A 57,671-nucleotide genomic window follows, 5' to 3' on the forward strand; every position below is an offset into this window, starting at 1 on the left:
CGCTAACCCGGCCCTGAAGGACCGGGCTTGCGCGCTACGTTCTCCGGTCACCTTGTCGTACTTCCTTTCTCGCCGATCACAGGCCGGCGGCATCCGCGACCTCGGTGGCCTTGTCGATCAGTGCGTCGATGCGCGCGACGGTGGGCGTACCTGCGGCGGCCTTGTTGCGCGGCTCGTCGAGTGCGCGCCGCATGACGCCTTCCGCGATGACCGCGACCTTCCACAGACCCAACGCATGCCAGTACCGCAGCGCGGCGGGGTCGCGGCCGGTCTCGTCGAGGTACACGCGCGACAGCTCGGCCCGGTCGGGGAAGCCGGGCAGCGCGGCCGCCGGGAAGTCGCCTGCGGTGTCCTCGCCCGGCTCGGGCCAGTACGCGAGCAGCGAGCCCATGTCCGCGAGCGGGTCGCCCAACGTCGACAGCTCCCAGTCGAGCACCGCCGTCACTTCGCCGGTGCCGGGCGCGGTCACGACATTGCGCAGGTGGAAGTCGCCGTGCACGAGCGTCGTCTCGGTCTGGTCGGGAACCGCCGCACGCAGTCTTGCGGTGAGCGCGTCGAGCGCGGGCGATTCGCGCGTCTTGGACTGTTCCCACTGACCGGACCATCGTTTGAGTTGCCGTGCCGCATAGGGCTTGTGAGACGCAAGATCGGACAGCCCCACCTGCTCGAGGTCCACCGCGTGGACCCGCGCCAGGGTGCGCGCGAGCGACAGCCCGGTCACACGCCGCTGGGCGGGTGCGAGCGATCCGGCAACCGGCATCCGGTCGACGACGAGCCCGTCGACGAACTCCATCAGCACGAGCGCCGCGTCGCCGCACTCCCCCGGCGCCGAGACCCCGAGGATGCGCGGCACCGGGACGTCGGTGCCGGCGAGCGCGTGCAGGATGCGCGCCTCACGAACGACGTCGTGCGCCGACGCGAGCAGGTGGCCGAGCGGCGGCCGCCGCAGCACCCAGCGGTTCGCCGCCGCGTCACGCACGACGTAGGTGAGATTCGACTGTCCCAGACCGATCCGGTCGAACTCGAACGGCGCCACCGCGGCAGGGTCGACGCTCGCGATCCAGGCGACCGCCGCCTGCCGGTCGACGCCGGGCACCGCGGTCACGCTCGTCTCAGGCACCGGCCGCCACCGGGGCAGGCGCGGTGGGTGCACCGTCGCGGTACTTGCGCAGCTCCGCCTTCGCGATCGCGCGCTTGTGCACCTCGTCGGGGCCGTCGGCGAGCCGCAGCGTCCGCATGTGCGCGTACGCCTCGGCGAGCGGAAAGTCGTCGGTGACGCCGCCACCGCCGTGCACCTGGATCGCGCGGTCGATGATCTTCAACGCCATCTGCGGCGCGGCGACCTTGATCGCGGCGATCTCGGTGCGCGCCTCCTTGTTGCCGACGGTGTCCATCATGTGCGCGGCCTTCAGCGTGAGCAGTCGCACCATCTCGATCTCGATGCGCGCCTCGGCGATCCAGTCCTGGATGTTGGCGCGTTCGCTGACCGGCGCGCCGAAGGTGACGCGCCGCTGCGCCCGGGTGCACAGCAGTTCGAGGGCACGTTCGGCCATGCCGATCGCACGCATGCAGTGGTGGATGCGCCCGGGCCCGAGCCGGGCCTGGCTGATCGCGAAACCTTCACCCTCACCGGACAGGACGTCCTCGACGGGCACACGAACATTCTCGAACAGGATCTCGGCGTGCCCCTCCCGGTCCATGTATCCGAAGACCGGCAGGCTGCGCACGATCGTTACCCCCGGCGCGTCGATCGGGACGACCATCATGGACTGCTGGCGGTGCGTCGGCGCGCTCGGGTCGGTCTTACCCATCACGATGAGCACGCGGCACAGGGCGTGCATTGCATTGGACGCGAACCACTTCCGCCCGTTGAGCACGTAGCCGTCACCGTCGCGCACCATGCTCAGTTCGATGTTGGTGGCATCGGAACTCGCGACGGCCGGTTCCGTCATGGCGAAGGCGGACGCCATCTCACCGTCGAGCAGCGGTTTCAGGTACCGCTGCCTGTGTTCGTCGGTGCCGAACAGCGTCAGCACCTCGATGTTTCCGGTGTCGGGCGCGTTGCAGTTGCAGGCCTCGGACGCGATGCGGCTGCGGCCCATCACCTCGGCGAGCGGCGCGTACTCGAGGTTGGTCAGGCCCGGGCCCCAGTCCGGATGCGGATGGAAGAGGTTCCACAGGCCGCGGCGCTTCGCCTCCACCTTGAGCTCTTCCATGATCGGTGGCTGGAAGTGCGGATCGCCCGACTCCCGCATCTGTTCGGCGTAGACGCGTTCGGCCGGGTACACGTGGGTGTCCATGAAGTCGTGCAGTTCCTCGAGATACTTCCGGGTCCGGTCACTCGGCTCGAACACGGCGCCTCCTGTGCGATCGGGTGGATGGGTCAGTTCGTGTCCGCGAGCAGGCCGGCCTGGTACCGCCGCATGCCGCGCAGCCATCGGTCGTAGTCGGAACCCTTGTGGCGGTACATCTCCAACACGTCGGCGTGCGGAAGGATCAGGAACCTCCGGGCACGGACTCCGTCGAGCACGATCGACGCCACCGCGTCGGGGCTCAGCACCTCGCCGGCACCGGTGACGGCGCGTGCCGCGGCTCCCTCGAGCGGCTGCGACGACGACGCTCCCGCCCGCAACATGTCGGTGTCGACACCCATCGGGCACACGCAGCTGACGCCGATGCCCTGGTCGCCGTAGGTGACCGAGAGCCATTCGGCGAAGCCGACCGCGGCGTGCTTGGTGGTCGAGTACGTTGCCGACCCGATCTGGGTGAGCAGTCCCGCCGCCGACGCGGTGGACACGAAGTACCCGGAACCGCGTTCGAGCCAGCGCGGGACGAGTTGCTGCGCGGCGCGCACGTGTGCGCGCACGTTGACCTCGAGCGACAGGTCCCAGTCGGACTCGCTCGCGAGGCCGCTGCCGCGGCTGACCCCGGCATTGGCGAAGTACAGGTCGACCGGCCCGAACTCGCGCTCCGCCCACGCGAGTGCGTCGGCGATCACGGCGGGATCGGACACGTCGCCCGCGAGGGGCGCGGCCGTGCCTGCCGGCAGGTCGGCGACGACGCGTTCGACGGCGGCGCGGTCGAGGTCGACCGCGACGACGCGCGCCCCCTCCGCAGCCAGCGCCCGGGCGAGTGCGCCGCCGATACCGCCACCCGCGCCGGTCACGACCGCGACGCGTCCGTCGAACCGGACGGGTTCCGCAGTGCTCACTCGCGTTCCTCTCGCCGTCGTGGCACGCTCCGAAAGAGCGTGACTCAGGTCTCACCGCATGTATAGTTGAAGTCGGCGTCATATTCAATCCATACCCCTCGGCGGGCGTCATTCCACCCCTCTCACCTGCAGCGTCGGCACCGACGCGGACGACGCCGCCGTCGAATCAGGAGGCTTCCGATGACCACGAGCCACATCCACGCCGAGCCGGCACGCCCCCGCAACCATGCCGAACTCACCGAACTGCGGGGACGGGAACTGGGGCCCACCGCGTGGCACGCACTGCCGCAGGACCGCGTGAATGCGTTCGCGGACGTGACCGAAGACCACCAGTGGATCCACGTCGACCCCGAGCGCGCTGCGACGACCGATCTCGGCGGCACGATCGCCCACGGCCTGCTGACGCTGTCGCTCGGCCCGGCACTCAGCTCCGAGCTGTTGCGGTTCGACGGGTTCGCCCACGGGCTCAACTACGGATACGACAAGGTCCGCTTCCCGGCACCGGTCCCGGTGGGCTCGCGCGTGCGGATGCGTGTCGAAATCCTGTCCGCCGACGAGGTTCCCGGTGGGATCCAAGTGACCACGAAGCAGACGATGGAGCGTGAGGGCGACGAGATCGCCTGCGGCGGCAAGCCGGTCATGGTCGCGGTGTCACTCTCGCGTGTCGTCGCACACGCCGACGACTGAGCTTCCGACCAGGCCCCCACGAGCCCGAACGCCGCACCAGCACGAAAGGCCGCCATGCCGAACATCATCGATCCCGTCCGCCGCCACGCACACACGGCGCCGTCCGACATCGCTCTGCGAGGATTCGACGTCACCACTGGACATTCCGACACGTGGACCTACCGCGAGCTGTCCGACGCGAGCGCACGATTCGCCGGAATGCTCGATGCGGCAGGAGTCGAGCCGGGAGATCGGGTACTGCTGCTCGCACCGTCGGTGCCGGAGTTCGCGGTGGCGTACTTCGGAATCGCGGCCGCAGGCGCGGTCGTCGTCCCGGTCAACACGATGTCGACGGTGCACGAGCTCGCATACGTCCTCGACGACGCCGGGTGCGCGCTCGCGGTTGCGTGGCACACGTGCGCCGACGCCGTGACGCAGGCGGCGACCGCCGCGGCGACACCCGTGCACCTGCTGCTGCCGCGCGCGAGCGACACCGCAGCGGCGTTCCCGGCTCCGGTGCACGACCGCGCGCCCGACGACACCGCCGCGATCCTGTACACGTCGGGCACGACGGGGCGCCCCAAGGGCGCACAGCTCACGACGTCGAATCTGCTGTCGGCCGGGGAGATCGGTGTGGCAGGCAGCGGCAGCCACGGCGCCGACCGCACCGGCACCGCGTTGCCGCTGTTCCACGTGTTCGGCCAGGCATCGATCATGATGGCCACGTTCACCGGGGGTGGTTCGCTCTCGCTGCTCCCTCGATTCGACGCGTCCGCGATGCTCGCGATGTTGCGCCACGACGAGCTCACGATCATGGCCGGTGTCCCCACGATGTGGAACGCCCTGTTGCACGCCGCGGGCGATGCGTCGCCGCGCGACTTCGCCCAGTTGCGCATCGCGATCTCGGGCGGCGCCTCGTTGCCGGGTGAGGTTGCCCGCGAATTCCAACGCCGGTTCGGCTGCACCCTGCTCGAGGGCTACGGCCTGACCGAGACCACGGCGTTCGGCACGTTCAACGACGTCGAACACACCCCGCGCGCAGGCTGGACGGGCCGAGCTGCCGCACGCACCGAGGTCCAGGTGCTCTCGCCGGACGGCGAGCCGTGCCCCACCGGCACCGTCGGCGAGGTGGTCGTGCGCGGCGCAACGGTCATGAAGGGCTACTGGAACCAGCCCGACTCGACGGCGGCCGCGTTCACCACCGATGGCTGGTTCCGCACCGGAGACCTCGGCGAGCTCGACGACCAGGGCAACCTGCGGATCGTCGACCGCGTCAAGGATCTGGTGATCCGAGGCGGCTACAACGTCTACCCGTCGGAGGTCGAGGAGGTGCTCTACGCGCATCCGGAGATCGTCGAGGCCGCCGTCGTGGGAATACCCGACGACTACTACGGCGAAGAGATCGCGGCGCTCGTGGTGCCGCGCGCCGACGCGGCACTCACCGCGGACGAGGTGAGTGCATACTGCCGGGAACGGCTCTCGGCATACAAGATTCCGCGAATCGTTCAGTTCGCGGACGCACTGCCGAAGGGCGCGACGGGCAAGATCCTCAAGCGCGCGATCGACCGAGACGCACTGCGCGCGCCGTTGTGACGACGATCAGTCCGCAGTGGACAGCCGAAGCGCGTTGACCCACAAGCGGTTCGCGGTGGCGACCAGCTCGTCGAAGGACGCGAGCTGTTCGTCGCCGTGCGTGGTGGGCTCCGACACGAAATACGAGAAGCCGAGCCGGGAGATCATGCCGGACAGCGCACGCGACGCCAACAGCGGATCGAGCGAGCGATCCGCGAGACCCCGCTTCTGCAGATCGGCGATGCTGCGCGCGTTGCGGCGCACGAAGGCGTCGGCGCGTTCCTGGCGCAGCTTCCGGAATTCCGGATCGATGTGCGCGACCTGTTCGAGCAGCGCCATCAGGCGCGCATTGCGCCGGTACGCCTCGAGGTAGGCGCGATTGCTCGCCGAGATGATCGCGACCGGGTCGTCGTCGGCGTCGACATGCGGCATGCCCGGGTGCATCATGTCTTCCTGCGCCTGCTCGAGCACCGCGGCGAAGATCTCGTCCTTGCCGGCGAAGTACGTGTAGAACGTGCCCGACGAGCATTTCGCCTCGCGCGTGATGTCGATGAGCCGCGAATCCAGGTAGCCCGCCCGCTCGAACACCGTGCGCGCGGCCGCGATCAACGATGCTCGTGTCCGCAAGCCGCGCTCGGTGACGGGCAGCTCGCGCAGGAGCGCCGAGTTGGCCATCGAGGGCGGCGCGTCGTCGTCCCGGGAGGCCGACGGCGCCGCGTCGTCGCGTGAGGCGGCTGAAGAGGACATGGCACCAATCTACAATCCCGGGGCGCACGCCCCGCTCGGGCGCGGTGCGCGGGACCGGACACACCGGCCCCGCGCACTCGTGGTCAGTACAGGTGGGCACCCGGCAGCGCATCGGGGTCCTGCCGCACGGATGCGGGGTTCGTCTCGCGCAGCCGCCATGCCGCGAGGAAGGTCAGCAGACCCATGAACGCGATGAACACCGACACGAACGCGGTGCTGCCGGTGTCGGCGATGATCGCGGTCATCACGACCGGCGTGCCGCCGCTCACCGTGATCGCGGCGCGTTGGTACGCGAGAGACGCGCTGGAGTACCGCACATTGGGTGCGAACAGTTCCGCGAGGTACGCGGCGATCGGCCCGTAGGTCATCGACTGGAAGATGCTGCCCACCATGACGGCGACGAAGAACCACCCCAGGTTCGCCGTGTCGACCAGCCAGAAGTACGGGAACGCCCACACGATGATCGCGGCGGCACCGATCATGATGAGCGGCCTGCGCCCCCAGCGGTCGGACATCTTGCCGGACCACAGAATCACGCCCACCGACAGGACGGACACGACGAGCGAGATCGCGAGGACGTCGTTGCGCTCCATGCCGAGTTCGGTGGTGCTGTAGCTGAGCACGCCCGCGATCGAGATGTAGAACAGGCAGTTGGTGGCGGCGAGCAGGCCGCATCCGAGGACGATCGTGCGCCAGTTGTGCTTGATCGCCTGCGCGAGCGGTGCCTGCACCACCTTCGCCGACCGCTTCGACGACTCCTGCTGCAGTGCACGGAATTCCGGCGTGTCCTCGACCTTGGTCTGGATGTAGTACACGATCGGGAACAGCAGCGCGCTCGCGAAGAACGGGACCCGCCAGCCCCACGACAGGAAAGCCTCGTTCGAGATGGTGGCCGTCGCGATCAGGAAGACGAGATTTCCGAGCACGACACCGAAGGGCACCCCCATCTGCCCGAATGTTCCTGCTAGGCCTCGCTTCTTGGGCCCGGCGGATTCGGTGAGCAGCAGCACGATACCGCCCCACTGACCGCCGCACGCCGCGCCCTGCACGAAACGAAGCAGCACCAGCAGGATCGGCGCGGCGACGCCGATCTGTGCGGTGGTGGGCAGACACCCGATGAGGAAGGTCGCCGCGCCCATGAGCATCAGGCAGGTGACCACCGTCGGCTTGCGTCCGTATCTGTCGCCGTAATGGCCCGCGACGAGCCCACCGATCGGCCGGGCGATGAAGCCCGCCCAGAACGTGCTGAACGACAGCAGCGTGCCGGTGAGCGCGGACGCGTCGGGGAAGAACACATGCGGAAACACCAGGGCCGCCGCGGTGCCGTAGAGGAAGAAGTCGTACCACTCGATCGAGCTGCCGACCAGGCCCGCGCCGAGGAGCTTGCGGTGCGCGCGTGGGGAGACCGTGCCGGCGGCCGGGGCGGCCGAGCGACTCGTCGCGGGTGTCGCCATGAACCCTCCTGGGTGTCGTGATCCTGCGATGGGACCAGCAACTAGAACTTGACGCCAAGTTCAAGTTCGCCGTGCGACAAGTGTGCGGCGGAGCGACGTGTGATGTCAATCACTGGAAAGTGACCGTGTCCCCGAGAAACGCCGAGCGGGCGGTGTCCCCGAGATCCACTCGATCGATCCCCGGGACACCGCCCGCTCGTGCGCCCTACCCCTACCCCTGCGGTTGTTGCTCGGCGCGGCGACGCAACCTGCGTGCAGCGGCGACGAGATTGCGGAGCGACGGCTCGAGCTGCCAGTAGTGACGAGTCTTGAGACCGCCGTCCGGATTCGCCCACAGCCGGTCGAGCGGCACCGACTCGGCCGCCTTGGTCAGCAGCTCGTCGAGCTCGTCGATGTCCGGGATCCGCGCCGAACGACTCTCGTACACGCCGGGCCCGACGCCGCGCGTGAGCGCGCGTTCCTTGATCGCGTCGAGCACCCACTCGATCGACCGCGTCGCGACGATCGCGGTGACGTCCGCGTCGAGTCGCTCGATGGCGTCGACGACGGAGGTCTTGCCCGAATACGTCAGGTGGGTGTGGATCTGCGTCTCGGGCTTCGCACCGCCCGTCGCGAGCCGGAATGCGTCGACCGCCCACTCGAGGTACTCCTCGCGGCCGTCGTCGCGCAGCGGCAGCAACTCACGGATCGCCGGCTCGTCGACCTGGATGATCGCGATACCCGCCGCCTCGAGATCGGCGATCTCGTCGCGCACGACGAGCGCGAGCTGATCAGCAGTCTCGTGCAGGGGCTGGTCCTGACGCACGTACGACCGGGCGAGCATCGTCACCGGACCCGTGAGGATCGCCTTGACGGGCTTGTCGGTGAGCGACTGCGCGTAGCTGATCCACTCGACCGACATCGGCTTCGGCCGCGCCACGTCGCCGTACAGGATCGGCGGACGCGTCGCACGCGAGCCGTACGCCTGCACCCAGCCGTTGTGGGTGAACGCGTAGCCCTCGAGCAACTCGGCGAAGTACTGCACCATGTCGTTGCGCTCGTGTTCGCCGTGCACCAGCACGTCGAGCCCGATGTCCTCCTGGAGGCGGATCGTCGACTCGATCTCCTCCTGGATGCGCTTGTAGTAGTCCGGCCACTCGAGCCGGCCCTGACCGAGGTCGTAACGCGCCTGGCGCACCTCGTCGGTCTGCGGGAACGATCCGAGTGTCGTGGCGGGCACGAGCGGAAGCCCGAGCCGCTCCTGCTGCACCACGCGGCGCTGTTCGTAGGGCGCACGCACCCGGTCCTCGGGCTTGATCGCATTGACCCGCGCACGCACCGCATGCTTGAGCTTGAAGTGCACCGATGTGGGCTTCTTGCGCCACTTTTCGGACGGGCCGTCGGTGAGCGCCTTGGCGAGCGCGACGACCTCACCCACCTTCTGCTTCGCGAAGGCGAGCCGGTCGGCGACGTCACCGGGGATGTCGTACTCGACGAGCAGGTCGTAGGGCACGTGCAGCAGCGACGTCGACGTCGACACCACGAGGTCCGGTACGACGTCCTTCAGCTTGTTCAGGTAGGTCAGTGTGTTGTAACGGTCGACCCGCCACACATTGCGGCCGTCGACGACACCCGCGTAGACGCGCTTGCGCTTGATACCGGGGATCTTCGCGAGCTCGTCCGGATTGACCTTGCCCGCAACGAGATCGAGACCGAGCGCTTCGACGGGGGTGGACGCGAGAATCGGCAGTGCGTCGCCGAGCCAGCCGTACTGGCCGGTGACCAGCAGGCGCGGACGCAGCGGCGCGTGACCGAGCGTCTCGTAGGTGCTGCGCAGCGCCTCCAGCTCGGCGGGCGAGCGGTCCTCGGTGAAGCACGGCTCGTCGAGCTGCACGCACGTCGCGCCCGCTCGGGCGAGCTGCGCGAACAGCTTCTCGTACTCGGGCAGCAACCGATCGAGCAGTTCGAGCGTGTCGAAATCGTCCCGTGTGCTCGTCGGTCCGACCTTCGACAGCAGCAACAGCGACACCGGACCGAGCACGACGGGCCGCAGCTCGATGCCCTTCGCCATTGCCCGTGCGAACTCGTCGAGCACTGCATCCGAACGCAGTTCGAAGGTCGTGTGCTCGTCGAGCTCGGGCTGCCGGTAGTGGTAGTTGGTGCCGAAGTACCGCACGAGCTCGAGCGGCGGGAAGTCGGGCCTGCCGCGCGCCATCGTGAAGTAGAAGTCGAGCGGATCGAGATCGCTCTCGAGTTCCGCGAACCGTGCAGGCACCGCGCCGAACAGCAGCGCGTTGTCGAGAACGTGATCGTAGAAGGAGAACGTGTTGCCCGGGACCTGCGTGAGGCCGGTGGCGGCGAGCTCGCTCCAGGTGTCCTCCTGAAGGTCGCGGGCGACGGCCTTCAGTTCGGCCTGCGACGCCGTGCCGTGCCAGTACGCCTCGAGGGCGCGCTTGAGTTCGCGGTGCGGGCCGATACGGGGGTACCCCAGGATGCTGGATCCGAAGGTGCTGGTCATGACGTTCGACCTTTCGGGTGTGCGGGAACCGTCGAATTCAGCTGGCCTTCTTGGCTACCCGGCCGTTCTCGGCATACTCGTAGAAGCCCGCTCCGGACTTCTTGCCGACCAGGCCCGCCTCGACCATGCGCAGCAGCAGCGGCGGCGCCGAGTACAGCGGCTCCTTGAACTCCTCGTACATCGAGTCGGCGATCGACTTGACCGTGTCCAGGCCGACGAGATCGGTGAGCGCGAGCGGGCCCATCGGGTGCGCGAGGCCGAGCACCGTCGCCTTGTCGATGTCCTCCTTCGTCGCGAAGCCGGACTCGACCATACGGATCGCGGACAGCAGGTACGGCACGAGGAGCGCATTGACGACGAAGCCGGAACGATCGGCGGACCGCACGACCTGCTTGCCGAGCACGTCGCTCGCGAAGGCCTCGGCGCGCTCGCTGACCGCCTTGCTGGTCTTGAGTGTCGTGACGAGCTCGACGAGCGGAAGCACCGGAACCGGGTTGAAGAAGTGCATGCCGATCACGCGCTCGGGCTTCGCGGTCGCGATGCCGAGCTTCATGATCGGGATCGACGACGTGTTCGAGGCGAGCACCGCGTCGGGATCGGTGACGACGGAGTCGAGTTCGGCGAAGATCTCACTCTTGATCTTCTCGTCCTCGACGACGGCCTCGACGACCAGCTGACGGTCGGCGAAATCGCCCAGGTCGGTGGTGAAACGCAGTCGCCACGCCGCCTGCTCGCGCTCGCGCTCGGTGATCTTGCCGCTGCTGACGCCGCGGTCGAGCGAGCGGAGGATGCGCGAACGGCCCGCGGCCGTCAGTTCGCGTGTCTGCTCGTACACCAGGACATCGACGTGCGCGCGTGCGCACACCTCGGCGATGCCGGCGCCCATCTGCCCCGCGCCGATCACGCCGACGCGCTGAATCTTCTCGCTGGTCACGTCAGCTCCTTCTCACTGGTCGAACGTGTGTGGAAATCGTGGACGTCCGGCTCGGTGAACCGAACGGTGAAAAATCGAGATTACGAAAGGTTTTCGGTACGACACGGGGGAGAGACCCGTACGCGGATCTCTCCCCCGTTCCCTCCGGGTACTACCCGTGGGGTGAGTCGTCAGTCGACGGTCGACTCAGTTCTCAGTGGAACTGGCCTTCCTCGGTGGAGCCCTTGAGGGCAGCCGTGGAGGTGTTCGGGTCCACCGTGGTGGCGATGGAGTCGAAGTAGCCGGCGCCGACCTCGCGCTGGTGCTTGATGGCGGTGAAGCCGCGCTCCTCGGCCGCCTTGAACTCGCGCTCCTGCAGGTCGACGAAGGCGGTCATGCCCTCGCGAGCGTAGCCGTGCGCCAGGTCGAACATGCCGTAGTTGAGCGAGTGGAAGCCCGCGAGCGTGATGAACTGGAACTTGAAGCCCATCGCGCCGAGCTCCTTCTGGAACTTCGCGATCGTGGCGTCGTCCAGGTGCGCCTTCCAGTTGAACGACGGCGAGCAGTTGTACGCGAGCAGCTGGTCCGGGAACTCGCTGCGCACCGACTCGGCGAAGTGCTTCGCGACCTCGAGATCCGGAACACCGGTCTCCATCCAGATGAGGTCGGCGTAGGGGGCGTAGGCCTTCGCACGGGCGATGCAGGGCTCGACACCGTTCTTGATGCCGTAGAAGCCCTCGGCCGTGCGGGTGCCGTCGAGCCATTCCTTGTCACGGTCGTCGACGTCGGACGTGATGAGCGTCGCGGCCTCGGCGTCGGTGCGCGCGATGACGACGGTGGGGACGTCCGCGACGTCAGCCGCGAGGCGAGCCGAGGTCAGGGTGCGGATGTGCTGCTGCGTGGGGATGAGCACCTTGCCACCGAGGTGGCCGCACTTCTTCTCCGACGCGAGCTGGTCCTCCCAGTGCGAGCCCGCGACGCCGGCCGCGATCATGGCCTTCTGCAGCTCGTAGACGTTGAGCGCGCCACCGAAGCCGGCCTCACCGTCGGCGACGATCGGAGCGAGCCAGTTCTCGACCGACGTGTCGCCCTCGACCTTGGCGATCTCGTCGGCACGCAGCAGCGCGTTGTTGATACGACGCACGACCTGCGGGACCGAGTTCGCCGGGTACAGCGACTGGTCGGGGTAGGTGTGGCCGGAGAGGTTCGCGTCACCCGCGACCTGCCAGCCGGACAGGTAGATGGCCTTCAGGCCCGCGCGGACCTGCTGGACGGCCTGGTTGCCCGTGAGCGCGCCGAGCGAGTTGATGTAGTCCTCGTTGTTGACGAGGTCCCACAGGATCTCGGAGCCACGGCGAGCGAGAGTGGCCTCTTCGACGACCGTGCCCTGCAGCGCCGCAACCTGCTCGGCCGTGTAATTGCGCTCGACGTTCTTCCAGCGAGGATTGGTGTCCCAGTCCTTCTGGATCTCCGCTGCGGTCCTCGGGGTGCCGGTGGTCGACATCAAGACTCCACTTCTTTGTTTTCGATCGGATCCGGTACGTGCGTACTGCTTCGCATCGTTGCCAGGTCCTCAATGCGTACTCGTCGAGAATGGCACATGGCAAAAGTGCCGTCTACCTGTTGCAACTGCCAACCTTCGCTAGCTTTTCAGTAGAGGTTGCTAACTCTGCGAAGAAAGCTGCGGGCAAAGAGCGCGACGACATGCGTAGCCGAAACCGGTTTGTTACCCGCCGGTAGGAAGAACCCGCAGGCCAGCCCCGGTGACACTGCCGAAACCCGTCCCAGCCGCGGCGCCGCGGCAGCTGCCGTCACAACGCGGTCACACACCGCCGCCTGCCGGACGGTCTGTGAGCGCAATCACGCGCAGGCGCGACTCCCCACACCGTCGTGCGCACCCCGTTTCCGGGGCGGCAAAGCGCTGCCGCATGTGCACAGGTCCGGTACGGTCCGGTTCGAAGCGGCTTCTACGTCGCAGCCGCACGTTCGGTTCGGACTTTCTGCCCCGGGAGTGACCGTGCCCCTGTACGAGTTCGTGTGCCCCGGCTGCGGGCTGTTCGAAGCGCACTTCCCCATGACGTCGGTGCCCGCGAGCTCCGAGTGCGCGTCGTGCGCCGACTCGGCACCGCGCCGCATCAGCATCCCTCGGCTCGGCCACGCGGGATCGGCGGCGATGGCCGCTCTGGACGCGTCCGCGCGTTCGGCCCACGAACCCGAGGTCGTACGCAGCCCGCCGCCACGCTCACGCCGCGCGCCGGTGTCGAGCGACCCCCGACACCGACGTCTCCCCCGCCCTTAGCGCCCACCCCGCGTCTACGGAAGGTCTTCGCGATGCCCGAACTGCTCTTTCCACTGGATTCGTCGAAGAAGTTCACCGAGCAATCCCTCGTCGGGCACAACCGGTGGCATCCCGACATACCGCCTGCCGTCACCGTCAAACCGGGCGATGCGTTCCGTGTGCACTGCCGGGAGTGGTTCGACGGCGCGATCCACAACGACGACTCCGCCGACGACATCCTCGACGCGCCGCTCTCGACGGTGCACACCTTGTCGGGTCCGTTCGCGATCGAGGGCGCGAGGCCCGGGGATCTGCTGATCGTCGACATCCTCGACATCGGCTCCATCCCCCAGGAGGATTCGGGTCCCCTCGCCGGACAGGGCTGGGGATACACCGGCATCTTCTCGCGTGGCAACGGCGGCGGCTTCCTCACCGAGCGTTTCCCGGACGCGTACAAGGCGGTGTGGGATTTCAGCGGACACACGGCGACGTCGCGCCACATACCCGGTGTGTCCTTCACCGGGATCACCCACCCGGGCCTGATGGGCACGGCGCCGTCGGCAGAACTCCTCGCGAAGTGGAATGCGCGCGAGGGCGCACTCATTGCGACCGACCCGAATCGCGTGCCACCCCTTGCACTTCCGCCCGAACCCGCCGACGCCGTTCTCGGCTCGCTCGACGGCGCCGACTTCGACCGCGTCGCGCTGGAGGCTGCACGCACCGCGCCGCCACGCGAGAACGGCGGGAACCAGGACATCAAGAACCTGACGAAAGGGTCGCGCGTCTTCTACCCGGTGTTCGTCGACGGTGCGAACCTGTCCGTGGGCGACCTCCATTTCTCGCAGGGCGACGGCGAGATCACGTTCTGCGGCGCGATCGAGATGGGCGGCTTCATCGATCTGCGGGTCGACGTGATCAAGGGCGGGATGGAGACGTACGGCGTCTCCGAGAACGCGATCTTCATGCCGGGCAACACCGATCCGCAGTACTCGGAATGGCTCGCGTTCTCCGGCACGTCCGTCACGCTCGACGGCGAACAGCGCTATCTCGACTCGCATCTGTCCTACCAGCGGGCATGCCTGCACGCGATCGACTACCTCACGAAGTTCGGCTACAGCCCCGAGCAGGCGTATCTGTTGTTGGGCGCGGCGCCCATCGAAGGGCGCCTGTCCGGAGTGGTCGACATTCCCAACTCGTGCTCGACGGTCTATCTGCCGACCGCGATCTTCGACTTTCCACTCGCGCCGTCCGCCGACGGGCCGCACCGCATCGATCCGGGTATCGGCGCGCCGCATTCACCCGACCGCGGCTGACCCACACCCTTCGCCCCAGTCGCGTCTCGGGCACTACGATGAGCACTTCCTGGACGACGACGCTCCGCGGCCACGCCGTGGGCAAGGGGGACACGTGACGCAGACGCACACCGAGCACGACCCCGCGCAGTCGACCACGATGCGCCCCGTGCGCGGGTCACTCGTCACGGGTGCAGGTGTACTCGTGCTCGCCCTGCTCGTCGGCGCGGGATGGGTCGGCGGCCGCGCGTTCTCGGGTCCGCACCTCGACAACTCGGCCTTCCTCGCCGCCGGGTCGCCCTCCGAGAAGCTTTCCGAGGCCGTGGATCTCACGCTGTCGAGCGGCACGATGTTCGTCACGACCCGCAGCGACGACGGCACCGAGTTCGTCGCGCAGACCGACTACCCGAACGGCATCGTCTACAGCGAGCTGCCCGACGCACAGGCCGGCTCGCTCGCGATGTTCCAGCGCGGCGACGAGGTGTTGATCCGGATGGAGAAGGCTGCGCTGCCCGGCGTCGAGCCCGGCGTGTGGTACCGCACGGCCGCCGACGACACCGGCCCGCTCGGCTTCGTCTCAGCCGGATTCGACCCGAGCTATGCGAAGGGCATCATCTCGACGGCCCAGTCGGTCGACGAAGTGGGCAGCGAAGCGATCGACGGCGTCGACACCACGCATTTCGTGCTCACGGTCGACAAGGAGGAGACGCTCGACCGCGCGATGGAGCTGATGGGCGACATGGGCACCGACGAGGACGCCGACTACTTCCGGCACATCATGTCGAGCGCGATCCCCGACACCACCGAGTACTGGGTCGACGGCACCGGCCTCCTGCGCCAGGAGAGCGACGGCACCCAGACCAAGCAGTACCACGATTTCGGCGCCCGGCTGCAACTCCCCCGCATCGACGAGGACGCCGTCCGCGACGCGCCGGGGTTCTGACCGGACGTCCCTGGAGCGAACGCGGCCGGGGAGCGGCCACGCCGTGACCTCGCCCGGTCGGATCGCTCGGCACGTCTGTTTCGGGTAGCGACAACTGACACGATCGAACGATGATCAGAACTGTCGCCGCTTTCGCCCTTACCGCCTTCGCGGCCGCTGCCCTTGCGCTGCTCGGCTATCACTGGTGGGTCGCGAGCCAACCCCCACGACGCATCAATTTCGCCTTCGTCGTCGATGAGGCGCACCCGTTCGGCGCTGCACCCCCTGTCGGTACCTTCGTGGTCGTCGCACTGCTGGTCGCTCTCGCCGTCGCCGCGATCGCCGCCGTCGCGGCACGGCGGTGGCAGCTCACCCGTGTCGCCGTCACACGCCGGGCGTGAAAGTAGACGGCCTCCTGCCCTCAGCCCGCACGTCCGACCTGCAAACCCTGCAAATCAACACTTGCTAACCAGCGAGAACGCTCCTAACCTGGGCACATGGCCAAGACTTTCGTCGGCGCGCGGCTTCGTCAGCTGCGCAGTGAGCGTGGCATGAGTCAGGCCGCGCTGGCGAAGAGCCTGGAGATCTCGGCGAGCTATCTCAACCAGATCGAGCACGACGTCCGCCCACTCACCGTGCCGGTGCTGTTGCGCATCAGCGAGGTGTTCGGGGTCGACACGTCGTTCTTCTCGTCGCAGGACGACACCCGCCTGATCGCCGAGATGCGCGAGGTCGCATTGGACGCCGAGATCGGGATGGACGCCGACGCGCAGGAGATCGCCGAACTGGTGGCCGCGCATCCCGCCATCGCGAAGGCGATGGTCAATATGCACCGCCGTTACCGCAACACGACGGCCCAGCTCGCGGCCGCCACCGAGGACCGCTTCAGCGACGGCAGCGGCTCGGGTGCCATCACGATGCCGCACGAAGAGGTTCGCGACTACTTCTATCAACGGCAGAACTACATCCACGACCTCGACACCGCTGCCGAGGAACTCACCGCCCGCATGCGCTTCCACCGCGGCGACGTCGGCGGCGAGATCGCACGCCGGCTCGAGACGGTGCACGACGTGCAGATCGTCAAGCGCATCGACCTCGGCGAGAACGTGCTGCACCGGTACGACCGCGAGAACCGGGTGCTCGAGATCGCCCCGCAGCTCTCGCGCGGCCAGCAGGTGTTCAAGTTCGCCACCGAACTCGCCTATCTCGAGCACGGCGACCTGATCGACAAGCTCGTCGCGGAGGGCAATTTCACGAGCGACGGCTCGGTCGCCCTCGCCAAGCTCGGTCTCGCCAACTACTTCGCCGCCGCGACGGTGCTGCCGTACGGGCAGTTCCATGAGGTGGCCGAGGACTTCCGCTACGACATCGAGCGCCTGTCGGCGTTCTACTCGTTGAGCTACGAGACCATCTGCCACCGGCTCTCGACTCTGCAGCGGCCCAAGCTTCGCGGTGTGCCGTTCATGTTCGTGCGGGTCGACCGCGCGGGCAACATGTCGAAGCGACAGTCGGCCACCGGTTTCCACTTCTCGACGAGCGGCGGCACGTGCCCGCTGTGGAATGTGTACGAGACGTTCTCGTACCCGGGCAAGATCATGACGCAGATCGCACAGATGCCCGACGGCAGGCGTTACCTGTGGATCGCCCGCACCGTCGAACGCCGCGCTCAGCGCTACGGACAGCCGGGCAAGACGTTCGCGATCGGACTGGGGTGCGAGATCCGGCACGCGCACCGCCTCGTCTACAGCGACGGCCTCGACCTCGACGACTCGAACCGGGGAACGCCCATCGGGTCGGGCTGCCGCATCTGCGAGCGCGTCAACTGCCCGCAGCGCGCCTTCCCGCCGCTCGGCAAGGAACTCGACATCAACGAGCACCGCAGCTCGGTGTCGCCGTACGTGATTCGCTGACGCAGGCCCCGATCGCCTTCTTTCACGGCGAAATGCCGCCGTGTGCGCAGAAATTCACGCGCACGAAACAATCGACACGCACTGCTTACGTGACGACACTCCACGGCAATACGCGTTGCCTACTGTTCGGGCCACCGAATACGGAGTTGTATACGCGCCGCGACCTGCGCGGTGTACAACGACGGTCCCCCGAACCCGAAAGGCCCGTTCATGCGTCCTCTCTCCAAGCGCGCGCTCGCGCTCCCGGCGGCGCTCGCCGCCGCAAGCCTGGTTCTCACTGCGTGCGGTTCGAAGGCGTCGGACACTGCGGCGCAGGCCGCGGGCGCGTCGTGCGTCGACACGTCCGGCCCGTCGGTCAAGGTCGGCTCGCTCAACTCGCTGTCCGGCACGATGGCGATTTCCGAAGTCACGGTGCGTGATTCGATAGCGCTCGCGGTCGAACAGATCAACGCATCAGGCGGGGTGCTCGGCAAGCAGATCCAGGTGGTCGGCGAGGACGGCGCGTCCGAGCCCACCGTCTTCGCGGAGAAGGCCGAGAAGCTCATCAGCGCGGACTGCGTCGCCGCGGTGTTCGGCGGGTGGACGTCGTCGAGCCGCAAGGCCATGCTGCCGGTGTTCGAGGACCACAACTCGCTGCTCTACTACCCGGTGCAGTACGAAGGCCTCGAGTCGTCGCCGAACATCTTCTACACGGGCGCGACCACCAACCAGCAGATCGTGCCCGCACTCGACTATCTGAAGGAGCAGGGCGTCGAGTCCCTCTACCTGGTCGGTAGCGACTACGTCTTCCCGCAGACCGCGAACCGCATCATCAAGGCGTACGCAGAGGCCAACGGCATCGAGATCAAGGGCGAGGACTACACGCCGCTCGGCTCGACCGATTTCTCCACGATCGTCAACAAGGTGCGCACCGCCGACGCCGACGCCGTGTTCAACACGCTCAACGGTGATTCCAATGTGGCCTTCTTCCGCGAGTACAAGAACGTCGGTCTCACGGCGCAGGACATGCCGGTGGTGTCGGTGTCGATCGCCGAGGAAGAGGTCGGGGGCATCGGCGTGCAGAACGTCGAGGGCCAGCTGACGGCGTGGAACTACTACCAGACCGTCGATTCGCCCGAGAACGTGTCCTTCGTCGAGGCCTACAAGGCGAAGTACGGCCGGAACAAGCCGACGTCCGACCCGATGGAGGCCGCGTACACATCGGTGTGGCTCTGGAAGAACACGGTCGAGAAGGCGAACTCGTTCGCAGTCGAGGACGTCAAGACGGCCGCGGACGGCGTCACGTACGACGCACCCGAAGGAACCGTGACGATCGACGGCGACAACCACCACATCACCAAGACCGCGCGCATCGGCGAAATCCGTAGCGACGGACTGATCTACACCGTGTGGGATTCGGGCCAGCCGATCGAGCCGGACCCGTTCCTCGAGAGCTACGACTGGGCCGAGGGCCTGAGCAGCTGACCCGACGTGGGTGCGTGACGGGCGGGCGCACCGCCCGTCACGCACCCCCGCGGCCAGAACACGCGCACAGAAAGGACACGCATCGATGGATGTCGTGATCGGACAGCTCTTCACGGGCTTGAGCATCGGATCGATTCTGCTGCTCGCCGCGTTGGGCCTGTCGCTCACCTTCGGCCAGATGGGCGTGATCAACATGGCCCACGGCGAGTTCATCATGGCCGGCTCCTACACGGCGTATGTCGTGCAGCAGGTGGTCTCGAACGCCACGGGCTCGCTGTTCGTGTCACTGATCGTCGGTTTCGTCGTCGGCGGCCTGATGGGCGTCCTGCTCGAGGTCACGCTCGTGCGGCGGATGTATCACCGGCCGCTCGACACGCTCCTCGTGACATTCGGTGTCGGCCTGATCCTGCAGCAACTCGCACGCGACATCTTCGGCGCGCCCGCGGTCAACGTCGTCGCCCCCGAATGGCTCGGCGGCGGTGTCGAGATCCTCGGTGCCGTGGTGCCGAAGACCCGCATCTTCATCCTCGTCCTCGCCGTGGTCGCCGTCGTCGCACTGTCGCTCGCGCTCGCCAGGACACCGATGGGCCGGCGCATCCGCGCGGTCGTGCAGAATCGCGATCTCGCAGAGACCAGCGGCATTTCGAGCCGGCGGACGGACATCACGACGTTCTTCCTCGGCTCGGGCCTCGCCGGGGTCGCGGGTGTGGCGCTCACGCTGATCGGGTCGACGTCGCCCACGATCGGACAGAGCTACCTCGTCGACGCCTTCCTCGTGGTCGTGGTGGGCGGTCTGGGCCGCATCGAGGGCGCGGTCATCGCGGCGTTCGCGCTCGGCGTGCTCAACTCGTTCATCGAGTACTCCACCACCGCGTCGATCGCGAAGGTCGTCGTGTTCGTGATCATCGTGGTCGTCCTCCAGGTCCGCCCGCAGGGCCTGTTCGCCGTCAAGACCCGCAGTCTGGTCTGAGAGGGACATCTGATGAGCATCCTGACGAATGAAAGAGCCCGGGTGTGGGTCGGTTTCGCGCTCGCGGCGATCCTGCTGTTCGGTGTGGCTCCCGCCGTGCTGAGCGACTTCCGCCTGAACCTGCTCGGCAAGTTCCTGTGCTTCGCGATCGTGGCCGCGGGCATCGGCCTGGCCTGGGGCCGCGGCGGCATGCTCACGCTCGGGCAGGGCGTGTTCTTCGGCCTCGGCGCGTACATCATGGCGATGCACCTCAAGATCGCCGACGCGCAGCTGCGGGGCGACAGCGTGCCGGACTTCATGCAGATCGCGGGCATCCGCGATCTGCCCGCGTACTGGGCACCATTCACGTCGCCGATCGTCACGATCCTTGCGATCCTGATCGTGCCCGCGGCCGTCGCCGCACTGCTCGGACTCGGCGTGTTCAAGCGTCGCGTCAAGGGCGCGTACTTCGCGATCTTGAGCCAGGCCCTCGCGGCCGCGTTCGCGATCCTGCTCGTCGGCCAGCAGTCGACGGGAGGGTCCAACGGACTCAACCGCTTCCGGTCGTTCTTCGGTTTCGACCTGAGCGATCCGGCCAACAAGCGCATGCTGTTCTTCATCGCCGCGGCGGTCCTGCTGCTCGTCGTCGCGGCCGTGCGGCAGCTCATGTACTCGCGTTACGGCGAACTCCTCGTCGCGGTACGCGATCAGGAGGAACGAGTCCGTTTCCTCGGCTACGACCCCGCGAACGTCAAGCTCGTCGCCTACGTCACGGCCGCGCTGTTCGCAGGCATCGCGGGCGCACTGTTCGTGCCCGTCGTCGGCATCATCTCGCCCGCCGACATCGGCGTCGTCCCGTCCATCGCGTTCCTCATCGGCGTCGCGATCGGTGGCCGGTCGACGCTCCTCGGCCCGGTGCTCGGCGCACTCGGTGTCGCGTGGGCGCAGAGCGCGTTCTCCGAGTCCTTCCCCTCCGGGTGGACGTACGCACAGGGGCTGTTGTTCATCGTGGTCGTCGGATTCTTCCCCGCGGGCATCGCAGGCGTGATCGCTCTGGTGCGGGGGCGTAGGCGCCGCACCGACACGCCGCCGCCCGACCCCGAACCCGCCAAGGAAGTGGAGATGGCACGATGACCGACCACCTCACCGACGGCTCCCCTGCCGCGACTCCCCGTGCGGGCGGCAACGCCGGCATGTCGAGCGAGTACCTCGAAATCCGCGATCTGCGGGTCACCTTCGACGGTTTCAAAGCCATCGACGGCATCGACATGACTCTCATGCAGGGCGATCTGCGGTTCCTCATCGGGCCGAACGGCGCAGGCAAGACCACCCTCGTCGACGCCGTCACCGGGCTCGCGCCCGCGTCCGGTTCGATCGTCAAGTCCGGCGTCGAGCTCGTCGGCAAGAAGGTGCACCACATCGCACGCCTCGGTGTCGGCCGCACCTTCCAGACCGCGAGCGTGTTCGAGGAACTCACGGTCCTGCAGAACCTCGACATCGCGGCGGGGGCCTCGCGCGGCCCACTCACGTTGTTGCGCAAGCGCAAGAGTGTGCTGCCGGCGATCGAGGAAGCTCTCGAGGTCACCGGGCTCGGCGCGCTGCGCGAGCGCAAGGCGGGCGTGCTGGCGCACGGCCAGAAGCAGTGGCTCGAGATCGGCATGCTGCTGGTGCAGAACTGTTCGGTGCTGCTGCTCGACGAGCCCGTCGCGGGTATGAGCGGCGAGGAACGCGAGGAAACCGGCCGATTGCTGCAACGCATCGGCGGCGAACGCACCGTCGTCGTGGTCGAACACGACATGGACTTCATGCGCTCGTTCGCGACATCGGTGACGGTGTTGCACGCGGGCAAGGTGCTGTCGGAGGGCAGCGTCGCTCACGTGCAGGCCGATCCGAAAGTCCAGGACGTGTACCTGGGTACCGCCGCGGGAGGAGAGGAGATCGAAGATGCTCGAGCTCACTGACGTTCGTGCGGGATACGGCCGCACAGAGGTGGTGCACGGAGTCACGATGACGGTGCCCGACGGCGGCGTCGTCGCGGTGATGGGCCACAACGGCGCAGGCAAGACGACGCTGTTGCGCGCCGCGGTCGGCCTGGTGAAGATCACGCACGGCACCGTGACGTTCGACGGAACCGACGTGACGCACATGCGTCCGAGCGGCCGCGTCGCCCGGGGCATCGCCTACGTGCCGCAGGGGCAGCAGTCGTTCGGTCAGCTCACCACCGAGGAGAACCTGCGCGTGGTGGCCGACGGCCGCAAGCGGGGCAAGGAGAAGATCAAGGAGGTCCTCGACCTCTTCCCCGCACTCACCACACTCCTGGATCGACGGGCGGGCCTGCTCTCGGGTGGCCAGCGTCAGCAGCTCGCGATCGCGCGCGCCCTCATCACCGAGCCGAAACTGCTCATCCTCGACGAGCCGACGGAAGGCATCCAGCCGTCCGTGGTGGCCGAGATCGAGCGCACCATCACCGAACTCGCGAGCCGGGGCGGGTTGAGCGTGTTGCTCGTCGAGCAGCACATCGGGTTCGCACTCGAATCCGCCGACCGTTACCACGTGCTCGAAGCGGGACGGGTGACGTCGAGCGGGGCGGGCGGCGCGGGGGCCGACGTGTCGATCGAGACGGTCGCGGCCGACGTCCGAGCGGCACTGACGATCTGACCCATGGCCCGACCGACGAAGAACTCGGCTCCGCTCGCCGAGCAGGTCTACGTCGCCCTCCGCAACGATCTCATGAGCGGACAACTCGACCCACGCCAGCGGCTCGGCGAGGAACGGCTCGGCGAGATCTACGGCGTGTCCCGCACCCCGGTGCGCGAAGCGCTCGCACGGTTGCTCGCCGACGGTCTCGTGCAACGCGAGATCGACGGTGTGTACCCGTACCGGCCTCGCGTCGAGGATCTCGCCGGCCTCTACGAGTTGCGCGTCACGCTCGAGGTGCGCGGCATCGATCGCGTCCTCGAGGACGACGGTCGCGGCTACGACCTGCCACGCGTCGACGCCGAACTCACGCGGTGGCGTTCGCTACGCGACGACGCGCCCGCCCCCGATGCGGGTTTCGTCACTCTCGACGAACAGTTCCACACGACACTGCTCGCGGCCGCGGGCAACGACGCGCTCGCGGTCGCCCTCGAGCACGTCAACGCGCGGGTACGCCCGGTGCGCATGTTCGACTACACCAGCGAGCAGCGCATGTCCGCAGCCGTCACCGAACACATCCGGCTCGGCGAACTGGTCCTCGCGGGCGACCTGGAGGCCGCACGGGCCGCACTCGTCACGCATATCGTGACCTCCCGCGACGTGGTGATCCGGCAAGCCGAACAGGCGTTGTCGCTCGCACACATGGCTTCCCGGGTGCGCGGCTGACACCACATCCCACCGGTAGGGTGGGCCGCGCACGGGGACGAGAGGGGTCAGGGATGACGGCACGGATCCGACCGGGCAGGCTGCGCGCACTCGGCCCGGTCAACTGGGTGCTGTGGCGGGTGCTGTCGCGCGGCGCGGGCACGACGGACGCACACCTGTTCAGCACACTCGGCCGCGCGAAGGGCCTGTTCCGCGGCTGGCTGTTCTACTCCGCGCACCTCATGCCGGGCGGCCGCTTGTCGCGATTCGAGACCGAGCTGATCATCCTGCGCGTCGCCCACCTGCGCGGCAGTGCGTACGAGTTCGACCATCACACGCGTCTCGGCAGACGCGCAGGCGTCACGGACGCACTACGTGAACGGGTCGTCGCGGGCCCGGACACGCCGGGGTGGTCGCCGCGTGAGCACGCGCTGCTCGGCGCCGTCGACCGGCTCGTCGAGACGAAGGACCTCGACGACGAGACGTGGCACGCGCTCGCCGAACATCTCGACGAGCGCCGGCTGATCGAGTTCTGCCTCCTCGTCACGCAATACGACGGACTCGCGACCACGATCCGAACACTGCGCATCGAACGGGACTTCCCCGCCTGACCGACCCTTCCGGCCAGTGGGAGCCGACGTGTGGACGGCGCACGAGTCTGGTGGAGTGTCCGCACCTCTCCCGGAAGGACTTCGACGATGACCGCACCGCGCGACCGCACCTCCTCCCGCTCGGCAGTGGTGATCGGTGGCACGGGTGGCGTGGGGTCGGCCGTGGTGCGGCGTCTCGCCGAGACCGGCGTGCGCGTCACCTTCGGTTACCGCTCGAACGACGCGGCGGCCGACGCGCTGAGCGCATCACTCGGCGCGTTCGACGTGACGGGTGCACGGGTCGATGTGGGCGATGCCGCGGACGTCGAGCGCTTCTTCACCGAACACAGCCCCGACGGCCTCGACGTCCTCGTGTACGCGGCCGGGCCGATCGTGCCGCAGCGACACCTGAGCCGTGTCGACCCCGCGCACATGCGCACGCAACTCGTCGACGACGTGGGCGGCCTGTTCACCGTCGTGCATGCCGCGCTGCCTGCACTCCGGACTCGCGCGGGCAATCTCGTCGCGGTCACATCGGCCGCCACCGGCCGGTTCGCCGTGCGCGACGGCCTGTCGGTGGTGCCGAAGGGCGCGGCGGAGGCGCTGGTCCGCGGCATCGCCGTCGAAGAAGGCCGCTTCGGGGTCCGCGCCAACTGCGTCGGCCCGGGCATGTTGAGCGACGGCATGGCGCGCACACTCGCCGAGTCGGGCGACCTCGACGCGAAGGCACTCGAGATCGCCCGCGAGAACACGCCGCTACGACGCTTCGGCACGTGCGACGACGTCGCCGCGGCCGTGTGCTTCCTCGCCTCCCCCGAGGCAGGCTTCGTGACGGGTCAGAAGCTCGACGTCGACGGCGGGTATGCCGTCTGACCTGCGCGACGATCCGTCTTACGTCGGATGTGATTCAGCACCCGCGCTCCGGGGCACCCCTCCCGTGAGGCCGCACGGCGGCGGACGCGACGTCAGGAGGTGGCGCAACCGTGAGCGATGCCGATCCGAACCCGACGGGCCCACGCGCACAGCATGACGTGGACCCGAACACCGCGGACGTCGAGAAGCGGTGGAACGATCCGTCCGCGATCAGGCACGCGACGACCTACACCGTCGTGGTGATCCTGCTCGCCGCGGTCGTGCTCGCGGTGGGCGCCGTGTGGGGTGCCGCCGGCAGTGATCAGTGCACCGATTCGGAGAGCTCGATCTGTACGCAACCGGCGCGCACGATCCTCGGGATCGGACCGGCCGTGGTGCTGGGAATCGGGGGTATAGCGGCACTGATCACCGCGTATCGCGTGTGGCGTCGCGCCGGCAGATGGGTGATCTGGCAGGGCGCGGGATGGATCCTCCTCGTGTGCACTCTCGCGTATGCCGCGATCGGCTCGGGAGTGTTCCTGGACTGACCGTTACCGCAGGGCTGCGAAGGTCGAGGTTCAGCGCTCGAGGAGGGCGAGGGCCGCGGCGACATCGGCGGTGCGCGGGAACAGCCCGCTCTGGCCAACGGCCCGGAACATGCGGTCGGCGGGGCGGCTCGACACGAGCGCCCAGCGCCTGCCCGCTTCGCGGACCGCGACCTCGAGTGCCGTGAGGACCGGGAGGCCGGCGGTGCCGAAGAACTGGACCGACGAGAGGTCGAGAACGATGTCGCGCGCGCCGTCGACGCGGGCGCACACGAAGTCGCGCAGATCCTGCGCGGTGCAGAGATCGATCTCGCCACGCACCCGGACCAGCGCGACGTCGGGACGAATGTCTACTGCATCGAACTCTGCGGTGAGCCCCGACCGGGCCGTGTGGACAACCGAAGACCCCCTTCGAGAACCGCCGTGGTCGCGGATGTTATTGTTCCGTGACGAGATCTTGCCTCCGGCACGACCTTCGACGGTCACGTTCTTGGTTGCGATAACAGTCATGGCTCTCCCACCTCTGTCGACAATGAGACGGAAAGCAAAAGGCACTGAGCCGGCCTGCAGGGGTCACCGGGACGTCCCTGACGAAGCAATGCTTCCCGATACCGGCTGTTTGCTCAACCTGCCCAGACGGTACCGCAGGACTCCGGTGCCAGCAAGAGCGCCGAATCCGGTTGCGGAAAATACTGGACCGCAACAGTTTTCAATGTCAACTTCTTCGCATATTCGGCGTGGCGCACACAAGACAGATGTCTTGCGGCACAGGGAAAACCCTACTCGGGAGTAGATATATCTCGTTCGTCCGGTTCCGCGACGGTCAGCACGACGTCCACGACGTGCTCGTCACGCTCCAGCTCGCGTTCCAGCGCGCGCAGCGTGTGAGCAACTCGTGACTCCGCGGAGTCCCCTACGAGATCGACGCTGGCGACCACGAACAGTTGCCTGGGACCTGTGAATTCGAGTCGAACGAACCTGACCTGCCGTACCGGATCAAGCCGTTCGATGCGCTCGATCACGGCCTCACGCAGGGCGTTCGACCCCGGTTCACCTGTCAGAAACCTTCTGTTGCGGTCGATCAGCACGATCGCGACCACGCCGAGCAGGACACCGACCGCGATCGAACCGATCGCGTCCCACACCGCCGATCCCGTGATCTCGTGCAGCGCGAGACCTGCCGCCGCGAGCACGATGCCGACGAGTGCTGCACTGTCCTCGGCGAATACGGCACGCAGTGTCGAATCCGACGTGTCGAGTGCGTAATCGAGCACGTCGACCTCGAGCTCGCGCGCTTCGCCGCGCAACTGTCGCACCGCCTGCAGCAACGACGTGCCCTCGAGAACGAAGGCGACGGCCAGCACGACATAGGCGAGAAGGTAGCTCTCGCCGCCCGCGTGATCGTGGATCAACGACGTGATGCCGTGCCACACCGACACCGCGGCACCGGCGACGAAAAGACCAACTGCGGCAAGCAAAGACCACACGTAGGTCTCGCGCCCGTAGCCAAGTGGACGCTTGGTGTCGGGCGCTCGCCGCCCGCGTCGATCGGCGACGAGCAGGAGGACTTCGTTGCCGGTGTCGGCCCACGAGTGCGCCGCTTCCGCCACCATCGATGCCGAGCCCGTCACGACCGCCGCCGCGGTCTTCGCCGCGGCCACGCCGAGATTGGCCGCGAACGCGATCGCGACGGTGCGTGTGCTCTCGCCCGCCGCGGCGGGCGCACGACCCGCGCGGTACTTCACTCGCCCGAATCGCGACCGAGTTCGGCTTCGTCCTCGTCGTCGACCGTGTGCACCGCGGCCTCCTCGGCACTCGCTGCGGCGCTGTCGATCCCGACGTCGTCGGCCACGAGGTCGGCCTCGGTGTCCGCGCCGAATCCTTCGTCCTCGGCGACGAGACGACCCGAACGTTCGTCACCCACCTCGTAGTCTTCGACGTACTCGGGATCGCCCGACACGTAGCCCTCGGTCACCTCGTCGGTGTCCTCCGGCTCCTCACCGTCCGGCTCATCGTCGTCCGCGAGCGGCGTGTCCGGGACCTCCTCGGCGAGCTTCTGGTCGAGGCTCTCGCCGCGTTCCTGCTCGGCGTCGGTGACGCCGTACTTGTCGACCCCCAGCGGCCGGTCGGGCGGCGAATAACCCCGGTCGAGCACGTCGTCGACGCCGATGTCTTCGAGCGTGTCCTCGGGCTGGAGCTGGTCGTCCTCGTCGAGGCTGTACTCGCCCTCCGACCCTTCGGGTGTGCTGTCCGCATCTTGGCTCATGGTGTTCACGATGCCACCGCGTCGCGCGCCGTGCTGGGCAATCCGGCAGTCACGACGTGGTGCTGTAACCCGGCCCACCGAGCCAGATTTCGCGCCCGGGTGCCACAACCTCCGTCACGGCAGCGCGTGCCGCAGGATCGCCGCGAAACCGTCCACCGGCTCGATCCGCGGATCCGCACCGATCAGCACCGAGCGGCCGGCGATCGCCGCGAACGGCAGCGCTTCGTCGGCGAGCCGCACCTCCTCGTCCGACGCGCCGAATTCCGAGAGGGTGTCCGCGTCGGGGGCGACCCACGACGGCTCGTCACCGACCACGACCGTGCGCTCGCCCACGTCGCCCACGATCAGCGTGTCGACCGCCTGCTCGCGCAGTGCGCGCGTCACGTCCGCGATGCCCTCGACCGCGAGGCCCGACGCCCTGCCCTTCTCGGCGTTCCAGCGATCGGCGGCATCGCCCACGACCCCGGCCCGGCGCACGGTGATCTCCTCGTCGATCGCGGTGCGCACCTCGACGGTCTTCGCGCCCGCCGCCCGTGAACCCCGCTCCAGTTCGAACGACACCGCGCGCGCCCGCTCGGGGAGCGCCGAGAGCAGCTGCGAGCGCGCACGCACCTCGCCGATGACGAAGAACGGCGCGACCTTCGATCCGTCGGCGGTCGCGGCGTCGAGCCGCTTGGTGACCCGGTCGGCGACCTCGGCGATATTGCGTTTGCGCGCCTCGTCGGTGCGATTCTCGGCATCGCCCCACTGGTCGGTGTCGGCCGACCGTGCTTTGTGGATCGGGTACTGGTCGCCGGTCACGGTTTCCGAGTCGACCACCTCACCGCGCGCATTGTGGATCGTGAGGTCGGCGCCCTCGTGGTCGACCGCGACGACGCCGTAGTACGCGCGGGGAAAGCCGAGTTGCACGACGTCCATGACGAACGGCGCCGCGGCGTAGCGCGCAGTCGCACGCTCGGGCGGATATGCGAGGGCTTCGTCGATCCACACCCGCTCGGCGTTCGCGACGAGGGCCCGGCCACTGCGGCCGACCGGCGGTGCCGACGAGTACACGGCCTTGTCGAGGACCGACAGGACGTCCTCGCCCGCACCCTCGGCGACGAGCCGCTCACGGATCTCGCGCCATCGCAGATCGAACTCCTGCCTGGCGTTCTCCGTGTCGTGCGAATCGTCGAAGCACACGGACGCGAAAGGCCCCTTCGTCGTCAGCAATTCCAGGAACCGGTCTGCGCGCACGGAAGACTCCTTTCGCAGGGGCACAGCATCGCCGGGCGGTAGGCGCCCGGCGATGCACGGACACCGGAAAGATGCCCGATCCGGCGCCGCGGGAAACGCCGACGCGGACACGCGTCGATCCGGGCCGGATGCGCGCGAATCCACCGCGGCAACCACCCGGCCGAACCCGCTCGTTGTGGTTAGCTGATCGGGCAAGCTGTACGGCATCGGCCCCAGGAGGCACGTGTGAGCACCAGAGTGACGGCGACACTGCTGAACGAACTACTCGCCGCCGAGTCCGGCGGCGCAGGCCTCGTCCTCGAAGGCGGCTCGCTGCGCATCGTCGACCCGGTCCCGGACGGTGCACTCGTGGTCGTCACGCGCGACGACCTGAAGCAGCAGCTGCCGCAGGACCGCCCCGTCGGCGAAGGCGACCTCGAGTTCCACGCCGCCGAGCTCGAGTCGGCCATCGATTCGCTCGGCGGCTGACGGCGAGCGGACCACCTGACGACGCGAGCCGGGGCCCGCACGTGCGCAACGTGCGGGCCCCGGCTCGTGTGACGTCCGGGACCGGCGTCAGAAATTGATCATGTGCCCGGCGAGGCCGTGGATCGCCTCCTGCAGTGCCTCCGAGAGCGTCGGGTGCGTGTGGACGTTGCGGGCCAGTTCGTTGACCGTGAGGTCCCACTTCTGCGCGAGGGTGAGCTCGGGCAGCAGCTCCGAGACGTCGGGGCCGATGAGGTGGCCGCCGAGGAGCTCGCCGTACTTCTTGTCGGCGATCAGCTTCACGAAGCCGGTGGGGTCGCCGAGGCCGTGCGCCTTGCCGTTGGCGGTGAACGGGAAGGTCGCCACCTTGACGTCGTAGCCCTCGTCCTCCGCCTGCTGCTGCGTGAGCCCGAAGCTCGCGACCTGCGGCTGGCAGAACGTGGCGCGCGGCATCATGCGGTAGTCGCCGAGTGGCAGCGTCTCGGCGCCGCCGATCGTCTCGGCTGCCACGACGGCCTGCGCCTCCGCGACGTGCGCGAGCTGGAGCTTCGCCGTGACGTCGCCGATCGCGTACACGTGGGGCACGTTGGTGCGCATGTACTCGTCGATCTCGATCGCGCCGCGGTTGGTGAGCTCGACGCCCAGCGTCTCGAGGCCGTAGCCCTCGACGCGCGGCGCGAAGCCCACGGACTGCAGCACCTTGTCGGCGACGACCGTCTCGACGGCGCCGGAGGCGTTGTCCTTGATCGACACCGAGACCTGGTGGCCCTCGTCGTTGATCGACTGGACCGCGGCACCGGTCTTGATCGTGATGCCGAGCTTCTTGTAGGCCTTCGTGATCTCCTTCGAGACGTCCTCGTCCTCGTTGGGGAGTGCGCGGTCGAGGAACTCGACGATGGTGACGTCGACCCCGTAGTTGCGCAGGACGTACCCGAACTCCATGCCGATCGCGCCGGCACCGACGATGACGATCGAGCCCGGCAGATCACGGGCCATGATCTGCTCTTCGTAGGTGACGACGTTCTCGCTGAGCGACGTGCCCGGCAACAGTTTGGTGACCGAGCCGGTAGCGATGATGACGTTGTCGAACGTGATCTCCTCGGTACCGCCCCCGCCCTTGCCGTTCTCGGAGAGCTCGACCGACATCGAGTGCGACCCGGTGAACGACCCGGTGCCGTCGTACTCGGTGATCTTGTTCTTCTTCATCAAGAAATGAACGCCCTTGACGCGCCCGTCCGCGACCTTTCGGCTGCGGTCGAAGGCGGCGCCGAAATCGAAGGACGCCTCTCCGGAGATGCCGAACGTCTTGGCCTCTTTTGTGAAGAGATGCGCGAGTTCGGCGTTACGGAGAAGTGCCTTGGACGGGATGCAGCCGACGTTCAGGCACACACCGCCCCAGTACTTCTTCTCGACAATTGCGGTGCTCAATCCCAGCTGTGCCGCGCGGATAGCAGCGACGTACCCACCGGGACCGGCTCCGAGGACAACGACGTCATAGTGTGAGGTCACAAGCCCCCAGGGTAGTCCTGACGCTTTCCGCGCACCGAGCATGGTGGGGTTACCTGCGAGTAGGCCCGTCGATCAGTCGGGACGTTCCTGCGCTCGGCCCATGAGCGCGGCCCGCACCTCGGCAACCAGTGCGGCCCGCACCTCGGCGACGGCCTCGCGCACGAAGCCCTCGTAACGGTCGACATCCGGCATCACGGCCGGACTCGTGTGGATACCGATCGTGACCGTCTCGCCCAGCCCGTGCACCCCGTGGGTCAGGCCCATCGCGGGCGAGAGCCCCGGGAAACCCGTGGTGAACAGGACGCGGCGGCCGCCGAACTCGAGATCCGCCGCGCCGCGGGCGACGCTCGAGATCACCGTGTTGCCCGCGACCGACGGCGGGCGCAGGTGCAACGGAAAGTCGGCCACCTGGCGGTACAGCTCGGCCGGCTCCGCGCACGCGCGCTCGGCGTCGCGTCGGCGTTGCGCGGGATGGCGTACCCGGCGCGCGCGCAAGGCGAGGTCGCCGCCGATCGCACGGACGCGCTCGGCGGGCGCGAGACCGGGAAACAGCTCGACCGACGCGTTGGTGTAATTGTTGCGGCGCCCACCGCGGGCACCGGCGAACGCGACGGGGATCTCGGCGCCGAGCCGCGCCGGCACGTCGTCACCGTGTGCGCGCAGGTACCGCTCGAGCGCGAGCGAGATCGCGGCGGCCGCGACGGTGGTGACGGTGGCCTTCGCGTCCGATGCTGCCGGGTCGAATGGTGCTGTGTCGAATGGTGCTGTGTCGAACGTTGCTGCGTCGAACACGAGCGCGCGCACGGTGCGTGCGCCGCCCGGATCGGCGTCGACGCGCGTGAGCGGGAAGCCCTCCGCAGGCGGTGGAATCTCGCCGCGCAGCTGCGCGGCGTGCAACTCGGCCTCCGCACGGGCCGCGATGCGTCTGCCGCGCGCCCGCCCGGCCGCGCGGATCGGCACCTGCGCCGCGGAACGGAGGGCGACGGCCTTGCGCGACGGCCCGCGCACGGTGGGCACGCTCGGTGCAGGCGGCGGGCCCGGGGTGAGCAGCTCGCGCGCGATCGCCGACGCCCGCGTGCCGTCCGCGAGGACGTGGGCGATCTGCAGGATCACGACCGTCGCCACGCCTGCGGCGCGCGGTGCGCCGTGCACGGCGCCGAACACGTGCAGCTGCCAGCCGCGGCGGAGCGGTTCGAGCGCCGAGGCAGTCAGGCGCGCTGTGCCGGTGAGGACTTCGCGCCACGTCGACACTTCCGGATGCACGACGACGGCGTCGTCGCCGACCGGCCCGGGCACCCAGTACGGATAGTCGCGCTGGTTCGGCACCTCCTCGATCCGGAGGCCGAGTTCGGGGATCGACCGGGCGCGGGCGGCCACCTCGCGTACGGCCTCCTGGACGTCGACCGGACCGTCGAAGCAGTACACCAGGAACTGGTCGGTGCGCAGCCGTCGTCCGATCCACAGCGCTTGCGCGTCGGCCGAGGCGAGTCGGCGGAAGGCGGGGAGCACGCCGTCACTCTACGAGTACGCGCGATAATGGCGAGATGAGCGATCCCCACCTCTGGTTGGAAGACGTCACCGCGGAAGCCGCGCTCGACTGGGTACGCGAGCGCAACGCACGCACGACCAGCACGTACGGCGAGTCGGCGGAGTTCGATGCACTCGAGTCGAGTCTGCTCGACGTGCTCGACACCGACGCGCGTATCCCGTACGTGAGCATGCGCGGCGAATGGCTCTACAACTTCTGGCGCGACGCCGAGCATCCGCGTGGACTGTGGCGACGCACCACCCTCGCGCGGTACCGCACCGACGACCCCCAGTGGGACGTGATCCTCGACGTCGACGCGCTCGCCGCGGCCGAGGACGAGAACTGGGTGTGGGCGGGCGCCGACGTGCTCCGCCCGAGCCAGGCCCGCGCACTCGTCTCGCTCTCCCGCGGTGGCGCCGACGCCGCCGTCGTACGCGAGTTCGACATGACGACACGGCAGTTCGTCACCGGAGACGACGCGTTCGTTCTACCCGAGGCGAAGAGCGGCGCCGGCTGGGTCGACGAGGACACGATCTTCGTCGAAACCGATTTCGGGCCGGGCAGTCTCACCGATTCCGGCTATCCACGGGTGTCCAAGCGCTGGCGTCGTGGCACCCCGATCGCCGACGCCGAGACGGTCTTCGAGGGCGAGCGCGGCGACGTGTCCGTCGGCACCTCCTACGACGACACCGAAGGCTACGAGCGCACATTCGTGACGCGTGCGGTCGACTTCTACACGTCCGAGCGGTTCGAGGTGCGCCCCGACGACTCGCTCGTCAAGATCGACGTACCCGACGACGCCGGCCTCGGCGTGCACCGTGAGTGGCTCACCGTGCGTCCACGCAGCGACTGGGCGGTGGGTGACGCAACCTACCCGGCGGGGTCACTCGTCGCGATGCCCTACGACGAGTTCGTCTCGGGTGGACGCGAATTCACCGTCCTCTTCACTCCCGACGCGCACACCTCGCTGGAGCAGGCGGTGTGGGTGCGCGATCACCTGATCCTGGTGACACTCACCGACGTGCACACCGGCATGCACGTGCTCACTCCCGGTGCGAGCGAGTGGACACGAAGCGAGATCGACGGCATTCCGCCGCTCACCACCGCGTCGGTGATCGCCACCGACTCACGCATCTCCAACGAGTTCTTCGTCAACGCCAGCGGTTTCACCACTCCCGCGACGCTGCTGTTCGGCAGCCCGGACGCACCACTCGACGTGGTCAAGCGTGCCCCCGGCTTCTTCGATGTGTCGGACGTGGCGGTCGAGCAGTTCTTCGCGACGTCCGACGACGGCACCGCGGTGCCCTACTTCGTGGTGGGCCGTACCGACCGGACCGGCCCCGCACCCACACTGCTGTACGGGTACGGCGGGTTCGAGAACTCGCTCGTGCCGGGTTACAGCGGCACGATCGGCCGGGGCTGGCTCGAGCGGGGCGGCGTGTACGTGGTGGCGAACATCCGCGGCGGCGGCGAGTACGGGCCCACCTGGCACACGCAAGCCGTGCGCGAGGGCCGTCACCTCGTGTACGAGGATTTCGCCGCCGTCGCACGCGATCTCGTGCACCGCGGCATCGCGACCACCGCGAGCCTGGGGGCGCAGGGCGGCAGCAATGGCGGGCTACTGATGGGCGTCATGCTCACGCGCTACCCCGAACTGTTCGGTGCGATCGTGTGCGCGGTGCCGCTGCTCGACATGAAGCGCTACCACCTGCTGCTCGCAGGCGCGTCGTGGATGGCGGAGTACGGCGACCCCGACTCCCCCGACGACTGGGCGTTTCTCGGCGCGTACTCGCCGTACCAGAACACCGACGCCGGTCGGACGTACCCGCCGGTGCTGTTCACGACGTCGACCCGCGACGACCGCGTGCATCCCGGGCACGCACGGAAGATGGCCGCACTACTCGAAGAGCAAGGGCGTGAGACGGTCTGGTACTACGAGAACATCGAGGGTGGCCACGGCGGCGCGGCCGACAACAAGCAAGCCGCATTCAAAGCTGCCCTCACCTATACGTTCCTGTGGCGCACGCTGGCGCACTGATCGGGGTCGACAGCATGCCGATCCCGTCGATCGTGACCTCCACGACGTCGCCGGGCGCGAGGTAGACCGCGGGCGTACGGCCCCTGCCCACCCCGCCCGGCGTGCCCGTGAGAATCATGTCACCGGGATGCAGAGGCACCATGGTCGAGATGTAGGCGACGAGCGCCGCGGGAGCGAACAGCAGGTCCGCGATCGCATGCTCCTGCATCGTGACACCGTTGACGGTCGTCCGCAGTCGCGCGGTGGCGGGATCGAACTCGTCGGCAGTCACCATGACGGGGCCGACAGGCGTCGAACGCGCCCACATCTTGCCCTGGAGCCACTCCGTCGTGCGGTACTGCCAACCGCGCATCGAGATGTCGTCGGCGACGGTGTAGCCGGCGATGCAGTCTGCGGCCTCGGTTTCGTTCACCCGGTGGGCTTCGCGGCCCACGACGGCGACGAGTTCCCCTTCCCAGTCGAGCTCCGGGTCGACGGCCTCGACCGCGTCGCGTGGCCCGGTGAGGGTGTCGGCGAACTTGGCGAACAGGGTGGGATGGCTCGGCAGCTCGCGGCCCATCTCCTCGATGTGGGTCTTGTAGTTGAGACCGACGCACAGCACCTTCGACGGGGACGGCACCACCGCCGCGAGTTCGGCGTCCGCGGGCCGCGACGCGCCGTGCGCCGACTCGGCGAGCTCACGCCAGTCCGGTCGCCCGAGCAGCGTGCCGACGTCCGGATATCCCGGTACGACGGTGTACCCGTCGCTGTCGAGCCGCGCCGCGGCAGTGCCGTCAGACGTCCTGAGAGTTGCGAGTTTCATTCGGGCACCACCAGATCGAAGAATCCCCAGTGCGATCCTGCCGGCAGCGTGCCCGACAGCATGAGACCACACTTCTGTGTCACGACGTGCGACGACCCCCGGTGCTGGGTACCGGCGTGGCTGTCGCGGAAGAACCGTTGTATCGCACCCGGACGCATGACGTGGGCGCCCGCGAAACGGTGCACCAACTGGCCGATCTCGAGAGACGTCCGGTTCGCCAGGCTGCACGCGAGGCGCGACATCGTTTCCTGTTCGTCGGTCAGGCCGCCCTCGACGCGCAGGGTCTCCTCGTTGCCGGTCCACGTCTCCCGCAGCAACGCCATAGTGCCGCGCACATGCGAGTAGTGGCGCGCGAACTCGGCGAAGAACTCGTCGCTCGTGACGAGTGAGTCCGAGCAGGCAGGTCGACTTTGCGCACGCAGCTTCAGCTCGTCGAGCAGCCTGCGGCCGACACCCTGCGACCACGCTGCCTGGTTGAGCCCTGCCACGAGTGCGGGGCCGAGGCTACCGCAGAGGCCACCGCGTCGCGCGTATTCGCGGCCGATGCGGTACACGTGGCGGTCGTCGACGAACAGGTCCTCGGCTATGCAGTCGAGGCTCGCGGTCGCGCGCAGGCCGAGCATGTCCCAGTTGTCCTTGATCCGCAGCGCGTCCCGCGGAACAAGGCACACGAGCTCTTCGCCGGTGTCGTCCACCGTGACGGCAAGATTGATGTGTGTCGCCATCGACACTCCGGGCGAGAACTGCCAGAGGCCGGTCACCCGGTAGCCGCCGTCCTCACGTACCGCCTGCCCGCCGACGTAACTGCTCGACTGGCCGGCCACGGTCGGGTAGTCACCGTTGCCGAACAGCTCGGCCACGGCGTCGTCGTTCAAGTACACCGCTGCCGTGGCGGTTTCGCATGCGAGCGCACGCACCATCCAGCCGATCGACGCGTCCGAATAGGACAGTTTTTCGATCACCTCGAGCACCTGGATCGGTGACGCCTCGATACCACCGAGCTCGGCGGGCAGGAGCAGACGCAGGACACCGCTCTCGCGCAGCGCGGCCTGCACCGCCGGAGTGGGCCGGTGCAGCCTCTCGCCGTCCTCGGCCTCGAGTTGCAGGAGTGGATGCAGGGCATCCAGTTCTCGTGTCAGACGCCTGATCCGATGGCTCGTCTCGCGTTCGACTGTCGTCACGTCGCGCCTCGCTTGTCGTGGTGCGCCGGCTCGGTCGCCGGCTGTGGTGAAGGAATGGTGTCAGTGACCGCCGGGGGCGAGCGCGCCCCAACGGCCCTGGTAGAACAACAGCGGCTCGGCGCTCTCACGCGTCCCGAAGGACGACACCTTGCCGAGCAGGAGGACGTGGTCGCCGCCGTCGTAGCTTGCCCACGGCGTGCACTGGAAGTACGCCAGTGAGCCGTCGATGCGCGGCGCGTCCTCGTCGGTCACCCAGTCGATCACGTGTGTGTCGTCGGGCTTGCCCGCGAACTGCCGTGCGGTCTGCAGCTGGTCGTCACCGAGGACGTTGACGGCGAACGGGCGCTCCAGCAGGTAGGTCAGCGCGCGGGAGGTTCGCATCAGTGAGACGAGCACGAGGGGCGGCTCGAGCGACACCGAGGTGAACGAGTTGACCGTCATTCCGTGGTAGGCACCGCCCGAGCAGTAGGTCAGCACCGTGACCCCTGTCGCGAAGCTGCCGAGCGTGTCACGGAGCTTGCGGGGGTCGGTGACGCCTGCGGGTGTCTCGGCCGCCACCGTGTGCGCGTCGTGCAGGGTCTCGAAGATCTCGGAGTTCCACATGATGTCGGTCACGGCTCTCACTCGGCTTCCACTAGTGCCTGGTCCTGGCTGACGTACGTCGTCGCGGTACCTTCGGGCATCACGCGACGGAGGAGCGGGTAGGCGACGAGCGCAGCGAACAACGACACGACGAACCCGAGGTCGAAGGCGTCGGTGGCCATCAGCACCCAGCCCAGCGCCGCGGACGCGAAAAGTGTGAGCATCCCGGCCCAGTTCCAGTTCTCGATCGAGGACTGCGAGTGGTCGTAACGCGCGCGCCTCACGATGTAGTAGTCGGCCATCATGACACCCGCCATCGCGAGTGTGAACGCTCCGAGGTAAGCGAGGTACTCACTGAATTTCCCGAGGATTCCGCCACCGATCATGCAGAGTGCCACGATGTTGCCCGCGACGACCATCGCCGCGCGACCGGGTTTGCGTCCGGTCAACGAGTCGACCAGGTTGACCAGAGACAACGAACCCGAATATGCGTTGATCGCTTGCGCTTTCGCCTGCGATGCGTAGATCGCGACGAACCCGACCCAGCCGGCGAAGATCACGAAGAACGCACCGGTGTTGCCCATCACGAAGCCGCTGCCCGCCGCGGCCGCCTGTTCGGGTGTCAGGCCCGAGTCACGCGCCACGAGGTAGTCGACGACCGCGGGCATTCCACCGATCACGACGAGCGAGCCGAGCACGGTCATGAGGACGTTCTGGGTGAGCGGGCCCGCCACCGCGAGGATTCCCACGTCGCGCCTGGTTCGACAGTAGCGTGCGAAGTCGGCGGTGATCAGGGCGATCGTGCCGGCTGTCGCCCCCATGACCGCAACCGCCGTCTCGAACTTCTCGAATCCCCCGCCCTGGACGACGCCCGCGTACGTGAACACGTCCATGGGATCAGCGCCGTCGATCACGTAGATTTTGACGACGAGGTAGACAGTGACGAGCAGTGTGACCACGGTGAGCAGCGCACTCGTCCGCAGCGCGAGCTTGACACCGAAGACAGCGAGCGCGATCCACAGTAGTGTGAGCAAGCCGTACAGCATGATTCGGTTCGGCCACGAATCCGGCAGATCGAACATCAGGAGCGTGCCTTCGTACAGCAGCGCCGATTCCATCGCAAGGAAGCCGAGGGTGATGAATGCGAAGATCAGCGAGCCCACCGCCGAACCACGCCTGCCGAAGCCGAAGAAGCGGGACGTGATCGTGCTCGACACACCGGTGGCGTGCCCCATGCGTCCGAGCGCGTACCCGAGCGCGATCCCGAAGATCGCGATGACGATGCCGGCCGCGAGGCCGATCGTGAAGCCCGCGAGAACGACCGTGTAGCCGCCGATCGCGAAGATCACCAGCGCCGTCGCCACCCCGATCGGACTCAACGCGAGCTCGAAACCACCTCTGCGTTCGGCATCCGGAATCCTGGTGAGCGCGTGGTCCTCCGCGGCCGCTGCGAGCGACCGGGGTCCGGCGCCGGTCGTTTCAGTCATCGCCACTGCATCCACGGATCGCGATCGCCTCGATCTCGAGGAGAATCTCGGGCTTGGCGAGCGAGGACACCTCCACGAGCGTGCACGCAGGGAAGTCTCCCGAGAAAAACTCCTTACGCGCATCCCACACCTGCGTGTTGTTCGCGATATCGGTGACGTAGATCGTCATCTTGACGACGTCGTCGACAGCGCCGCCCGCCGCTTCGACGAGGTCCTTGATCTTCTGGAAGACGACCTTGGCCTGTTCGTACTCGGTGTCGCCGACGACGGTCTGCCCGTCCTCGCCGCGCGCCGTCATGCCGGACACGAAGATCATGTCGTCGATGCGCAGGCAGTTGGACCACAGGCCGTCGGCAGGTTCACGGACGGCATCCGAGCGGTAACGCTGCTTGTTCATGGAGTGTTCCTTCCGAGGTGGTGCGTTGTGTCGGCGTCAGCCGGAGAGTCGAGGTGAACGAATGCCGGAAGATCAGAGAGAGATTCGGGTGTCCCACGCGGTACCACCGCCGAAGTTGACGCACACGCTTTGACGCCGCGCGAACGTCTTCCACGCGTCGGAGCCCGCGGTACGGCCGCCGCCGGTCTCCTTCTCGCCACCGAAGGCCGCGCCGACGTCGGCACCGGTCGTTCCCATGTTGATGCGGACGATGCCGCAGTCGCTGCCGCGCGCGGACAGGAACGTCTCGATGTTGTGCAGGTTGGTCGAGTGCATTCCCGACGCGAGGCCCTGTGCGACCCCGTTGTGGATCTCGATCGCCTCGTCGAGCGTGTCGTACGTCAACACGGACACGATCGGTACGAAGGTCTCCTCCTGCGCGATCGCGAAATCCGGCTGCACGCCGGTCACGATGGCCGGCTCCACGTACAGGCCGGGGCGGTCGAGAACATTGCCGCCGTACACGACGGTCGCGCCATCCGCCTTCGCTTCGTTCAGCACCGTGACGTAGTCGTGAACCGCCTTCTCGTCGATCAACGGTCCGACGAGGGTGTCCGGGTCACGCGGATCGCCGATCGTCACCTGATCGAATGCCCGGGCCATCAGCTCCACGAGCTCGTCGACGATCGAGGTGTGTGCGATGACCCGGCGTGTGCTGGTGCAGCGCTGCCCGGTGGTGCCCACGGCGCCGAAGGCGATGGCCTTCGCAGCCTGCGCAAGATCGGCGGTCTCGTCGACGATGCACCCGTTGTTGCCGGAGCACTCGAGCTGGTAGCGCCTGCCCAGCGTCGAGCCGACGACGCTCGCGACCCTCCTGCCCACACCGGTGGACCCGGTGAACGACACGAGCGCGACACGGGTATCGGCGACGAGCTGCTCGGAGATCGTTTCGTCCGCCGGGATCAGGAGAGAGAACACGCCTTCCGCGTCGAACTCCCGCGCGGCCTGGTTGACGAGCTGGGTGAGAGCGATCGCCGTCAGCGGAACCTTGGGGCTCGGCTTCCAGATCACCGTGTTGCCCGCGATCGCCGCGAGAAACCCGTTCTGCGCCCAGACGTTCGCGGGAAAGTTGTACGCCGAGATGATTCCGACGACACCGAGTGGAAGATACTGGTCGTACATGCGGTGCTCGACACGCTGGGACTGCTGCGTGTAGCCGTACATCATGCGGGCCTGTCCTGCCGCGAGGGTCGACATGTCGATCGACTCGCGAAGCTCGCTCTTCGCCTCCATCGTCGACTTTCCGGTGTCGAGACACACGATCGCGGCGAGGGCGTCCAGATTCTCCTCGATCAGCTGGCCGATGCGCCGTACGAACTGGCCGCGACGCGGCGCCGGCACCATCTGCCACTTCTTCTGCGTCTCGACGGCAGCCGCGGTGATCCGCTCGAGGTCGTCGGCCGTGGACGCCGCGACGTGGCCGACGATCTCGCCATCGGCGGGACACAGCGCCTCGATCACGTCGCGCCCTTCGATGGGCCCCCAGCCCTCGCCGTCGACGTAGGTGCCCGAGTGGACACCGTCGAGATCGAAACGGGCGAGCACAGCGGTGGTGTCGAACAAGGGTGCAGCGGTTGCGGTCATGAACGTTCCATTCCTTGTGAAGCAGGTGCGGCGAGGAACTCACCGATCGTCTCGTCGGTGTGGTACTCGGGCTTCTCGTAGTAATGCGGGCCGTCGTAGATCTCGATCAGGCGGCTCGGCTCGTGTGCAAGCGTCGGGCCGTGCGGATGATCCTTGGGGTTCATGTAGAACGAGCCCGGGCGCAACCGCACGCCGGTGCCGGTGTACTCGTAGTCGCCTTCGAGGCAGTACATGAACTGGTTCGACGCGTGCGTGTGTGTGGTCGGGATCGTCCCGCCCTTGTCGTACTCGAGCAACGCGATACTCGCCCCGGTGTCCGGATTCTTGTACAGGAAGTACTGCCGGAAACCGTAGTCCGGGTAGTCGATCCACTCGTCGTCGTTCAAATCAGTGTCATGGATGAGCTTTTCGAGTGTGCGTGGGTCCATGGTCACGTGTCACCCCTGTCCGGTCTTCGTATCGGGTTCGTCGGGGCGCCCGGCGGCAACCCACTCGTCGTATTCGGTTCGGCTCTGCTCGGTGGCGGGGAAGACCTCGAAGAGGGAACGACCGTTCGCGATCTGCCGCTCGGCGAACTCCTCGTACTCGACGGCGTCGACGGCGGCAGCCGCGACCTCGACGACGAGGGCCTGCGGAACCACGGCGACGCCGTCGGCGTCGCCCACCAACACGTCCCCGGGGTACACGGCGACACCTCCACACCCGACGGGCTGGTTCAGCGCGATCGGATGCAGCCCGATGGGGGTCGCTGGCGGCGCCGGTCGCCGCTGGTAGCACGGGAGTCCCGTTGCCTGGATGCCGGCCGTGTCCCGGTAGCCACCGTCGGTGACGACGCCCGACACGCCCCGGCACTTCAACCTCGCCGCCATCATGTCGCCCATCGACGACGCGCTCTCACAGCCGAAGGCGTCGATCACGAGTACCGCGCCCTCAGGGCACTCTTCGATCGCGCGCCGGTGCTTGTTGTCCGACCTGCCGTAGTTGGCCATGCTGTCGAGGTCTTCGCGCGCCGGAATGAAACGCAGGGTGTACGCGGGGCCGACAAGTTGCGGTTGATCGGGCCCGAGCGGAGCGACGCCGCGCATCATCACATTGCGAAATCCCATACCGAGCAGCACGTTGGCGACATTCGCCGAGCCGACCCGAAGAAGGCGGGAGCGGACCTCGGGATCGAGCGATGTGGTGTCCTCCGTCCAGTACTCGTTGGGATTCACGGTGCCCGGGTCAGTCTGTACAGCGCTCAATCGAAGAACTCCAGAGGCGGACGGTTCCCCCACTGCGTGGTCTCGCTGGCGGTTCCGTTGAACTTGGTCGGCTGGTAACTCGCGTCGACGGTGTCGCCGTCGGTGTAATGCTCGATGCGGAAGCCGAAGGGGTCTTTCCAGTAGTCGAAGATCTGGCTCCCGAGCACGTGCCGCCCGACGCCGACGTCGAGGTGGTAGCCCTGCTCGAGGAGGAAGTCGTGTGACGACATGACACCGTCGACGTCGGTGACCTCGAACGAACTGTGGTGCACACCCACGCGTTCGGATTGCAGCACGAGCATGAAGTGGTGGTCGACGAGCGTCTCGCCGAGATCGAGACGCACGAAGGTGCCCACAACCGGACCGTCCTGTCCAGGCGGCAGAAAGTAGTCGGAGTCAAGGAAGTTGAAGCGCTCCCTGAGCCACGCCATGGACGCGTCGTGATCGGACACGTGGAGGACGAAGTGCCCGAGCCGGTGAACGGGGCACGGGCCCGCGGCCACTCGTACGTTGCCGTTGACTCGGCGCTTGTCGCGGATGTCGTTGAACGCGATGGGTGCCCGCGTGTCGAGCGGTTCGACGGCCGCTCGACCCCAGATCGCCTTGATCCGGAAGCCGTCCGGCATGTGCATCTCGACCTCGTAGCCGCCACCGGGCTCGGTGGATTCGACCACTGACGACGATCCGTCCATTGCCGCCAGTTCGTCGAGATCGGCGCGTGTCGCGACCTCGATGGACGCACCGACGAATCGCGCGGTGTCGGCCTTGTGGGTCGCGTGAATGTGGTGCTGAGTGCCGTTGCCCCGCATGTAGAGCGCGTTCTCGTCGCTCCCCTCCGCCTTCGTCATACCGAATGCGGTGAGGAACCGCTCCATGACCTCCAGGTCGGGTGCCTGGTAGGTCACCTGAGCGGCATCTATTGCTGTGGCCACGTCTTCACCTCCTGTGGCTGTGCTGAGTAGGTCGGGGCGCATCGCGCCCCAGACCGGTCGTCGTTCGGGTCAGCGTCGCCCGAGGATGCTGATGTCGTCGCGACCGATCAGGTCGGGAGCCGTCCACCCGTCGAGGTCGTACTCGTCCATGGCCGACTGCGCGAAGTCCTTGCAGTACTGCAGGACTCCGTTGCCCTGGGCCCCGAAGAGGTTTGTCTGCCGGACCACGTCGTTGCTGCCGATGTAGTTGATCTCGTACAGCTCGTGTCGCGCACCGAACTCGGTCCCGATCGAATCCCACAGCATCTTCATGACCTTGACGCGATCCTCTGCAGACGCACCGCCACTACCGCGCAGGTAGGTGTCGAGGTAGCCCCGGATCTCGGGGTTCTTGAAGTCGTCGACGCTCGAGTTCAGGTAGATCAGGCCCGACGCGACCACCTGTTCGATGATGTTCTTGATCTTGGGCATCGCCAGCTGGTTCATCACGCGGTATGCGCCCGCGTGCTGCGGATCGGGCTGGATCATGCCGTTCTTCCACGGCACATCGCTCTTGGCCATCGCGTCGGACAGCGCCCAGAAGGTGTTCCGCCAGGCGATCACCTCACCGAGTTGAGATTTGACGCCGTGGAACTCACCGGCCCCGGTGATGTCGAGTGCGCGGGAGAGCAAGCCCACCAGAAAGTCCATCTTGACCGCGAATCGCGTGCAGCCGTGCAGCGACGCTCGCTCGAGATATCCCGAGTGGACGTTGTACTTCGCCGACTGCTCGAGGTCGTTGTAGATGAAGACGTTCTCCCAGGGCACGAACACATCGTCGAGCACGAGAATCGCGTCGTTCTCGTCGAGCCGACTCGACAGCGGGTAGTCGAACGGGCTGCCGAGCACACCGGCGCGGTATTCGTTGGACACCCGACAGAGGAGTTTCACGCCGGGTGCATTGGTCGGCGTGATGAACACCGGTGCGAATGCGGGATCCTTGACCGCAACCGGTCCGACATGGCCGACGAAGGTGTAGTGCGTCAACGCCGAGCCCGTCGCGACCACCTTCGCGCCACTCACGTAGATCCCGGCGTCGGTTTCCCTGGTGACGCGCATGAACACGTCCTTGCCCGCCTCGGGCCCGAGATCGCGATCGACCGGTGGGTTCATGATCGCGTGGTTGAGGTACCAGGTCCTCTCCTGGGCCTTGCGATACCAGGCTCGAGCGTTGTCCTCGTACCCGCGGTAGAACTCGGCGTTCGCACCGAGCGTCCCGAGGAAGCAGCCCTTGTAGTCGGGCGAACGACCCATCCACCCCCACGCGATTTTCTGCCATTCGGCGATCGCGTCGCGCTGGGCAAGCTGCTCGTCGACGGTGAACGGGGCACGGTAGAAGCGATGCGTGAATCCCCCCCACTCCGTGGGTGTGGTCAGGATGTCTTTGCGCGCCGGGTCGTGCAGCGCGTCGTACATGCGAGCGATCATGCGGGCCGAGTTACGGAAGGCCGGATGCTCGGTGATCTTCTCGACCCGTTCGCCGTAGATCCAGACCTCGCGGCCGTCGTCGAGGCTGTCGAGGTACTCCTGCCCCGTGAAGGGGATGTAGTTCTTGTCGACCGGGCTGCTCGCCTGGTTCGGGATGGTTGCCGTCATACCGAGGTCCTTCTCCTTCGATTCCCGCGCCTCTGGTCACGCATCGCAATAGGCACGCGCACAACGGGATTGGATTTCGCGGACACCCATCGGGTGCTGCCGTCTGCCGGAGATGGTGCGCTGCGATCACGTCGGGCACCAGTGCTGGTTTTCGATTCGACCCCGAACAACCCCCGCGAGGGGGGTATTTCGTCCGCGAGCCCGGGAACCTGACGAACCGGGGAATGTGCGTCAGCCCACACTGACCAGCGGGTTTAACAGCTGTGAAACAAGAGGGTCATCACAACGAATTGTGATCTACATCACTCGAAAGAGTTTCCACATCGTGGGATGCGACTTGCATTCGCTCGAGGCGGCTTATATCGCGAACAAACAAGGGGTACAAAGAGTTCGATATGGGGGACGGCTCCACCCGCCCCGTCGTCAGGGGTTTTCGCCCACGGCCCGTAGGGAGACCTGCCTCGTCACGTCGATCCATCGCTGCATCAACGGAGTCACCTCTGCGCCCTTGCGCCACAGCAGCGTCGCGGGTGTCGGCTGCAGCCAGTCCGGTGGATCGAGCAGCGCCACACCGTCGAAGTTGCCACCGATGCCCTGGGTTACCGGCGATACGCCCAGCCCGGCCGCCACGAACGGCAGAGCGGTCTGTGGTGTCGACACCTCGAGCACTTCGAAGTCCTCGTCGTCGGACACGGCGTCGGTGACTACCTCGGTCACGCCACGGAAGGTCGGCATCCTGCGCGGCAGAATCCAGCGCCCCCAGCCCCGTCCGTGTCGGTGGCGCTCACCGGCCTGCCAACGCGGGACGGCAAGTTTCCAGGGGATGAAGCCGATATCCGACCAGTCGCACGCCTCTGTCACGAATCCGGCGAACTGGTCTTCGCCGAACGGCACACAGCCGACGTCGAGGTCGCCTTCGCGGATCCCTTGTACGATCCGGTCGGGTGTCGTATCGGTCAGCCGTACCTGCACGCCGGGCGCCTGGTCGACGAAGTCGGCGACCACGTCCGCCATGAAGGCGTAGACGACCATCGGCTCGACGCCGACCCGCAGATCACCGACGAGCCCCTCCCCCATGAGCTGCATCGCCTGGGTCACCTGGTCGCGGTCCGCGATCAGCTTGTTCCCGTGCGCGAGGAGATACAGCCCCGCATTCGTCGGCCGCACCCCCTTCGCCGTGCGCTCGAGGAGTCGCACTCCGAGTTCACCCTCGAGTCTCGACACCGCCAGGCTCAACGGCGGCTGCGACATGCCGAGCCTGCGGGCGGCCTGCGACACCGAGCCCGCATCCACGACCGCGGCGAAATACTCGAGCTGACGGAACTCCATGTGCTCAGTGTGCGCTCGGCACTTCGTGTGCGCTCGGCCTGCATCGGGGCGGCATGAGCGGCCGAGGCGGAAACGAGTTCAGCGGTCGCGCAACCACTCGGTGACGCGATCCACGACCGCCTCCGAGCCGCGGATCCATCCGTTGTGGCCGAGCGGCGCTGGTTCGTGCCAGCGGGTGACGTCGGCGTTGGGGAGCTTCGACAGCAGCGCACGCACCGAGCCCTCGGGGGCCATGTCGTCGCCCTCGACGGTGATCGACAGGACCGGCAGCGTCAGGCGCGAGATCCGTTCCTCGTAGTCGATGTCGGCGCCCGAGGGCGCGATGCGCCCGGTGCGCGCGAAGCGTGCCCAATCGGCGATGAGGGTTTTCGCCTGGCGGCCGAAGCCACCGACATCGACGCGGTCGCCCGGCCAGAACCCCGCCACCGACGCGGTGAGCGACATCGCTGCCGACCCCACCAGCAGGCCCGGGCTGCGGACTCCCGGGAAACCGCGATGGTACGGCGACCCGGACGCGACGAGGATCAGCCCGCCGAGCCTGCCCCGCACCCGTGCGGCATACATGATGCCGAGCTGCCCACCCATGCTGTGGCCGAGAAGGAACGGGGTGGCCGCCGGGAAACGTTCGCGCGCGACCTCGAACACCGCCGGGAAGTCGACGGACACGAGTTCGTGATAGCCGTAGGTGCTGGCCGCGCTCGGTCGCGGTCTGCTGTCGCCCTGACCTCGCAGGTCCGCGGTGACGACGGAGAAACCGTGGTCGACCAGTCGCTCGGCGAAGCGGTCGTAGTAGCCGGCGGGGATGCCCAGCCCCGGCGCCACGACGACGACCGGTGCGGCGTCGTCCGGGCCTTCGAACGCGCGGACGAGAGTGGTGGTGCCGTCCGGCAGCTGGATCGGAACGGTCTCCACCGCCGGACCTCCGGTCACGCGCCGATCGACGCGCCCAGCACCGGCCACGACTTGTGCAGCTGGTCCTGCCAGTACGGCCATGCGTGGGTGCCGACCGGTTCCAGGTCGTACGTCGCGGGGATGCCGAGTTCGTCGAGCCGGCCCTTGAGGGCGTGCGTGCACTGGTTGGCCGCGGCCTCGATCGTGGTGCCGAGGAGCATCTGGTTCGCGTACGTGTTGACGTCACCCTCGATGCCGGGGCCGTCGAGCCGGTCGTGCGGGCCGGGCACTCCCGAGCCGCTGGAGATGTAGAGCTCGGTGCCGCGCAGCTTCTCGGCGTTGACGACCGGATCGTTGGCCGCCCAGCCGGGGCCGTCCTTGGGGCCCCACATGTTCTCGGTGTCGGCACCGCCACGACCCTCGACGACCAGGTCGACGTACATACGGCCGGGCTGCGTGCTCGTCTGCGCGCAGCCGCTGTAGGCGCCGACGCTGCGGTACAGCCCGGGCGCCGACTCGGCGAGGCTCAGCACCGATCCGCCTGCCATCGAGATGCCGGCGATCGCGTTCACGCCGTTGGTGCCGAGGGCGCCGTCGACGACCGGGGGAAGTTCCTCGGTCAGGAAGGTGGTCCACTTGTTGCGACCGAGCTCCGGGGCGTCCTTCTCCCAGTCGGTGTAGTAGCTGAACGCGCCTTCCATCGGCACGACGCCGTTGACGTTCTTGTCGCCGAAGAAATCGACCACATCGGTGCGGTCGAACCAGTTCGCGGCGTCCTCGCCGCCGCCCGCCCCGTTGAGCAGATACAGCGTCGGACGCGGCGCACTGTCGTCGGCCGGGCGCAGCACCTTGAACGGGATGTCGCGGTCCATCGACTCGGAGTGAACCGTCAGGGTGAGTTCGCGGTCGGAGACCTGCTTGGACGACACGACACCGGCAACCGGCTTCACAGGATCTGCCGACGCGGCGGGCACGACAGTGAAGAGGGGCGCCGCGACGAGCGCGCTTGCCACCGCGATCCGGATCGCGTGTGTACCGACTGTCGTGCGCTTGCTCATGCGTCCACCCTTGCTGTGCGGTTTCGTAGCTCTCCGGTCTCTGCCGCCGCCTGGCCCGGGCGGCATCACATTGTGACATGTCGTCCGGGAACCGATTCGTTACAGACCGCCGCTCAGCTGCCCGGATGCGGGCGCACGAGAAGTTTCGGGGTGCAGATCAGGGTGTCCACCGATGCGCGAACGCGTGGACCTGCGGGATCGTCGAATCATGACTTACCAGGACAGCCCACGCCGCTTCACCCGCTCGACGACCGACCGGAAGATCGCCGGTGTGTGCGGTGGCGCCGCACGGTACTTCGGTGTCGACGCGAACCTGATCCGTCTGCTGATGGTCGTGGCGACCCTCGTGTCCGCCGGCAGCGCTCTCGTCGTCTACGCGGCGGGATGGTTGCTGATGCCGGAGGCGTGACCCCGACAGTGGCAAGGAGCAGGGCACACGGACAGGGGCGAACCGGCCGTCCCATTCCCTCCCGGTTCGCCCCTGTCTCGCGCGAGGTCAGCTCGCCGAGCTCAGCAGCGGCTCGAGAAGCTTGTACAGCTCGACCAGGCTCAGGATCGTCTCGATGGAACCCATTGTCCCCTCCCAACTTTCGTGCATTTCGGGTGTGACTGTCTGTCACGTACCGGACGGTAACAATGCCGTTCTTCGAATGGGTGGCCACGATATGTCCGGTGAATGAACCAGCAGGTCAGCCGGCTGCGACCGTGACGAAGGACACGCCGAGCGCAGACAGGGAACTCAGGCGCCGAGCACACCACCGAGCATCGGCCACGACTTGTGCAATTGGTCCTGCCAGTACGGCCACGCGTGTGTGCCGACCGGCTGGAAGTCGAAGGTCGCCGGAATCGCGAGCTCGCCGAGACGCGCTGCCAGCGCGTGCGTGCACTGATTGACGGCCGCCTCGATCGTCGTACCGAGAATCATCTGGTTGGCGTAGGTGTACACGTCACCGTCGATGCCCGGGCCGTCGAGCCGGTCGTGCGGGCCGGGGATCCCCGATCCGCTCGACACGTAGAGCGCGAGGCCACGCAGCTTCTCGGCGTTGACGATCGGGTCGTTGGCCGCCCACCCCGGGCCGTCGAGGGGGCCCCACATGTTCTCGGTGTCGGCACCGCCGCGCGATTCGACGACGAGCTTGATGTAGAGCTGCCCGAGGTCGGTACTGGTTTCCGCGCACCCGCTGTAGGCGGCCACTCCCCGGTACAACTCTGGCGCGGCTTCGGCGAGGCTCAGCACGGACGTGCCTGCCATCGAGATGCCGGCGATCGCGTTGACACCGTTGGTACCGAGCTGCGCGTCGATCCGGGGTGGCAGCTCGCGAGTGAGGAAGGTCGTCCACTTGTTGCGCCCCAGCTCGGGATCGTCACGCTCCCAGTCGGTGTAGTAACTGAACGCGCCTTCCATCGGCACGACGACGTTGACGTTCTTGTCCGCGAAGAAATCGACCACATCGGTGCGGTCGAACCAGTTCGCGGCGTCCTCGCCGCCGCCCGCCCCGTTGAGCAGATACAGCGTCGGACGCGGCGCACCGTCGTCGGCCGGGCGCAACACCTTCACCGGGATGTCGCGCCCCATCGCGTCGGAGTGCACCCGGATCTCGGTGAGCCGAGCGCCGTCGTCGGGCTGCGCGGACGCGACGGCCTGCCCACCCGTGGCGCACACCACCGCCACCGCCGCGAGAAGGACGTGGACGCGACGCGGTCGTCGGGGTGCGGTCAAGCGCATCGGATCTCCTGGAGGACAGGCGGAATGGGCGGCCGAGTGGAAAGCACCATGGCGGTGCGACCGTCCCCCCGACAGGACGTGCCGCACCGCGGAATCAAGACAGTGTCTTGCTTGCGCTCAGAGTGAGCCGGTGATGAGGGCAGGCGCGATCGCGAGGATCAGCTGCGCCAGCTGCGTGAGCATCTCGAGGCCGTTGCTGATGCTTCCCATGGTCGGTTCTCCGTTTTCTCGTGGGGGGATCGATCGGTTCCGTACGTCAGCTCATGAAGGTGAGGATCTGACCGAGGATGTTGAACACGAACCCGACAATGTCCGTGAGCGTGGTGCTTCCCATGAATGTCCTCCTGAAAAATGTTGCACCAGAGTGCCATTCAGAGTGGAATGACCTGGATCACATTAATCCTTCAACCTCCTGTAGCACGCCTTGACGCAGTTTGTTTATCCATTTGTTATCGACACGAATGTTTTCGCTGGTCAACGAGGGACCTCAGTCGCGGAAGCTCGCCGAACGGGCGGTATCGCAGCCATCGCCCGAGTGGATCTCTGCAGGATCGCCCGTTCGGTGCGTCAGGGACCGTTGGACCCCGCAAACGGCCGAAGCCCGGCCCCACCGAAGTGGAGCCGGGCTTCGAAGATGCCTGGTGTGGCGTGCCCTGACGGGCAGTGGATCAGAAGTCCATGCCACCCATGCCGCCGGTCGGATCGACCGGAGCGGCAGCCTTTTCGGGCTTGTCGGCGACGACGGCCTCGGTCGTCAGGAACAGAGCCGCGATGGACGCCGCGTTCTGCAGCGCCGAGCGGGTGACCTTGACCGGGTCGTTGATGCCGGCCTGGAGCAGGTCCTCGTAGTCGCCGGTGGCGGCGTTGAGGCCGCTGCCCGCGGGGAGGTTCGAGACCTTCTCCGCCACGACGCCGGGCTCGAGGCCTGCGTTGAAGGCGATCTGCTTGAGCGGAGCCGAGAGCGCGACGCGCACGATGTTCGCGCCGGTGGCCTCGTCACCCTCGAGCTTCAGGTCGTCGAGGACCGGAGCGGACTGCAGCAGGGCGACGCCACCGCCGGCGACGATGCCCTCTTCGACGGCAGCCTTCGCGTTGCGGACGGCGTCCTCGATGCGGTGCTTGCGCTCCTTGAGCTCGACCTCGGTGGCCGCGCCCGCCTTGATGACGGCGACGCCGCCGGCGAGCTTCGCGAGGCGCTCCTGCAGCTTCTCGCGGTCGTAGTCCGAGTCGCTGTTCTCGATCTCGGCGCGGATCTGGTTGACGCGGCCCTGGATGGACTCGGCGTCGCCCGCACCCTCGACGATGGTGGTCTCGTCCTTGGTGACGACGACCTTGCGCGCCTGGCCGAGGAGCTCGAGGCCCGCGGTCTCGAGCGAGAGGCCAACCTCTTCGCTGACGACCTCGCCACCGGTGAGGATCGCGATGTCGGCGAGCTGCGCCTTGCGGCGGTCGCCGAAGCCCGGAGCCTTGACGGCGACCGACTTGAACGTGCCGCGGATCTTGTTGACCACGAGGGTGGACAGCGCCTCGCCGTCGACGTCCTCGGCGACGATCAGCAGCGGCTTGCCCGACTGGATGACCTTCTCGAGCAGCGGCAGCAGGTCCTTGACCGTGGAGATCTTGGAGCTGACGAGCAGGATGTACGGATCCTCGAGGACCGCTTCCTGACGCTCGGCGTCGGTGGCGAAGTAGGCCGAGATGTAGCCCTTGTCGAAGCGCATACCCTCGGTGAGCTCGAGCTGGAGCCCGAAGGTGTTCGACTCCTCGACGGTGATGACGCCTTCCTTGCCGACCTTGTCCATCGCCTCGGCGATGAGCTCGCCGATCGACAGGTCGCCCGCCGAGATACCGGCGGTGGCAGCGATCTGCTCCTTGGTGTCGATCTCCTTGGCCGACTCGAGCAGCTTCTCGGTGACGGCCGCGGTGGCCTTCTCGATGCCGCGCTTGAGGCCGAGGGGGTTGGCACCGGCCGCGACATTGCGCAGGCCTTCACGCACGAGCGCCTGAGCGAGGACGGTGGCGGTGGTGGTGCCGTCGCCTGCGACGTCGTCGGTCTTCTTGGCGACCTCCTTGACGAGTTCGGCGCCGATCTTCTCGTAGGGGTCCTCGAGCTCGATCTCCTTGGCGATGGAAACACCGTCGTTGGTGATCGTGGGGGCGCCCCACTTCTTCTCGAGCACGACATTGCGACCCTTGGGGCCCAACGTCACCTTGACTGCGTCGGCGAGGCTGTTGAGGCCACGCTCGAGGCCGCGACGGGCCTCTTCGTCGAACGCGATGATCTTGGCCATTGCGAAGTGATCCTCCGGGTAGGGGTGACACGCAAGACGACCACGTGACGGGTCGCCTCAGTACGCCGTTGGCCGGGGTCAGTGCCCGCGACGGACGACCAGGGGTGTCGATGGCTCCCGATCTCACCGTCCCGACCTGGCACTCACGTGTCGCGAGTGCCAACTGCATTTTTAGCACTCGAACAGGGCGAGTGCAACGCTGCGACGTCACCGCGGACCGAAACACACGAACGGCCCGCACCCGTGGTGGGGTGCGGGCCGTTCGGCGGGGACGGAGGTCAGCGCATCGCGCAGGCCTGTCCGGTCTGGACATTGAACGCGAGCGACAGCGCACCCACGCAGTCGACGCCGTTCGCATCCGCGGTGGCACCCGAACCCCAACCGGCGATGGCGACCGTAGTGGCACCCGCGCTCGCACCCGAACGCGCGATGCCGCCGCCGAGCGCGAACGCGTACGCCTGGCCCTGCTCCTGCGACGCACCGAGCGCGGTGCCGAAGCCGTTGGCGTACGTGGTGGCGGTCGTGCCCTGTCCGTCGGCCGTACTGACGGCGGTGCCGCTGTCGGCGGCACCGGAACGCGCGAGACCGCCGTCCCGCGCCGTGGCACCGCAGCTCGCGGTCTCGGAAACCAGGATCTGGTTGTCCGACGGCGGCGAGACGCAGTCGACCGGTGCGGCCGATGCGGCGCCTGCCCCGGCGACGGACAGCCCGGTCACGACTCCGAGCGCCACCGCGGTCGCGGCACCGAAACGCGCGAGCCGCTTGGTGAACGACGAGCGCGAGGTGGAGCCGGCGACGCGAGCGGGACGGAAGGCACGTGGCATGGAAACTCCTGAGAAGTCAGAGGAAGGGGTGCGGGCGAGAGCGTACCCGGCCAAACGCGTTTCGTCTCTAGGGAAATTCAGCCGAGCCGATCGAGCAGTCCCGGCAGCTCGGCGACCGAATCCACGACGTGATCGGGCGTCTCGGACGAATGCGCCAGAACAGACGGCCGGAACTTGCCGGTGCGCACCAGCACGCCCGTCAGACCGACCTGCTGGGCGCGCAGCACGTCGTTGACGAGATCGTCGCCGACCATGACCGTCGATTCCGGTGCGGTGCCCATCAATTCGGTCGCGGCGAGGAAGGCGGACACACCCGGTTTGCCGACCGACACGATCCGTGTACCGGAGATCTCCTCGAGCCCAGGCAGATACAGTCCGACGTCGACCTGGAGCCCGTCGGCGCTCGCCCACACCTGCCCGCGGTGCATCGCGACCGCGGGCACGCCACCGAGCAACAGATCTACGACGCGGCTGAGGCTCGCGTGGTCGTACTCGGGACCCGCACCGCCGAGCACGACGACTTCGGGGTCGGCGGCGTCGAACTCGATGCCCGCGAAGTCGGCGGCGACGTCGCCACTGTTGAGCATCCACACTCGCCTGCCCGGGTAGGTCGTGCGCAGGTATTCGGCGGTGAGCCTGCCCGCGGTGACGATCTCGGCGTCGTCGACGTCCATGCCCGCGTCTCGCAACAAGGCCGCGATCTCGCCGGACGACCGGGACGTGGTGTTGGTGAGGAACGCACGTGCGAGGCCGCGCTCGCGGACGTCCGCGAGCGCGGCGGCGGCGCCGTCGATCGGCTGCCACGACGTGACGAGTACACCGTCGATGTCGAAGAGGACTCCGTCGATGGCCCGCCCGGCCCTGCCGTTCATGTCCGGAATCCTAGGCCGCCCGGGCGGTCGCGGCAGCCGGTCGGCGGTGCCGGCTCGCCCGCGCGGTCAACGCCCTGCACCCCGCGCGTTCAGCGCCCTGCACCCAGAAATGCTCCCGGCTTGCCGGAGTCCTCGCTGTGCCCGCGGCCGACGTGCGCCTCGGCGCGCATCCGCTCGACCATGTGCGGGTAGTGCAACTCGAAGGCAGGCCGCTCCGAGCGGATGCGTGGCAGCTCGGTGAAGTTGTGCCGCGGCGGCGGGCAGCTGGTCGCCCATTCGAGGGAGTTGCCGTATCCCCACGGGTCGTCGACCGTGACGATCGCCCCGTAGCGGTAGCTCTTGAAGACGTTCCACAGGAACGGGATGGTCGACGCTCCGAGCACGAACGCACCGATCGTCGAGATCGTGTTGAGTGCGGTGAACCCGTCGGTGGGCAGGTAGTCGGCGTAGCGGCGCGGCATGCCCTCGTTGCCCAGCCAGTGCTGGACGAGGAAGGTCGTGTGGAAGCCGACGAAGGTCGTCCAGAAATGGACCTTCGCGAGCCGTTCGTCGAGCATCCTGCCGGTCATCTTGGGGAACCAGAAGTACACCGCGGCGTACGACGCGAACAGCACGGCACCCGAGAGCACGTAGTGGAAGTGCGCGACGACGAAGTAGGTGTCGGTGACGTGGAAGTCGAGCGGCGGGCTCGCGAGGATGACGCCGGACAGACCACCGAACAGGAAGGTCACGAGGAAGCCGATCGCAAACAGCATCGGCGACTCGAACGTGAGCTGGCCCTTCCACAACGTGCCGATCCAGTTGAAGATCTTCACGCCGGTCGGGACGGCGATGAGGAACGTCATGAACGAGAAGAAGGGCAGCAGCACCGCGCCGGTGGCGTACATGTGGTGTGCCCATACCGCGATCGACAGGGCGGCGATGCCGAGCGTCGCGTAGACGAGGCCGCTGTAACCGAACATCGGCTTGCGGCTGAAGACGGGGAAGATCTCCGACACGATGCCGAAGAACGGCAGCACGATGACGTACACCTCGGGGTGGCCGAAGAACCAGAACAGATGCTGCCACAGCATGACGCCGCCGTTGGCCGGGTCGAAGATGTGCGCGCCGAGATGCCGGTCCACCCACAGCGCGATGAGCGCCGACGCGAGGAGCGGGAACACCAGCAGCGTCAGCAGGCTCGCCACGAGCACGTTCCACGTGAAGATCGGCATCCGGAACATCGTCATGCCGGGGGCACGGAGGGTGACGATCGTGGTGATGAAGTTGACCGCGCCCAGGATCGTGCCGAGACCACCGGCGGTGAGCCCGAGGATCCACAGGTCGGCGCCGACACCGGGAGCGTGCACCTCGGTGCTGAGCGGCACGTACGCCGTCCAGCCGAAGTCGGCAGCGCCGCCCGGGGTGACGAATCCGGCGACCGCGGCGAGGCTGCCGAACAGGAACAGCCAGTAGCTGAGCGCGTTGAGGCGTGGGAACGACACGTCGGGCGCGCCGATCTGCAGCGGCATCAAGTAGTTCGCGAAACCGAAGAAGACCGGCATCGCGAACTGCAGCAGCATGAGCGTGCCGTGCATCGTGAACAGCTGGTTGAACTGCTCGTTGGACAGGAACTGCAGTCCCGGCACGGCGAGCTCGGCGCGCATGAGCAGCGCCATGAGACCGGCAACGAGGAAGAACGCGAACGCCGTCACGATGTACATGACGCCGAGGAGCTTGTGGTCGGTCGTCGTCAGCAGCCGCACGACGAGCGAGCCCTGCGGCGCGCGGTGGACCCGCGGTGCAGGTGCGGCAGCCACGGGCGGCCGGCTCGGGGCGGGCCGCGGTGCGAGATCAACCATGACGCGCCTCGCACATCGAGCGGGCGGTTCGGTCGTCGGCCACGGGCACACGGCCCGGGCGACTGGTCACAGTTCTGTCGCACATGCTGCACATCGTCGCGACGGCGCGCGTGGTGCAGCGAGTGGCGAAGGTCCCCTGGCCGGGGGCACATCGCCGGGGACGATCGAGCCGGGTCCGTGGCCGTGTGGCACGCGGTCCCGGCCGGGATCACAGGTCGCCGTGCAGTACCTGTTCGATCTCGCGGGGCGTGAGCAATCGCTCGAGCTTCTCGCCGGACCACGTCGAGGGCCTGCCCTCCATACGTGCGGTGGGAAGCAGCGGTAATGGTTCGGAACGGGTGCGCCGCAGCATCGAAGGTAGCTTCATCGGACGATCACTCCTCGGCCGTCTACTCGACTGTCGTGCTCTTCACCGGGGTGGTACCCACTTCCTTCATGGTGCACCCGCGGTGACGGTCTTCGAGGCAGATCGGCGGGGCCCATCGGCCCTGGGCATGGAGCCCGGGCGTCCCGGCGCGCGGAAGGTGCCGTCCCTGTGCGCGAAACAAGCGTGCGGGGACTCGCAAAGTGCTCACGAGGGGTGGGATGCGGGGGCGCGAACCTCTACACTCGGGCGCACTGTTTGTTACCCCGCGTACCAGCAACCTGTTCTCCGGAGGATCCAGTGGCCGCAAGCACCCTCGAATCGAGCATCGACATCGACGCCAACCCCCAGGACGTGTGGGCCGTCGTCGCCGACCTGCAGCGCATGGGCGAGTGGAGCCCGCAGTGCCGCAAGATGCTCATCCTCGGCGGCGTCGTGGGAGAAGGCACCCGCACCGTCAACCTCAACCGCAAGGGCCTGCTCGTGTGGCCGACGACGTCGAAGGTCGTCTCGTTCGTCCCGAACAAGAGGCTCGCGTTCCGCATCCCCGAGAACCGCACCATCTGGAGCTACGTGCTCGAGCCCACCGAGACCGGCACGCGCCTGACCGAGCGCCGCGAGGCCCCGTCCGGCACGTCCGGTGTCTCCCAGTTCCTGGTCAAGTGGGTCCTCGGCGGCAACGACGGCTTCGAACGCGAGCTCACCGAAGGCATCGACCAGACCCTCGCCAGGATCAAGGCCGCGGCCGAGAAATGACGGCACCGGCTAATGTGTGCACTCGACGCCGACGCGTCGAGCCCGCACCGAGCCGATCACCGTAAGAGGAGCCGTGGCCCGAAAGCCAGTACCCGAGGGAACACCGAAGCCGACGAGCCTGGGGCACGTCGCGGGCCTGGTCCGCGACACGGTTCCGCCCCTGCACCGCGCGGGGCTCCCGTTCGTCCTCGCGCCCCTCGGCGTCGCCGCCCTCGGCCGTAAGCACACGTGGGTTCGCCGCACCGCGCTCGCCGCCGCGGGCGCGTGCGCGGCGTTCTTCCGCAATCCACCACGCGTCCCGCCGTCGCGCACGGACGTCGTCGTCGCACCCGCCGACGGCGAGATCGCGCTGGTCGACACCGCGGTGCCCCCTGCCGAACTCGGGCTCGGCACCGACCCGCTCCCCCGCGTCAGCATCTTCCTGTCGGTGCTCGACGTGCACGTGCAGCGCAGCCCCGTCGCGGGCGAGGTCACCCAGGTGGTGCACCGGTCGGGCCAGTTCCTGTCGGCCGACCTCGCCGATGCCAGCGAGGTCAACGAACGCAACAGCATGGTCATCCACACGTCGTCGGGCCACGACGTCACGGTCGTGCAGATCGCGGGCCTGCTCGCGCGGCGCATCGTGTGCGACGCCCGCGTCGGCGACGCGATCCCGCTCGGCGACACGTACGGGCTCATCCGATTCGGATCCCGCGTCGACACGTACCTTCCGCAAGGCTCGACCGTGCACGTACTCCCCGGTCAGCGCACGATCGGTGCCGAGACCGTCCTCGCCGAACTCCCGTGATCGCGAACATCCGCCAGCGCGGCAAACGCCCGCAGAACGCAGTGCGCCTGCTGCCGAGCATGATCACGATCCTCGCGCTCTGTGCGGGCCTGTCGGCGGTCAAGTTCGCGATCGACGGCCAGCTCGGTGCGGCGCTCGCGATGGTCGGCTCGGCGGCCGTGCTCGACTCGCTCGACGGCCGCGTGGCCCGCATGCTCGACGCCACCAGCAAGATCGGCGCCGAACTCGACTCGCTCGCCGACGCCATCTCGTTCGGTGTCGCCCCCGCGCTCGTGCTGTACGTGACGCTGCTCGACGGGCAGGCCTACGGCTGGATCCTCGCGCTGCTGTACGCGGTGTCGATCGTGCTGCGCCTCGCGCGGTTCAACACGCTGCTCGACGAGGATCTGCCGAGCTATTCGAGCGAGTACTTCGTCGGCGTCCCGGCGCCTGCGGGCGCGCTCGTCGTACTGGCCCCACTGGCCGCCGTCGCGCAGTGGGGCAGCGGGTGGTGGAGCTCGTATCCGCTCGTCGCGGCGTGGATGCTCGTCGCGGCGGTCCTGATCGTCAGCCGCATCCCGACGCTCGCGATGAAGACGATGTCGGTACCGCCGCGCATGGCGGCGGGCCTGCTGGTGCTCGTCGCGATCACCGGAGCGGCGCTCGTGACCTACCCGTTCATCCTGATGCTCGTGCTCGTCGGTGTGTATCTCGTGCACATCCCCTTCGCGGTGCGTTCGCAGCGCTGGGTGGCCGCGCGCCCCGAGACGTGGGACATCAAACCGGCCGAGCGCCGCGCGATCCGCCGCGCACCGCACCCCGGC

Annotated in this window: 53 protein-coding genes and 1 pseudogene (1 of these 54 running past the window's edge); 21 read left to right on the forward strand and 33 right to left on the reverse strand. The window is 67.7% G+C overall.

From position 1 onward, the window contains the following. Window positions 1-76: 76 nt before the first annotated feature. From HCA44_RS09870 to HCA44_RS09880, 3 genes are read right to left on the reverse strand one after another with little or no spacing between them, the layout of a single operon-like run. Window positions 77-1,060 carry a phosphotransferase family protein gene (locus HCA44_RS09870; protein ID WP_346764676.1) on the reverse strand — a complete coding sequence of 328 codons (984 nt, stop codon included), beginning with the start codon at window positions 1,058-1,060 and terminating at the stop codon, window positions 77-79. A 52-nt stretch (window positions 1,061-1,112) separates the two neighbouring features. Then, a complete protein-coding gene (locus HCA44_RS09875; protein ID WP_346764661.1) occupies window positions 1,113-2,354 on the reverse strand; it encodes an acyl-CoA dehydrogenase family protein in 1,242 nt (413 codons plus the stop codon). Between the two features lie 29 nt (window positions 2,355-2,383). Further along, window positions 2,384-3,211: an SDR family oxidoreductase gene (locus tag HCA44_RS09880; protein WP_169648390.1), complete on the reverse strand. Its 828-nt coding sequence runs from the start codon at window positions 3,209-3,211 to the stop codon at window positions 2,384-2,386. Window positions 3,212-3,391: 180 nt separating this feature from the next. Between HCA44_RS09880 and HCA44_RS09885 the strand changes: the two genes are divergently transcribed. Next, entirely contained in the window at window positions 3,392-3,898 is a 507-nt protein-coding gene (locus HCA44_RS09885; RefSeq protein WP_169648391.1) for a MaoC family dehydratase, read from the forward strand. Window positions 3,899-3,952: 54 nt separating this feature from the next. After that, the gene (locus HCA44_RS09890; protein WP_169648392.1) at window positions 3,953-5,470 is read left to right on the forward strand and encodes an AMP-binding protein; all 1,518 of its coding nucleotides are present in this window, start codon (window positions 3,953-3,955) and stop codon (window positions 5,468-5,470) included. 6 nt (window positions 5,471-5,476) lie between these two features. On the opposite strand, the gene HCA44_RS09895 is transcribed toward HCA44_RS09890, so the two are convergent. The 5 genes from HCA44_RS09895 to aceA all read right to left on the reverse strand — a co-directional run bounded on the left by HCA44_RS09895 (window position 5,477) and on the right by aceA (window position 12,564). Then, window positions 5,477-6,124: a TetR/AcrR family transcriptional regulator gene (locus HCA44_RS09895; protein ID WP_169648615.1), complete on the reverse strand. Its 648-nt coding sequence runs from the start codon at window positions 6,122-6,124 to the stop codon at window positions 5,477-5,479. 155 nt (window positions 6,125-6,279) lie between these two features. Next, window positions 6,280-7,650 carry an MFS transporter gene (locus tag HCA44_RS09900; protein WP_169648393.1) on the reverse strand — a complete coding sequence of 457 codons (1,371 nt, stop codon included), beginning with the start codon at window positions 7,648-7,650 and terminating at the stop codon, window positions 6,280-6,282. Between the two features lie 211 nt (window positions 7,651-7,861). Further along, the gene (gene metE, locus HCA44_RS09905; protein ID WP_169648394.1) at window positions 7,862-10,147 is read right to left on the reverse strand and encodes a 5-methyltetrahydropteroyltriglutamate--homocysteine S-methyltransferase; all 2,286 of its coding nucleotides are present in this window, start codon (window positions 10,145-10,147) and stop codon (window positions 7,862-7,864) included. A gap of 37 nt (window positions 10,148-10,184) precedes the next feature. Continuing rightward, a complete protein-coding gene (locus HCA44_RS09910) occupies window positions 10,185-11,081 on the reverse strand; it encodes a 3-hydroxybutyryl-CoA dehydrogenase (protein ID WP_169648395.1) in 897 nt (298 codons plus the stop codon). A gap of 193 nt (window positions 11,082-11,274) precedes the next feature. Further along, window positions 11,275-12,564 carry an isocitrate lyase gene (gene aceA, locus HCA44_RS09915; protein ID WP_169648396.1) on the reverse strand — a complete coding sequence of 430 codons (1,290 nt, stop codon included), beginning with the start codon at window positions 12,562-12,564 and terminating at the stop codon, window positions 11,275-11,277. 827 nt (window positions 12,565-13,391) lie between these two features. Here aceA and fmdA point away from each other — a divergent pair. From fmdA to HCA44_RS09980, 13 genes are all read left to right on the forward strand, one after another. Next, the gene (fmdA, locus tag HCA44_RS09920) at window positions 13,392-14,651 is read left to right on the forward strand and encodes a formamidase (protein ID WP_169648397.1); all 1,260 of its coding nucleotides are present in this window, start codon (window positions 13,392-13,394) and stop codon (window positions 14,649-14,651) included. 94 nt (window positions 14,652-14,745) lie between these two features. After that, a complete protein-coding gene (locus tag HCA44_RS09925) occupies window positions 14,746-15,573 on the forward strand; it encodes a hypothetical protein (RefSeq protein ID WP_169648398.1) in 828 nt (275 codons plus the stop codon). Window positions 15,574-15,683: 110 nt separating this feature from the next. After that, window positions 15,684-15,953 (forward strand): hypothetical protein, encoded by a 270-nt coding sequence (locus HCA44_RS09930; protein WP_169648399.1) that lies wholly within the window; start codon window positions 15,684-15,686, stop codon window positions 15,951-15,953. Between the two features lie 96 nt (window positions 15,954-16,049). Continuing rightward, window positions 16,050-17,462: an acetate metabolism transcriptional regulator RamB gene (gene ramB / locus HCA44_RS09935; protein ID WP_169648400.1), complete on the forward strand. Its 1,413-nt coding sequence runs from the start codon at window positions 16,050-16,052 to the stop codon at window positions 17,460-17,462. A gap of 210 nt (window positions 17,463-17,672) precedes the next feature. Beyond that, the gene (urtA, locus tag HCA44_RS09940) at window positions 17,673-18,926 is read left to right on the forward strand and encodes an urea ABC transporter substrate-binding protein (protein ID WP_169648401.1); all 1,254 of its coding nucleotides are present in this window, start codon (window positions 17,673-17,675) and stop codon (window positions 18,924-18,926) included. Window positions 18,927-19,011: 85 nt separating this feature from the next. After that, entirely contained in the window at window positions 19,012-19,896 is an 885-nt protein-coding gene (urtB, locus tag HCA44_RS09945; RefSeq protein ID WP_169648402.1) for an urea ABC transporter permease subunit UrtB, read from the forward strand. A gap of 12 nt (window positions 19,897-19,908) precedes the next feature. After that, window positions 19,909-21,009, forward strand: a complete 1,101-nt coding sequence (gene urtC / locus HCA44_RS09950) for an urea ABC transporter permease subunit UrtC (RefSeq protein ID WP_169648403.1) — start codon at window positions 19,909-19,911, stop codon at window positions 21,007-21,009. Next, window positions 21,006-21,836 (forward strand): urea ABC transporter ATP-binding protein UrtD, encoded by an 831-nt coding sequence (urtD, locus tag HCA44_RS09955; RefSeq protein WP_169648404.1) that lies wholly within the window; start codon window positions 21,006-21,008, stop codon window positions 21,834-21,836. Before urtC ends, urtD begins: the two co-directional genes overlap by 4 nt. After that, on the forward strand, window positions 21,820-22,533 hold the full coding sequence (urtE, locus tag HCA44_RS09960; RefSeq protein WP_169648405.1) for an urea ABC transporter ATP-binding subunit UrtE: 714 nt from the start codon (window positions 21,820-21,822) through the stop codon (window positions 22,531-22,533). Before urtD ends, urtE begins: the two co-directional genes overlap by 17 nt. Window positions 22,534-22,536: 3 nt before the next feature. After that, on the forward strand, window positions 22,537-23,238 hold the full coding sequence (locus HCA44_RS09965; RefSeq protein ID WP_169648406.1) for a GntR family transcriptional regulator: 702 nt from the start codon (window positions 22,537-22,539) through the stop codon (window positions 23,236-23,238). Window positions 23,239-23,291: 53 nt separating this feature from the next. Beyond that, window positions 23,292-23,828 carry a carboxymuconolactone decarboxylase family protein gene (locus HCA44_RS09970; RefSeq protein WP_169648407.1) on the forward strand — a complete coding sequence of 179 codons (537 nt, stop codon included), beginning with the start codon at window positions 23,292-23,294 and terminating at the stop codon, window positions 23,826-23,828. Window positions 23,829-23,915: 87 nt separating this feature from the next. Beyond that, entirely contained in the window at window positions 23,916-24,680 is a 765-nt protein-coding gene (locus tag HCA44_RS09975; RefSeq protein WP_169648408.1) for an SDR family oxidoreductase, read from the forward strand. Window positions 24,681-24,790: 110 nt separating this feature from the next. Further along, complete coding sequence (locus HCA44_RS09980; RefSeq protein WP_206037977.1) at window positions 24,791-25,207, forward strand: hypothetical protein; 417 nt, start codon at window positions 24,791-24,793, stop codon at window positions 25,205-25,207. Window positions 25,208-25,237: 30 nt separating this feature from the next. Here HCA44_RS09980 and HCA44_RS09985 read toward each other — a convergent pair whose 3' ends face one another. The 4 genes from HCA44_RS09985 to HCA44_RS10000 form a co-directional block, all read right to left on the reverse strand. Beyond that, entirely contained in the window at window positions 25,238-25,714 is a 477-nt protein-coding gene (locus HCA44_RS09985; protein ID WP_169648409.1) for an STAS domain-containing protein, read from the reverse strand. 269 nt (window positions 25,715-25,983) lie between these two features. Next, window positions 25,984-26,949: a cation diffusion facilitator family transporter gene (locus HCA44_RS09990; RefSeq protein ID WP_169648410.1), complete on the reverse strand. Its 966-nt coding sequence runs from the start codon at window positions 26,947-26,949 to the stop codon at window positions 25,984-25,986. Beyond that, window positions 26,946-27,470, reverse strand: a complete 525-nt coding sequence (locus HCA44_RS09995) for a DUF5709 domain-containing protein (protein WP_169648411.1) — start codon at window positions 27,468-27,470, stop codon at window positions 26,946-26,948. Before HCA44_RS09995 ends, HCA44_RS09990 begins: the two co-directional genes overlap by 4 nt. A 114-nt stretch (window positions 27,471-27,584) precedes the next feature. After that, the gene (locus tag HCA44_RS10000; RefSeq protein WP_169648412.1) at window positions 27,585-28,706 is read right to left on the reverse strand and encodes a hypothetical protein; all 1,122 of its coding nucleotides are present in this window, start codon (window positions 28,704-28,706) and stop codon (window positions 27,585-27,587) included. A 225-nt stretch (window positions 28,707-28,931) separates the two neighbouring features. Here HCA44_RS10000 and HCA44_RS10005 point away from each other — a divergent pair, with 225 nt between their 5' ends. Continuing rightward, window positions 28,932-29,174: a hypothetical protein gene (locus tag HCA44_RS10005; protein ID WP_169648413.1), complete on the forward strand. Its 243-nt coding sequence runs from the start codon at window positions 28,932-28,934 to the stop codon at window positions 29,172-29,174. 87 nt (window positions 29,175-29,261) lie between these two features. Here the strand turns inward: HCA44_RS10005 and lpdA are convergent, their stop codons facing one another. Together lpdA and HCA44_RS10015 are read right to left on the reverse strand one after the other, a co-directional pair. Further along, window positions 29,262-30,680: a dihydrolipoyl dehydrogenase gene (gene lpdA, locus HCA44_RS10010; RefSeq protein WP_169648414.1), complete on the reverse strand. Its 1,419-nt coding sequence runs from the start codon at window positions 30,678-30,680 to the stop codon at window positions 29,262-29,264. A gap of 72 nt (window positions 30,681-30,752) precedes the next feature. Beyond that, complete coding sequence (locus HCA44_RS10015) at window positions 30,753-32,189, reverse strand: wax ester/triacylglycerol synthase domain-containing protein (RefSeq protein WP_169648415.1); 1,437 nt, start codon at window positions 32,187-32,189, stop codon at window positions 30,753-30,755. Here HCA44_RS10015 and HCA44_RS10020 point away from each other — a divergent pair. Further along, window positions 32,186-34,246, forward strand: a pseudogene (locus tag HCA44_RS10020) (prolyl oligopeptidase family serine peptidase); the annotation flags it as partial. The gene HCA44_RS10015 and the pseudogene HCA44_RS10020 overlap by 4 nt on opposite strands. Here the strand turns inward: HCA44_RS10020 and HCA44_RS10025 are convergent. From HCA44_RS10025 to HCA44_RS10085, 13 genes are all read right to left on the reverse strand, one after another. Then, window positions 34,209-35,048 carry a fumarylacetoacetate hydrolase family protein gene (locus HCA44_RS10025; protein ID WP_169648417.1) on the reverse strand — a complete coding sequence of 280 codons (840 nt, stop codon included), beginning with the start codon at window positions 35,046-35,048 and terminating at the stop codon, window positions 34,209-34,211. The pseudogene HCA44_RS10020 and the gene HCA44_RS10025 overlap by 38 nt on opposite strands. Then, the gene (locus HCA44_RS21255; RefSeq protein ID WP_206037979.1) at window positions 35,045-36,229 is read right to left on the reverse strand and encodes a hypothetical protein; all 1,185 of its coding nucleotides are present in this window, start codon (window positions 36,227-36,229) and stop codon (window positions 35,045-35,047) included. Before HCA44_RS21255 ends, HCA44_RS10025 begins: the two co-directional genes overlap by 4 nt. A gap of 60 nt (window positions 36,230-36,289) precedes the next feature. Next, complete coding sequence (locus HCA44_RS10035; protein WP_206037980.1) at window positions 36,290-36,853, reverse strand: flavin reductase family protein; 564 nt, start codon at window positions 36,851-36,853, stop codon at window positions 36,290-36,292. Continuing rightward, window positions 36,850-38,298 (reverse strand): cytosine permease, encoded by a 1,449-nt coding sequence (locus tag HCA44_RS10040; protein WP_169648418.1) that lies wholly within the window; start codon window positions 38,296-38,298, stop codon window positions 36,850-36,852. The genes HCA44_RS10035 and HCA44_RS10040 overlap by 4 nt, the downstream gene beginning before the upstream one ends. Further along, complete coding sequence (locus HCA44_RS10045) at window positions 38,291-38,695, reverse strand: RidA family protein (protein ID WP_169648419.1); 405 nt, start codon at window positions 38,693-38,695, stop codon at window positions 38,291-38,293. The genes HCA44_RS10040 and HCA44_RS10045 overlap by 8 nt, the downstream gene beginning before the upstream one ends. A 72-nt stretch (window positions 38,696-38,767) precedes the next feature. After that, window positions 38,768-40,318: an aldehyde dehydrogenase family protein gene (locus tag HCA44_RS10050; RefSeq protein ID WP_169648420.1), complete on the reverse strand. Its 1,551-nt coding sequence runs from the start codon at window positions 40,316-40,318 to the stop codon at window positions 38,768-38,770. Further along, complete coding sequence (locus tag HCA44_RS10055) at window positions 40,315-40,746, reverse strand: cupin domain-containing protein (protein ID WP_169648619.1); 432 nt, start codon at window positions 40,744-40,746, stop codon at window positions 40,315-40,317. The genes HCA44_RS10050 and HCA44_RS10055 overlap by 4 nt, the downstream gene beginning before the upstream one ends. Before the next feature lie 9 nt (window positions 40,747-40,755). Further along, complete coding sequence (locus HCA44_RS10060; RefSeq protein ID WP_169648421.1) at window positions 40,756-41,532, reverse strand: ribonuclease activity regulator RraA; 777 nt, start codon at window positions 41,530-41,532, stop codon at window positions 40,756-40,758. A 26-nt stretch (window positions 41,533-41,558) separates the two neighbouring features. After that, window positions 41,559-42,494: a VOC family protein gene (locus tag HCA44_RS21000; RefSeq protein WP_206037982.1), complete on the reverse strand. Its 936-nt coding sequence runs from the start codon at window positions 42,492-42,494 to the stop codon at window positions 41,559-41,561. A gap of 69 nt (window positions 42,495-42,563) precedes the next feature. Continuing rightward, window positions 42,564-44,129 (reverse strand): 4-hydroxyphenylacetate 3-hydroxylase N-terminal domain-containing protein, encoded by a 1,566-nt coding sequence (locus HCA44_RS10070; protein ID WP_169648422.1) that lies wholly within the window; start codon window positions 44,127-44,129, stop codon window positions 42,564-42,566. Window positions 44,130-44,552: 423 nt separating this feature from the next. Continuing rightward, on the reverse strand, window positions 44,553-45,458 hold the full coding sequence (locus HCA44_RS10075) for a LysR family transcriptional regulator (RefSeq protein ID WP_169648423.1): 906 nt from the start codon (window positions 45,456-45,458) through the stop codon (window positions 44,553-44,555). 78 nt (window positions 45,459-45,536) lie between these two features. Continuing rightward, entirely contained in the window at window positions 45,537-46,370 is an 834-nt protein-coding gene (locus HCA44_RS10080; protein WP_169648424.1) for an alpha/beta fold hydrolase, read from the reverse strand. Between the two features lie 14 nt (window positions 46,371-46,384). Beyond that, window positions 46,385-47,407 carry an alpha/beta hydrolase family protein gene (locus tag HCA44_RS10085; RefSeq protein WP_169648425.1) on the reverse strand — a complete coding sequence of 341 codons (1,023 nt, stop codon included), beginning with the start codon at window positions 47,405-47,407 and terminating at the stop codon, window positions 46,385-46,387. A gap of 208 nt (window positions 47,408-47,615) precedes the next feature. Between HCA44_RS10085 and HCA44_RS10090 the strand changes: the two genes are divergently transcribed. Then, entirely contained in the window at window positions 47,616-47,816 is a 201-nt protein-coding gene (locus HCA44_RS10090) for a PspC domain-containing protein (RefSeq protein ID WP_169648426.1), read from the forward strand. Window positions 47,817-48,146: 330 nt separating this feature from the next. On the opposite strand, the gene HCA44_RS10095 is transcribed toward HCA44_RS10090, so the two are convergent. The 6 genes from HCA44_RS10095 to HCA44_RS10120 all read right to left on the reverse strand — a co-directional run bounded on the left by HCA44_RS10095 (window position 48,147) and on the right by HCA44_RS10120 (window position 55,328). Continuing rightward, the gene (locus HCA44_RS10095; RefSeq protein ID WP_169648427.1) at window positions 48,147-49,133 is read right to left on the reverse strand and encodes an alpha/beta hydrolase family protein; all 987 of its coding nucleotides are present in this window, start codon (window positions 49,131-49,133) and stop codon (window positions 48,147-48,149) included. Between the two features lie 668 nt (window positions 49,134-49,801). Then, the gene (gene groL / locus HCA44_RS10100; protein WP_169648428.1) at window positions 49,802-51,424 is read right to left on the reverse strand and encodes a chaperonin GroEL; all 1,623 of its coding nucleotides are present in this window, start codon (window positions 51,422-51,424) and stop codon (window positions 49,802-49,804) included. Between the two features lie 278 nt (window positions 51,425-51,702). After that, entirely contained in the window at window positions 51,703-52,248 is a 546-nt protein-coding gene (locus HCA44_RS10105; protein WP_169648429.1) for a DUF6764 family protein, read from the reverse strand. Window positions 52,249-52,325: 77 nt separating this feature from the next. Beyond that, window positions 52,326-53,120, reverse strand: coding sequence for an HAD-IIA family hydrolase (locus HCA44_RS10110; RefSeq protein WP_169648430.1), 795 nt, complete (start codon window positions 53,118-53,120; stop codon window positions 52,326-52,328). An 89-nt stretch (window positions 53,121-53,209) separates the two neighbouring features. Further along, entirely contained in the window at window positions 53,210-54,961 is a 1,752-nt protein-coding gene (ctaD, locus tag HCA44_RS10115) for a cytochrome c oxidase subunit I (protein ID WP_169648431.1), read from the reverse strand. A 208-nt stretch (window positions 54,962-55,169) separates the two neighbouring features. Further along, window positions 55,170-55,328 carry a hypothetical protein gene (locus HCA44_RS10120; protein WP_169648432.1) on the reverse strand — a complete coding sequence of 53 codons (159 nt, stop codon included), beginning with the start codon at window positions 55,326-55,328 and terminating at the stop codon, window positions 55,170-55,172. Between the two features lie 297 nt (window positions 55,329-55,625). On the opposite strand from HCA44_RS10120, the gene HCA44_RS10125 reads away from it, so the two are divergent. The 3 genes from HCA44_RS10125 to pssA form a co-directional block, all read left to right on the forward strand. Next, window positions 55,626-56,081, forward strand: a complete 456-nt coding sequence (locus HCA44_RS10125; RefSeq protein ID WP_169648433.1) for an SRPBCC family protein — start codon at window positions 55,626-55,628, stop codon at window positions 56,079-56,081. A gap of 73 nt (window positions 56,082-56,154) precedes the next feature. After that, window positions 56,155-56,868 carry a phosphatidylserine decarboxylase gene (locus HCA44_RS10130; RefSeq protein ID WP_169648434.1) on the forward strand — a complete coding sequence of 238 codons (714 nt, stop codon included), beginning with the start codon at window positions 56,155-56,157 and terminating at the stop codon, window positions 56,866-56,868. Then, window positions 56,865-57,671 carry the 5' portion of a CDP-diacylglycerol--serine O-phosphatidyltransferase gene (pssA, locus tag HCA44_RS10135; RefSeq protein ID WP_346764662.1) on the forward strand. 72 nt of this gene lie beyond the right edge of the window, so only the first 807 of its 879 coding nucleotides appear in the window; it begins with the start codon at window positions 56,865-56,867; the stop codon falls past the right edge of the window. The genes HCA44_RS10130 and pssA overlap by 4 nt, the downstream gene beginning before the upstream one ends.

Origin of the sequence: Rhodococcus sp. HNM0569 (assembly GCF_012726205.1) — a bacterium.
Classification (GTDB): Bacteria; Actinomycetota; Actinomycetes; order Mycobacteriales; family Mycobacteriaceae; genus Rhodococcus_F.

Coding starts and splice junctions, on each gene's coding strand:
- HCA44_RS09885 (WP_169648391.1), top strand. CDS start 3,392: ATGACCACGAGCCACATCCACGCCGAGCCGGCACGCCCCCGCAACCAT.
- HCA44_RS09890 (WP_169648392.1), top strand. CDS start 3,953: ATGCCGAACATCATCGATCCCGTCCGCCGCCACGCACACACGGCGCCG.
- HCA44_RS09895 (WP_169648615.1), bottom strand. CDS start 6,124: ATGGCCAACTCGGCGCTCCTGCGCGAGCTGCCCGTCACCGAGCGCGGC.
- HCA44_RS09900 (WP_169648393.1), bottom strand. CDS start 7,650: ATGGCGACACCCGCGACGAGTCGCTCGGCCGCCCCGGCCGCCGGCACG.
- metE (WP_169648394.1), bottom strand. CDS start 10,147: ATGACCAGCACCTTCGGATCCAGCATCCTGGGGTACCCCCGTATCGGC.
- aceA (WP_169648396.1), bottom strand. CDS start 12,564: ATGTCGACCACCGGCACCCCGAGGACCGCAGCGGAGATCCAGAAGGAC.
- fmdA (WP_169648397.1), top strand. CDS start 13,392: ATGCCCGAACTGCTCTTTCCACTGGATTCGTCGAAGAAGTTCACCGAG.
- HCA44_RS09930 (WP_169648399.1), top strand. CDS start 15,684: ATGATCAGAACTGTCGCCGCTTTCGCCCTTACCGCCTTCGCGGCCGCT.
- ramB (WP_169648400.1), top strand. CDS start 16,050: ATGGCCAAGACTTTCGTCGGCGCGCGGCTTCGTCAGCTGCGCAGTGAG.
- urtA (WP_169648401.1), top strand. CDS start 17,673: ATGCGTCCTCTCTCCAAGCGCGCGCTCGCGCTCCCGGCGGCGCTCGCC.
- urtB (WP_169648402.1), top strand. CDS start 19,012: ATGGATGTCGTGATCGGACAGCTCTTCACGGGCTTGAGCATCGGATCG.
- urtC (WP_169648403.1), top strand. CDS start 19,909: ATGAGCATCCTGACGAATGAAAGAGCCCGGGTGTGGGTCGGTTTCGCG.
- urtD (WP_169648404.1), top strand. CDS start 21,006: ATGACCGACCACCTCACCGACGGCTCCCCTGCCGCGACTCCCCGTGCG.
- urtE (WP_169648405.1), top strand. CDS start 21,820: ATGCTCGAGCTCACTGACGTTCGTGCGGGATACGGCCGCACAGAGGTG.
- HCA44_RS09965 (WP_169648406.1), top strand. CDS start 22,537: ATGGCCCGACCGACGAAGAACTCGGCTCCGCTCGCCGAGCAGGTCTAC.
- HCA44_RS09970 (WP_169648407.1), top strand. CDS start 23,292: ATGACGGCACGGATCCGACCGGGCAGGCTGCGCGCACTCGGCCCGGTC.
- HCA44_RS09975 (WP_169648408.1), top strand. CDS start 23,916: ATGACCGCACCGCGCGACCGCACCTCCTCCCGCTCGGCAGTGGTGATC.
- HCA44_RS09985 (WP_169648409.1), bottom strand. CDS start 25,714: ATGACTGTTATCGCAACCAAGAACGTGACCGTCGAAGGTCGTGCCGGA.
- HCA44_RS09995 (WP_169648411.1), bottom strand. CDS start 27,470: ATGAGCCAAGATGCGGACAGCACACCCGAAGGGTCGGAGGGCGAGTAC.
- HCA44_RS10025 (WP_169648417.1), bottom strand. CDS start 35,048: ATGAAACTCGCAACTCTCAGGACGTCTGACGGCACTGCCGCGGCGCGG.
- HCA44_RS10040 (WP_169648418.1), bottom strand. CDS start 38,298: ATGACTGAAACGACCGGCGCCGGACCCCGGTCGCTCGCAGCGGCCGCG.
- HCA44_RS10045 (WP_169648419.1), bottom strand. CDS start 38,695: ATGAACAAGCAGCGTTACCGCTCGGATGCCGTCCGTGAACCTGCCGAC.
- HCA44_RS10050 (WP_169648420.1), bottom strand. CDS start 40,318: ATGACCGCAACCGCTGCACCCTTGTTCGACACCACCGCTGTGCTCGCC.
- HCA44_RS10055 (WP_169648619.1), bottom strand. CDS start 40,746: ATGGACCCACGCACACTCGAAAAGCTCATCCATGACACTGATTTGAAC.
- HCA44_RS10070 (WP_169648422.1), bottom strand. CDS start 44,129: ATGACGGCAACCATCCCGAACCAGGCGAGCAGCCCGGTCGACAAGAAC.
- HCA44_RS10075 (WP_169648423.1), bottom strand. CDS start 45,458: ATGGAGTTCCGTCAGCTCGAGTATTTCGCCGCGGTCGTGGATGCGGGC.
- HCA44_RS10085 (WP_169648425.1), bottom strand. CDS start 47,407: ATGAGCAAGCGCACGACAGTCGGTACACACGCGATCCGGATCGCGGTG.
- HCA44_RS10090 (WP_169648426.1), top strand. CDS start 47,616: ATGACTTACCAGGACAGCCCACGCCGCTTCACCCGCTCGACGACCGAC.
- HCA44_RS10095 (WP_169648427.1), bottom strand. CDS start 49,133: ATGCGCTTGACCGCACCCCGACGACCGCGTCGCGTCCACGTCCTTCTC.
- groL (WP_169648428.1), bottom strand. CDS start 51,424: ATGGCCAAGATCATCGCGTTCGACGAAGAGGCCCGTCGCGGCCTCGAG.
- HCA44_RS10105 (WP_169648429.1), bottom strand. CDS start 52,248: ATGCCACGTGCCTTCCGTCCCGCTCGCGTCGCCGGCTCCACCTCGCGC.
- HCA44_RS10110 (WP_169648430.1), bottom strand. CDS start 53,120: ATGAACGGCAGGGCCGGGCGGGCCATCGACGGAGTCCTCTTCGACATC.
- ctaD (WP_169648431.1), bottom strand. CDS start 54,961: ATGGTTGATCTCGCACCGCGGCCCGCCCCGAGCCGGCCGCCCGTGGCT.
- HCA44_RS10120 (WP_169648432.1), bottom strand. CDS start 55,328: ATGAAGCTACCTTCGATGCTGCGGCGCACCCGTTCCGAACCATTACCG.